The 56,148-nt window shown below is 59.6% G+C and carries 60 protein-coding genes (1 of these 60 only partly in view); 50 read left to right on the top strand and 10 right to left on the bottom strand.

Features of this window, described 5'->3' with window-relative positions:
• Positions 1–514 precede the first annotated feature (514 nt).
• Positions 515–1,255 carry a transcriptional regulator VisN gene (gene visN / locus PYR65_RS19210; protein ID WP_060636033.1) on the top strand — a complete coding sequence of 247 codons (741 nt, stop codon included), beginning with the start codon at positions 515–517 and terminating at the stop codon, positions 1,253–1,255.
• Positions 1,256–1,265: 10 nt separating this feature from the next.
• Positions 1,266–2,012 (top strand): transcriptional regulator VisR, encoded by a 747-nt coding sequence (gene visR, locus PYR65_RS19205; RefSeq protein ID WP_060636032.1) that lies wholly within the window; start codon positions 1,266–1,268, stop codon positions 2,010–2,012.
• 48 nt (positions 2,013–2,060) lie between these two features.
• Here visR and PYR65_RS19200 read toward each other — a convergent pair whose 3' ends face one another.
• From PYR65_RS19200 to motA, 6 genes are all read right to left on the bottom strand, one after another.
• On the bottom strand, positions 2,061–2,501 hold the full coding sequence (locus tag PYR65_RS19200; RefSeq protein ID WP_276119126.1) for a hypothetical protein: 441 nt from the start codon (positions 2,499–2,501) through the stop codon (positions 2,061–2,063).
• A gap of 5 nt (positions 2,502–2,506) precedes the next feature.
• Complete coding sequence (gene flhB / locus PYR65_RS19195; RefSeq protein WP_060636030.1) at positions 2,507–3,583, bottom strand: flagellar biosynthesis protein FlhB; 1,077 nt, start codon at positions 3,581–3,583, stop codon at positions 2,507–2,509.
• 214 nt (positions 3,584–3,797) lie between these two features.
• Positions 3,798–4,829 (bottom strand): flagellar motor switch protein FliG, encoded by a 1,032-nt coding sequence (gene fliG, locus PYR65_RS19190; RefSeq protein WP_060636029.1) that lies wholly within the window; start codon positions 4,827–4,829, stop codon positions 3,798–3,800.
• 28 nt (positions 4,830–4,857) lie between these two features.
• A complete protein-coding gene (gene fliN, locus PYR65_RS19185; RefSeq protein WP_276119125.1) occupies positions 4,858–5,478 on the bottom strand; it encodes a flagellar motor switch protein FliN in 621 nt (206 codons plus the stop codon).
• Between the two features lie 60 nt (positions 5,479–5,538).
• Positions 5,539–6,486 carry a FliM/FliN family flagellar motor switch protein gene (locus PYR65_RS19180; protein ID WP_276119124.1) on the bottom strand — a complete coding sequence of 316 codons (948 nt, stop codon included), beginning with the start codon at positions 6,484–6,486 and terminating at the stop codon, positions 5,539–5,541.
• Between the two features lie 4 nt (positions 6,487–6,490).
• A complete protein-coding gene (gene motA, locus PYR65_RS19175) occupies positions 6,491–7,369 on the bottom strand; it encodes a flagellar motor stator protein MotA (protein ID WP_060636027.1) in 879 nt (292 codons plus the stop codon).
• A gap of 184 nt (positions 7,370–7,553) precedes the next feature.
• Between motA and PYR65_RS19170 the strand changes: the two genes are divergently transcribed.
• The 4 genes from PYR65_RS19170 (at position 7,554) to PYR65_RS19155 (ending at position 11,076) form a co-directional block, all read left to right on the top strand.
• Complete coding sequence (locus tag PYR65_RS19170) at positions 7,554–8,333, top strand: DUF1217 domain-containing protein (protein WP_276119123.1); 780 nt, start codon at positions 7,554–7,556, stop codon at positions 8,331–8,333.
• Position 8,334: 1 nt separating this feature from the next.
• Entirely contained in the window at positions 8,335–9,060 is a 726-nt protein-coding gene (gene flgF, locus PYR65_RS19165; protein WP_276119122.1) for a flagellar basal-body rod protein FlgF, read from the top strand.
• 78 nt (positions 9,061–9,138) lie between these two features.
• On the top strand, positions 9,139–10,533 hold the full coding sequence (gene fliI, locus PYR65_RS19160) for a flagellar protein export ATPase FliI (protein ID WP_276119121.1): 1,395 nt from the start codon (positions 9,139–9,141) through the stop codon (positions 10,531–10,533).
• Between the two features lie 3 nt (positions 10,534–10,536).
• On the top strand, positions 10,537–11,076 hold the full coding sequence (locus PYR65_RS19155) for a hypothetical protein (protein ID WP_060636024.1): 540 nt from the start codon (positions 10,537–10,539) through the stop codon (positions 11,074–11,076).
• On the opposite strand, the gene PYR65_RS19150 is transcribed toward PYR65_RS19155, so the two are convergent.
• Entirely contained in the window at positions 11,064–11,246 is a 183-nt protein-coding gene (locus PYR65_RS19150; RefSeq protein WP_276119120.1) for a hypothetical protein, read from the bottom strand. The genes PYR65_RS19155 and PYR65_RS19150 overlap by 13 nt on opposite strands.
• A 32-nt stretch (positions 11,247–11,278) precedes the next feature.
• On the opposite strand from PYR65_RS19150, the gene flgB reads away from it, so the two are divergent.
• The 32 genes from flgB to PYR65_RS18990 all read left to right on the top strand — a co-directional run bounded on the left by flgB (position 11,279) and on the right by PYR65_RS18990 (position 38,627).
• Positions 11,279–11,659 (top strand): flagellar basal body rod protein FlgB, encoded by a 381-nt coding sequence (flgB, locus tag PYR65_RS19145; RefSeq protein ID WP_060636242.1) that lies wholly within the window; start codon positions 11,279–11,281, stop codon positions 11,657–11,659.
• Between the two features lie 5 nt (positions 11,660–11,664).
• Positions 11,665–12,084 carry a flagellar basal body rod protein FlgC gene (flgC, locus tag PYR65_RS19140; protein ID WP_060636022.1) on the top strand — a complete coding sequence of 140 codons (420 nt, stop codon included), beginning with the start codon at positions 11,665–11,667 and terminating at the stop codon, positions 12,082–12,084.
• The gene (locus tag PYR65_RS19135) at positions 12,084–12,419 is read left to right on the top strand and encodes a flagellar hook-basal body complex protein FliE (RefSeq protein ID WP_060636021.1); all 336 of its coding nucleotides are present in this window, start codon (positions 12,084–12,086) and stop codon (positions 12,417–12,419) included. Before flgC ends, PYR65_RS19135 begins: the two co-directional genes overlap by 1 nt.
• Positions 12,420–12,431: 12 nt before the next feature.
• Positions 12,432–13,220, top strand: coding sequence for a flagellar basal-body rod protein FlgG (gene flgG / locus PYR65_RS19130; protein ID WP_060636020.1), 789 nt, complete (start codon positions 12,432–12,434; stop codon positions 13,218–13,220).
• A gap of 17 nt (positions 13,221–13,237) precedes the next feature.
• Positions 13,238–13,759 (top strand): flagellar basal body P-ring formation chaperone FlgA, encoded by a 522-nt coding sequence (flgA, locus tag PYR65_RS19125; RefSeq protein WP_276119119.1) that lies wholly within the window; start codon positions 13,238–13,240, stop codon positions 13,757–13,759.
• A complete protein-coding gene (locus PYR65_RS19120) occupies positions 13,756–14,871 on the top strand; it encodes a flagellar basal body P-ring protein FlgI (RefSeq protein WP_060636019.1) in 1,116 nt (371 codons plus the stop codon). The genes flgA and PYR65_RS19120 overlap by 4 nt, the downstream gene beginning before the upstream one ends.
• A 47-nt stretch (positions 14,872–14,918) precedes the next feature.
• On the top strand, positions 14,919–15,413 hold the full coding sequence (locus PYR65_RS19115; protein ID WP_276121109.1) for a MotE family protein: 495 nt from the start codon (positions 14,919–14,921) through the stop codon (positions 15,411–15,413).
• Entirely contained in the window at positions 15,410–16,120 is a 711-nt protein-coding gene (flgH, locus tag PYR65_RS19110) for a flagellar basal body L-ring protein FlgH (protein ID WP_060636018.1), read from the top strand. The genes PYR65_RS19115 and flgH overlap by 4 nt, the downstream gene beginning before the upstream one ends.
• Positions 16,121–16,225: 105 nt before the next feature.
• Complete coding sequence (locus PYR65_RS19105) at positions 16,226–16,771, top strand: flagellar basal body-associated FliL family protein (RefSeq protein WP_060636017.1); 546 nt, start codon at positions 16,226–16,228, stop codon at positions 16,769–16,771.
• A gap of 7 nt (positions 16,772–16,778) precedes the next feature.
• Positions 16,779–17,516 carry a flagellar type III secretion system pore protein FliP gene (fliP, locus tag PYR65_RS19100; RefSeq protein ID WP_060636016.1) on the top strand — a complete coding sequence of 246 codons (738 nt, stop codon included), beginning with the start codon at positions 16,779–16,781 and terminating at the stop codon, positions 17,514–17,516.
• A gap of 320 nt (positions 17,517–17,836) precedes the next feature.
• Positions 17,837–18,799, top strand: coding sequence for a flagellin N-terminal helical domain-containing protein (locus tag PYR65_RS19095; RefSeq protein ID WP_276119118.1), 963 nt, complete (start codon positions 17,837–17,839; stop codon positions 18,797–18,799).
• 272 nt (positions 18,800–19,071) lie between these two features.
• Positions 19,072–20,040: a flagellin N-terminal helical domain-containing protein gene (locus PYR65_RS19090; RefSeq protein WP_276119117.1), complete on the top strand. Its 969-nt coding sequence runs from the start codon at positions 19,072–19,074 to the stop codon at positions 20,038–20,040.
• Between the two features lie 337 nt (positions 20,041–20,377).
• On the top strand, positions 20,378–21,358 hold the full coding sequence (locus PYR65_RS19085; RefSeq protein ID WP_276119116.1) for a flagellin N-terminal helical domain-containing protein: 981 nt from the start codon (positions 20,378–20,380) through the stop codon (positions 21,356–21,358).
• 535 nt (positions 21,359–21,893) lie between these two features.
• Positions 21,894–22,550: a hypothetical protein gene (locus PYR65_RS19080; RefSeq protein WP_276119115.1), complete on the top strand. Its 657-nt coding sequence runs from the start codon at positions 21,894–21,896 to the stop codon at positions 22,548–22,550.
• Positions 22,547–23,755 carry a MotB family protein gene (locus PYR65_RS19075; protein ID WP_276119114.1) on the top strand — a complete coding sequence of 403 codons (1,209 nt, stop codon included), beginning with the start codon at positions 22,547–22,549 and terminating at the stop codon, positions 23,753–23,755. Before PYR65_RS19080 ends, PYR65_RS19075 begins: the two co-directional genes overlap by 4 nt.
• Positions 23,756–23,760: 5 nt before the next feature.
• Complete coding sequence (motC, locus tag PYR65_RS19070) at positions 23,761–25,068, top strand: chemotaxis protein MotC (protein ID WP_276119113.1); 1,308 nt, start codon at positions 23,761–23,763, stop codon at positions 25,066–25,068.
• Positions 25,065–26,615: a flagellar hook-length control protein FliK gene (fliK, locus tag PYR65_RS19065; RefSeq protein WP_276119112.1), complete on the top strand. Its 1,551-nt coding sequence runs from the start codon at positions 25,065–25,067 to the stop codon at positions 26,613–26,615. Before motC ends, fliK begins: the two co-directional genes overlap by 4 nt.
• Positions 26,566–27,117, top strand: a complete 552-nt coding sequence (locus PYR65_RS19060) for a transglycosylase SLT domain-containing protein (RefSeq protein ID WP_276121108.1) — start codon at positions 26,566–26,568, stop codon at positions 27,115–27,117. The genes fliK and PYR65_RS19060 overlap by 50 nt, the downstream gene beginning before the upstream one ends.
• 280 nt (positions 27,118–27,397) lie before the next feature.
• Complete coding sequence (gene rem, locus PYR65_RS19055) at positions 27,398–28,069, top strand: transcriptional activator Rem (protein WP_060636008.1); 672 nt, start codon at positions 27,398–27,400, stop codon at positions 28,067–28,069.
• A gap of 114 nt (positions 28,070–28,183) precedes the next feature.
• Positions 28,184–29,440 (top strand): flagellar hook protein FlgE, encoded by a 1,257-nt coding sequence (locus tag PYR65_RS19050; RefSeq protein ID WP_276119111.1) that lies wholly within the window; start codon positions 28,184–28,186, stop codon positions 29,438–29,440.
• Between the two features lie 22 nt (positions 29,441–29,462).
• Positions 29,463–30,905: a flagellar hook-associated protein FlgK gene (gene flgK, locus PYR65_RS19045; RefSeq protein WP_276119110.1), complete on the top strand. Its 1,443-nt coding sequence runs from the start codon at positions 29,463–29,465 to the stop codon at positions 30,903–30,905.
• A gap of 4 nt (positions 30,906–30,909) precedes the next feature.
• Positions 30,910–31,983 (top strand): flagellar hook-associated family protein, encoded by a 1,074-nt coding sequence (locus tag PYR65_RS19040; RefSeq protein WP_060636005.1) that lies wholly within the window; start codon positions 30,910–30,912, stop codon positions 31,981–31,983.
• Positions 31,984–32,020: 37 nt separating this feature from the next.
• A complete protein-coding gene (gene flaF, locus PYR65_RS19035; RefSeq protein WP_060636004.1) occupies positions 32,021–32,368 on the top strand; it encodes a flagellar biosynthesis regulator FlaF in 348 nt (115 codons plus the stop codon).
• Positions 32,365–32,814, top strand: coding sequence for a flagellar biosynthesis repressor FlbT (gene flbT, locus PYR65_RS19030; RefSeq protein ID WP_060636003.1), 450 nt, complete (start codon positions 32,365–32,367; stop codon positions 32,812–32,814). Before flaF ends, flbT begins: the two co-directional genes overlap by 4 nt.
• Positions 32,805–33,218, top strand: coding sequence for a flagellar hook assembly protein FlgD (gene flgD, locus PYR65_RS19025; protein ID WP_060636002.1), 414 nt, complete (start codon positions 32,805–32,807; stop codon positions 33,216–33,218). Before flbT ends, flgD begins: the two co-directional genes overlap by 10 nt.
• Positions 33,219–33,224: 6 nt before the next feature.
• Positions 33,225–33,491 (top strand): flagellar biosynthesis protein FliQ, encoded by a 267-nt coding sequence (gene fliQ, locus PYR65_RS19020; RefSeq protein WP_060636001.1) that lies wholly within the window; start codon positions 33,225–33,227, stop codon positions 33,489–33,491.
• A gap of 161 nt (positions 33,492–33,652) precedes the next feature.
• A complete protein-coding gene (gene flhA, locus PYR65_RS19015; RefSeq protein ID WP_276119109.1) occupies positions 33,653–35,740 on the top strand; it encodes a flagellar biosynthesis protein FlhA in 2,088 nt (695 codons plus the stop codon).
• A complete protein-coding gene (gene fliR, locus PYR65_RS19010; RefSeq protein WP_060636000.1) occupies positions 35,737–36,489 on the top strand; it encodes a flagellar biosynthetic protein FliR in 753 nt (250 codons plus the stop codon). The genes flhA and fliR overlap by 4 nt, the downstream gene beginning before the upstream one ends.
• A 4-nt stretch (positions 36,490–36,493) precedes the next feature.
• A complete protein-coding gene (locus PYR65_RS19005; RefSeq protein WP_060635999.1) occupies positions 36,494–36,907 on the top strand; it encodes a hypothetical protein in 414 nt (137 codons plus the stop codon).
• Positions 36,908–37,026: 119 nt separating this feature from the next.
• Positions 37,027–37,590: a rod-binding protein gene (locus PYR65_RS19000; protein WP_276119108.1), complete on the top strand. Its 564-nt coding sequence runs from the start codon at positions 37,027–37,029 to the stop codon at positions 37,588–37,590.
• 99 nt (positions 37,591–37,689) lie between these two features.
• Positions 37,690–38,058 carry a hypothetical protein gene (locus PYR65_RS18995; protein ID WP_276119107.1) on the top strand — a complete coding sequence of 123 codons (369 nt, stop codon included), beginning with the start codon at positions 37,690–37,692 and terminating at the stop codon, positions 38,056–38,058.
• The gene (locus PYR65_RS18990; protein WP_060635996.1) at positions 38,058–38,627 is read left to right on the top strand and encodes a hypothetical protein; all 570 of its coding nucleotides are present in this window, start codon (positions 38,058–38,060) and stop codon (positions 38,625–38,627) included. Before PYR65_RS18995 ends, PYR65_RS18990 begins: the two co-directional genes overlap by 1 nt.
• Positions 38,628–38,662: 35 nt before the next feature.
• Here PYR65_RS18990 and PYR65_RS18985 read toward each other — a convergent pair whose 3' ends face one another.
• On the bottom strand, positions 38,663–39,652 hold the full coding sequence (locus PYR65_RS18985; protein WP_276119106.1) for a glycosyltransferase family 2 protein: 990 nt from the start codon (positions 39,650–39,652) through the stop codon (positions 38,663–38,665).
• A 159-nt stretch (positions 39,653–39,811) separates the two neighbouring features.
• Here PYR65_RS18985 and PYR65_RS18980 point away from each other — a divergent pair, with 159 nt between their 5' ends.
• The 3 genes from PYR65_RS18980 to PYR65_RS18970 are packed head-to-tail and all read left to right on the top strand — an operon-like array spanning position 39,812 to position 42,791.
• Positions 39,812–41,089, top strand: coding sequence for a glycosyltransferase (locus tag PYR65_RS18980; RefSeq protein WP_276119104.1), 1,278 nt, complete (start codon positions 39,812–39,814; stop codon positions 41,087–41,089).
• Entirely contained in the window at positions 41,086–41,901 is an 816-nt protein-coding gene (locus PYR65_RS18975; protein ID WP_276119103.1) for a WecB/TagA/CpsF family glycosyltransferase, read from the top strand. The genes PYR65_RS18980 and PYR65_RS18975 overlap by 4 nt, the downstream gene beginning before the upstream one ends.
• Positions 41,902–41,912: 11 nt before the next feature.
• A complete protein-coding gene (locus tag PYR65_RS18970) occupies positions 41,913–42,791 on the top strand; it encodes a DUF6492 family protein (RefSeq protein ID WP_276119102.1) in 879 nt (292 codons plus the stop codon).
• Positions 42,792–42,796: 5 nt separating this feature from the next.
• On the opposite strand, the gene PYR65_RS18965 is transcribed toward PYR65_RS18970, so the two are convergent.
• Positions 42,797–44,062, bottom strand: coding sequence for a lipopolysaccharide biosynthesis protein (locus PYR65_RS18965; RefSeq protein WP_276119101.1), 1,266 nt, complete (start codon positions 44,060–44,062; stop codon positions 42,797–42,799).
• 183 nt (positions 44,063–44,245) lie between these two features.
• Between PYR65_RS18965 and PYR65_RS18960 the strand changes: the two genes are divergently transcribed.
• Positions 44,246–46,348 (top strand): GumC family protein, encoded by a 2,103-nt coding sequence (locus tag PYR65_RS18960; protein WP_276119100.1) that lies wholly within the window; start codon positions 44,246–44,248, stop codon positions 46,346–46,348.
• Positions 46,349–46,567: 219 nt separating this feature from the next.
• Positions 46,568–47,467, top strand: a complete 900-nt coding sequence (folD, locus tag PYR65_RS18955; protein WP_276119099.1) for a bifunctional methylenetetrahydrofolate dehydrogenase/methenyltetrahydrofolate cyclohydrolase FolD — start codon at positions 46,568–46,570, stop codon at positions 47,465–47,467.
• A 20-nt stretch (positions 47,468–47,487) separates the two neighbouring features.
• On the opposite strand, the gene PYR65_RS18950 is transcribed toward folD, so the two are convergent.
• Positions 47,488–48,519, bottom strand: a complete 1,032-nt coding sequence (locus tag PYR65_RS18950; protein WP_276119098.1) for a substrate-binding domain-containing protein — start codon at positions 48,517–48,519, stop codon at positions 47,488–47,490.
• Positions 48,520–48,819: 300 nt separating this feature from the next.
• Between PYR65_RS18950 and PYR65_RS18945 the strand changes: the two genes are divergently transcribed.
• From PYR65_RS18945 to PYR65_RS18915, 7 genes are all read left to right on the top strand, one after another.
• Complete coding sequence (locus PYR65_RS18945) at positions 48,820–50,178, top strand: ABC transporter substrate-binding protein (protein ID WP_276119097.1); 1,359 nt, start codon at positions 48,820–48,822, stop codon at positions 50,176–50,178.
• Between the two features lie 213 nt (positions 50,179–50,391).
• Positions 50,392–51,402: a carbohydrate ABC transporter permease gene (locus PYR65_RS18940; protein WP_276119096.1), complete on the top strand. Its 1,011-nt coding sequence runs from the start codon at positions 50,392–50,394 to the stop codon at positions 51,400–51,402.
• A 1-nt stretch (position 51,403) separates the two neighbouring features.
• Positions 51,404–52,549, top strand: a complete 1,146-nt coding sequence (locus PYR65_RS18935) for a carbohydrate ABC transporter permease (protein WP_276119095.1) — start codon at positions 51,404–51,406, stop codon at positions 52,547–52,549.
• Between the two features lie 37 nt (positions 52,550–52,586).
• Complete coding sequence (gene bglA, locus PYR65_RS18930) at positions 52,587–54,245, top strand: beta-galactosidase BglA (RefSeq protein WP_276121107.1); 1,659 nt, start codon at positions 52,587–52,589, stop codon at positions 54,243–54,245.
• A gap of 62 nt (positions 54,246–54,307) precedes the next feature.
• A complete protein-coding gene (locus tag PYR65_RS18925; RefSeq protein WP_276119093.1) occupies positions 54,308–55,396 on the top strand; it encodes an ABC transporter ATP-binding protein in 1,089 nt (362 codons plus the stop codon).
• Between the two features lie 149 nt (positions 55,397–55,545).
• Positions 55,546–55,953 (top strand): hypothetical protein, encoded by a 408-nt coding sequence (locus PYR65_RS18920; RefSeq protein ID WP_060635983.1) that lies wholly within the window; start codon positions 55,546–55,548, stop codon positions 55,951–55,953.
• A gap of 123 nt (positions 55,954–56,076) precedes the next feature.
• Positions 56,077–56,148, top strand: the start of a protein-coding gene (locus PYR65_RS18915; RefSeq protein ID WP_276119092.1) for a GFA family protein. Its footprint extends 294 nt past the window's final position; only the first 72 of its 366 coding nucleotides appear in the window; the start codon lies at positions 56,077–56,079; its stop codon lies beyond the right edge, outside the window.

Raw genomic sequence — 56,148 nt, 5'->3', positions numbered from 1 at the left:
TATAAGGCATTTATGTTCGGCATTGCTTTGGTTTATGTTTTGTTCTCAAATTTAAACGGTGCATTTCGTTGGTGTATTTTCGCAACAGCGCCTGAAACAAATAACAAAAGGAAAAACTTGACAAAAGGCACCGATTCAATCGGCGGTGATTTGTTTGGCTATTTTAGCACATTATTGAACACCTTATGCCGTTTGTTTCCGGAGAAAAGGTCTTTTACCGCTCCATAAATTCAAATAAAAATAAGCAATAACAATAATATAATTGAACAGAATTTTCCGTATGGTCACAAGTGTCCCGTTTTTCGCCTGTTTGCGAACGAATCGATTCACGGAAAATCGAAAAAGTAAATCCCGATAAGGGGGCAGTAGTTTTTTGTAGGGGGCGATGTACATTTTATGTAGTGATTCGCGTACTGATTCGCGTGTGTTGAAGAATGCGGACGCTTCGACACGGTTGCCGGCGGCGGTGAAAGCGCTTGATGAGCACGGACGAATCCATCACGGGGGTAATGTCATGGATGCTCTACAGAAAGACGTTACGGCTTGGTCATTGCCAGGATCGGTCATGCGCGGCGCCGGGCGGGCTCCTTCCAAGGAGCAGCTCATTCGCAGGCTGGGCGAATTTGCCGAGCGCGGCAATCTGAGCAAGGGGCTTGCAGCCCTGACGGATTATGTCGGAGCCACCCACTATCTGCTGGCGCGGTATGATCTCTCCCAGGATGAAGGTCTGGATTTCGTCGTATGTTCGGACTGGCCGTTCGATGTCGTCAAGCGGCTCGGCAAGGTGATGTCGCAGCTCCACTCAAAGACCAACGAGATGGAGAAATGCCTGTCGGTGATGCAGCCGGTGTTCATGAGCCTACCCGACGATATCGACATCAGCCGTGGCATCAGCCGCGAATATTGCGCCATCACCTTCAATGTCGGGCGTGCCCGGCTGTCCTTGATGCTGCTCTTCCCGCAGGATGTGATCCTGTCGCAGGAAAGCCTGCGGGATGTCGGCCTGCTCACCGGTTATTTTGCCAGCTTCACCACCGAACGCGGCGCGCGCACCGATCGTGATTTCGAGCTGACGGAACGCGAGCTCGAATGCCTGTTCTGGATTGCCGAAGGCAAGACCAGCGACGAAATCGCCGTCATCCTCGGGATCTCGCGCAACACGATCAACAACTACATCACCAGCGTGATGCGCAAGACGGCGACGAAGACACGCTCCGAAGCCATTGCTTACGCCGTTCGCAACAATCTCGTCTAGGAGGCCGGTCATGACCTATTTCCTCCCGCATCCGCGCCCAGGCGACGATCCAAAGACCGGCAGGCTGCAGGCGCGGGCGTCAAAGGCAGCAACGCTCGTGGCGCGGCTGCAGACGATGCAAAAGCAGGTCAACGCCAAGAATTTCGCCGTGCTGCGGCTGAACGGAAACGGCCTTCCGGCAACCCGCAAGCTCAGCTGCGTCCTCGACAATTGGGGTGCGGGCAGCGAGGCTGCGGCCCATGAGCTGGTGTCGGCCTATGGTGGCGAGATGCTGGCGCATCTCGATGCGTCCCTGCTTCCGCTTCTGTGGAACGGCACGGGCGAGCATCAGGCGGCGGAAACGCCGGATTTTGCCCGCTTCACCCAGCGGCTTTCCGCCCGCATCCTGCCCTATTCCGGCATGGCCCTGCCTGTCCGGCTCGGCGCCCAGGGCAATGGCTATGTTGTCTTCATGGGCAGCTATATCGATGTGGCGAGCGAGGTGATCATCGATCTGCATGGGCGCAGCTGCCAGGTCATGACCGATCTTCTGGCCGCCGACGAACGGCGCATGCTGCCGTCGGAATCCTTGAGCGACCGTGAGATCGGCTGCCTGCAAATGGCCGGCGACGGCTATATCAGCGAGGAAATCGCCGAGAAGATGGGGCTGTCGGTTCATACGGTCAACGCCTATCTCGGGGCCGCGACAACCAAGCTGGATTCGGTCAACAGAATCCAGGCGATCGCCAAGGCCATTCGTCTCGGTTATATCAGCTGATTGGGAGTGTTGGGCCGTCATGGCCCGGATCGGCAAATGGCCGCAGGATTAACCTGCAAGGCCTGCCGGGTAGGATTTGACAAATTTCGCTGCGTTGAGGCTTTCCGCCAGGAACGCCGTATTCTCGTCCGGATCGCTGGACGGGCTTTGAAACGCGATATGGTTGATCTCAAGGCCAGCTGAGTCCTTGCCGAGCGCCAGCTGCGCATAGACGGTGACGCCATCAGGCTTCAATTCGAGATCAAGCGTGATTTCCGGCTCCGTCCCCCAGTCCAGGGAATAGTTGCCGCCGATGCCGAAATTCACCGTACCGGGAAGAAAATAGAGTTCTGCGGCCGACGATACCAGGTCCGCGAGGCTCCCATGCGATTCAAAGCGCAGCATTGCGATAAAGTCGGCGGCATCGATCAGCCGCAATTCCGTCGCAACTGGGCGGATCGCATCGGCTACTATTTTTTCGCGTTGGTCCGAATATTCGCATTTTTTCATTGGGATCACGTCATCCGTTTCGGCTGCGTTGCATAGATCCGGTGAATGAGTTCGGCGACTGCCTTGTAAAACACCGGTGGAATCACACTATCCACCGAGACTTGCGCAAACATTGAGCGTGCAAGCGGCGGGTCTTCGAAAACGGGAATGCCGTTTTGCTCCGCCATCTCGCGAATCTTCAGCGCGACAAGGTCCTGCCCCTTGGCAACGACCACAGGTGCATCGCCTTCTTCGCGCACATAACGCAGCGCAACGGCATAGTGCGTCGGGTTTGCAATCACGAGCGTGGCGCGCGGAACCGCAGTAATCATGCGCCTGCGGGCCCTGTCGCGCGCAATGGAACGCAATCTTGCACGGATGATCGGGTCGCCCTGGGACTGTTTGAGTTCTTCCTTGACCTCCTGCTTCGTCATCATCAGCTCGGTATACCAATGATGCCGCGTCCAGAAAAAATCGGCGATGGCAATGACGGCCGTCGCGATCAGGATGACGATCATGATCTGGTTGAAGTCCTTCGACATCGTCGCAAAGATCGTCAAAGGGTCTGAAAACATCGAATCAAGCGTGGCGTAATAATCGTTCCAGAGCACCAGCACGATGATCAGCGACACGACGGCCACCTTGGCAAAAGCCTTGGCGAACTCGACGATGCCCTGGATGCCGTAGATGCGCTTGAACCCGCCGACCGGCGAAATCCGGTTCATTTTCGGCGCGACCCGGTCCAGCACCGGGCTCGGCAGGTTCTGCAGGATGGACGATCCGATCCCGAAGACGATCAGCAGCACGAAAAACGGAATGAGCAGCGTGCCAGCCTTCCAGAAGAGGTGTGATATCAGCGCGACCACATCGGTCGATGTATTGATGCGCCAGGCCTCCGGTTGCTCGAAAATATCCTTCAGCGATTCAGCGACCGTGGCAAAGCCAGTCGGCAGGAAGAAAACCACGAAAATATAGATGGCGACGACTGAGGCGAACATGGTGACTTCGCGCGAAAAGGGCGTGTTGCCCTTCTCCATGGCGTCGGTCATTTTCTTCTCGGTCGGCGATTCGGTTTTGCTGTCTTTGTCCTGATCGTCCGACATCGGATGAAGGCCTCTTGCATCTGCGGCAGCAATGATTGCTGTCAGACCTGTTGTGAGCCGGGGCAGGAGGGCATGCAAGGAAGATATGCGCGGGAACCCGATGCTTCACAGAAACTAGGGCGTTGAAGCAGAGCCCATGCCAAAAAGCCCCTCAACCGGGATGGATTGAAGGGCTTCACATAGGCTTTGGCGGTGAAGAGAGGAGAGTGCGCCGTCAGGCGGCCACGGCTTCCTTTTCCTTCAGTTCGATCTGGCCGCTTGCGGCAAGCCGGATGGCTTCCTGGGTGATCGAGCGGCGGGCAATGGCAATATCGCGCGGATTGATGCCGACATCGCCGGCAGCAAGATCCGATTCGATCATGCGGCGCTGACGCGCGCCGATCGAGGCGAGAACCGATTCGCGCAGTTCCATGCCGGATCCGCGCAACGCCATGGTGATGATGTCGCCCGAGACGTCGTTGAACAGCTGAACGCGGCTGCGCTGCGGCATGTAGAGAACGTCGTCGAACAGGAAGATCTTCGGGCGGACCTTCTTGACCGATTCGGTGCTGATCGATTCCAGCGAGGCAAGCAGCGTCTCGACCTGGGTCTTTTCCAGTTCGTTCATGACCTCGGCGATCTTGATCGAGCCGACCGAGTTCTTCTCCGCATCCATCTCGCGCATCATCTCGACCACGCGGGCCTCGATGATCTGCGCGGCCTTGGGGCTGACGCTCTTCATGTTGACGGCGCGGTTGATGATGTCGGCGCGGTTGCTTTCCGGCAACTGCAGCAGGACCTTGGCGCCAAAGGTCGATGGCATCATCGACAGCACATAGGCGATTGTCTGCGCATGTTCCTTGCCCAGGCTCTGGGCGACGAAAATCGGGTCGGAATCCTGCAGCCGGTCCCAGATATTGGCCTCATAGGCGGCAAACGCGGTGCGGCGGCCAAGCAGGCCGTCAACCTCGTCCGGCGTCAGGCCTTCTTCGAGGATACCCTCGATAGCCTTGGCATTGTCCATCAGGCCGGCACCTTCGGTGAACAGGTCCTCGAACTCGTTGACCAGGATTTCCAGCTCGTGCGGGGGAATGGAGCGGAGCGACTGGGCCGAGGCGATAATGCCCTGCAATTCGCTCTGCGTGAAGAATTTCAACAACTTGCCGGCAATCGGCTTGCCCATAGCAAGGAGAACCGCAGCCGCCTTGTCCATTTGGGTGAGGGGCCTTGTGGGCGCCGAAGCCTCGAAATTGTCGAAATCCATCATGGATTGATCCTTATGACCCTAACCGGGTTCAAACTTTACTGGTACCCTTGATTTCGATGAGTTTCACACCGAAACGCGTTTCATCTTCGTCGAGAACGGTGATTTCGCCACGGCCGATCACCCGGCCGTTGACGACGATCTCCACCGGTTCGCCGATCCGGCGGTCGAGCGCGATCGTCGCACCTTCCGTCAGGTTCATCAGGCCGGAGACCTGCATGCGGCTGGTGCCGAGAACGATCTGGACATCGATCGGGATATCCATGATCAGATCGAGATTGGCCGTCATGCCGCTGCCGGGTTCACCGGCGGCCTGATCTTCGAACGCGTCGCCGCCGAATGCTTTTGCCCCGAACGAACCGGCGTCGAAGGCAGGTGCCGCAGACGCCTGGTCAAGGTCGGCAAAGCTGTTGGCGCTAAAATCGCCGCCGAAGCTGCTCAGATCGGTTTCGGCTGAAAAGGAGCTGCCGAAATCCGACATTTCCCCGGCTGCCGAGGTTGCCGCGAAATCCATGCCGAAATCGGTAGCTGGCACTGTCCCCGTGGCATCGCTTTGCAGGACGCCACGCAGATCGTCGATGGCCTGATCAAGCTCGGCATCGCCGCCGCTTAAGATCGCCTGGTCTTCTATTGGTGCTTTCTTCGGTGCCATGTGCAAACTATTCCAGTTGAAACTTGCCCCAACCATGTTGCCGGGTAAGGCAGGGACTTTTTAACTCATCAGGTGGTGGAGAATGTCGCTCTCCGAACCGTGCGTATCCTTGACCCGCACGGTGTATTTTGCGCCGGACCGCCCGAATTCGCAGATATAGAGGTCGCGGCCGTTGGCGTTGATCTCGACGCGCACATCCTTGGTATCGAGAAACGGAATGACATCGCCGGGCTGAAGGCGGCTGATGCTGTCCAGCGTCAGGCTCTGCAGCTTGATGCGCGCTTCAAGGCAGACCGTCGAGCGGCGGACCTGCTGCTCAAGCTGTTCGCCCCAGGCGCCCTTGGCCTTGCGGCCCTGGCCCATGCCCTTCGGAAACACGACGGCGGTCTTCAAAAGCGTCTGCTGCGGCACGATGATCGAGAAGGTCGAGAGCACCGGCCCCAGACCCATCGTCACATTGATGCAGGCGACGTAGACGTCGGCCACATCCGGGTCCGGCGCCGGGCGCTGGCTGGCATTGTAGGGACGCCCGGCGACAGGCTCGAAACTGCCGGCCACGCTCACTGCGGATTTCAACACATCGGCGATCTTTTCGAAGATCATCGTGGCCACGTCGAGTTCGATATTCGACAGCGACCGGGGCTTCGGCTCCTCGATGGCATTGGACGGCGCACCCAAAAGGATTTCCATCAGCGTGATGATGACAGGGCTGTCGCAGCTGATGACGAAATCGGGGCACCAGTTGCGCAGCGACGTATCGCACAGCGCAACACCATTGCCGAGATTGGCGATCAGTTCGCTCTTCAGGCCGGTATCGAAGCCGGCATAGCCGATGTCGATATCCAGCCCGGTCTCGTTCTGGAAGATGTCGGGCAAGAATTCGGCAAACACATGGCCGAGATCGCTGCACAGCTTGCCGATCGTCTTGTTGTCGCCAAGCGCTCCGGTCATGCGAGCAAGAAGCTTGCGGTCGAACGTGTAGACGTTGTTGTTGGTCGGTGAGGTCATCGGATCAGGCCGCCTTGCTTTCGCCGCCACCACCGGGGTTCATCATTTCCTGCTCGACCGCGTCGATCGACGGACGCTCATAGGCCGAGATGGTCTTGCGGCCGTATTCGAGCGCAACCTGGGGAACCGAGCCGTTCATATAGGCAAGCAGCGTCTGCTTGACGATGATGTAGAGGCGGTTCTGCTTGTCGCGAACGGCCTTGATATTGGCGATCACCGGGCTGGCGATACAGTAGGAGAGGAAGATGCCGAGCATGGTGCCGACGAGGGCAGCGGCGATCTTGCCGCCGAGAACTTCCGGCGATTCCGAGATGGCGCCCATGGCCTTGATGACGCCGAGAACGGCGGCGACGATGCCGATGGCCGGGAAGGCGTCGCTCATGGTCGTCAGCGCGTGATAGGGCTTCATCTTGTCGTGGGTGATCGTGTTGATCTCCTCGTCCATCAGCGCCTCGATCTCGTGGGAGCGGGCATTGCCGATGATGATGAGGCGGACGTAATCGCAGATGAAGGCTGTCAGTTCCTTGTTCTTCAGGACGGTCGGGGCCGACTGGAAGATCGAGGATTCATCGGGATTGTCGATATGGCTTTCGATCTCGTTGCGCGACTTGGTGCGCAGGTCGCGCATCAGGCTGTAGAGAACGCCCAGCGTGTCGAGATAATTGCGTTCCTTCGGAATCTTATGGGTGAAGGCCTCGCCGAGCGCCTTGCCGGTATCCTTCAGAACCTTCATCGAATTGGCCATGATGTAGCCGCCGATCCCCGCGCCGCCGATGATGACAAGCTCGAAGGGCTGATTCAGAACCTCCATGTGGCCGCCCATGGCAATGAAGCCGCCAAGGATACAGCCCAATGTCAAGAGGAGCCCGATGATGATGTTCATTTCGATACCTGCCGCAATGGTGGATTTTCGAGGGTATCGTTAGGCCGCCAGCCTTGCGTGAGGCTGGCTGTTGGCCACATCCGCCGGTCTTGCGGGCAAACAGGTTCGCGCAAGCAACAACCGTCAGGTTTCCGTTCAATCGGCGCGCAATGCGTCATTTCCATTGGATGAACGGGGAAACGTCGTGACGACGACTTACACCAGCTACCAGATGATCGCAGGCAACCTGACAAAGTCGCTGGAGCGGGTGTCGGAGCAGCCGGATGTGGCGCGCGAAACCGAATATTATCTTGCCAATATCGGCAACGTCAAAACGGTCGACGACTTCTTTTCCGATACGCGGCTTTATAACTACGCGATCAAGGCACATGGCCTCGAAGACATGGGCTATGCCAAGGCCTTCATGCGCAAGGTCCTGACCGAAGGCATCGACAAGGACGATTCCTTTGCCAAGCAGCTGACCGACAGCCGCTATTCGGACCTGGTGGAATCGCTGAATTTTGCCCGCAACGGCACGGCCGCCACATCTTTCGACAAGGCCCAGAAGGGCGTCGCCGACAAGTATGCCCGCCAGACGCTGGAGCAGACCGCCGGCGAGGACAATGCGGGCGTACGCCTGGCGCTCTATTTCGAGCGCACGGCGCCCTCGATCACCAGCGCCTTCGGCTTGCTGGCCGACGATGCGCTGGCGCAGGTCACCCGCACGCTTTTGCAGATGCCGGACGAATTCGCCGCAGCCGATATCGACAAGCAGGCAGCGGCGATCGAAAAGGCAATCGACATCAAGGATTTCAAGGATCCGGCCAAGCTGTCGAAGCTTCTCGAGCGCTTTACCGCGCTTTGGGAGCTCAACAATTCGTCAGACCCTTACGACCCTCTGGCCGTCTTCGGCTCATCCAGCGGCTACGGCATTTCCTCCGATCTCCTCCTGTCCATCAACACACTGAAACTCGGGGGACGCTGAAATGCAGACCGGTATGTACGTGGCCGTCTCGTCGCAGATGGCGCTTGAAAAACGCATGAACACGCTGGCCGACAATGTCGCCAATTCCAGCACCGTCGGTTTCCGCTCGACGGAAGTGAAGTTCAACCAGGTGCTGGGCGATACGCGGCCGACCAAGGTTTCGTTCGTGTCGGAGGGCAAGGAATTTCTCAATACCAACAATGGCGGCCTCAGCCAGACCGGCAACCAGCTGGATTTCGCCATCAAGGGCGACGCCTGGTTCCAGATCGAGACACCCGGCGGCCAGGCGCTCACCCGTGACGGGCGCTTCACCCTGACGGAAACCGGCGATCTCGTTACGCTGCGTGGATATCCGGTGCTGGATGCGGGCGGTGCTCCGATCCAGCTCAATTCGCAAGCCTCCGAGATCAAGGTCGGCGCCGATGGTGCCATCCAGCAGGACGGAACCCAGGTTGCCGTACTCGGCCTCTATGAGGCCAATTTCAGCAATGGCTTTTCGCGCTACGACAACAGCGCCGTCATTCCCAGCCGAGAACCGGAACCAGTCGTCGATCGCTTCGATGTCGGCGTGATGCAGGGCTATGTCGAGGAATCCAACGTCAACCCGGTTCAGGAAATGTCGCAGCTGATCATGGTGTCGCGCGCCTTCGAGAATATCTCGGCCCTGATGCGCGATAGCGAAACGTCGATGAGCGAAGCGATCAAGACGCTCGGCGGCAGCAAATAACCCACTTGATATTCGACAGGACCAAGGCCACGCCCCGGCGCATTTTACCGGTTTCGCGGGCAGACGGCAGGAACCGGCATGCAGAACGATAAACTCCAGATCAGCAATTCCTCGACGTCGCTGGCCGCTCTTGGCGGCCTCGTCGGGCGATACTCCAATCCGGAATTCTCGATCGCACCCGGCGGCCATGTCCAGTCGATTTCGGCAGGGTATTACACGGTCACCGGCCTTTCCCGGCATGTCCGCCTGGGCGAGTTCGTGGCGCATAAGAGCTCGACCGGCGTTCATCTCGGAGAAGTCGTCAAGGTCGAGCAGGACATCGTTGTCGTCTGCCCGATCGAACCGGGCGACCCGATCGGCATTCACGACACGGTCATCCGCAAAGGCGCTTTCCGCATCGCGCCGACGGAAAGCTGGTGCGGCCGCACCATCAATTCGCTGGGCGAGCCAATCGACGGACGCGGTCCGCTGCTGCAGGGCGATATCCGCCGGCCGATCTCCAATACCGCACCGCCCTCGATGACCCGCAAGCGCGTCGAGCACGGCTTTCGCACCGGGGTGCGGGCCATCGACATTTTTTCGCCGCTCTGCCTTGGCCAGCGTCTCGGCGTCTTCGCCGGCTCCGGCGTTGGCAAATCCACCTTGCTGTCGATGCTTGCGCGCGCCGATGCCTTCGACAAGGTTGTCATCGCGCTGGTCGGCGAACGTGGCCGTGAAGTGCGCGAATTCATCGAAGACACGCTGGGGGAAAACCTGTCCAAGTCAGTTGCCGTGGTCGCCACCAGCGATGAAAGCCCGATGCTGCGCAAGATGGCGCCGCTGACCGCCGTCACCATTGCAGAACATTACCGCGACCAGGGCGACAACGTGCTTTTGATCGTCGACAGCGTCACCCGGTTTGCCCATGCCATCCGTGAGGTCGCAACCGCCTCGGGCGAGCCGCCGATCGCGCGCGGCTATCCCGCTTCGGTCTTTACAGAGCTTCCACGACTGTTGGAACGCGCAGGTCCTGGCGCCGAAGGGGCAGGAACGATCACCGCGATCATTTCCATTCTCGTCGATGGCGACAATCACAACGATCCGATCGCCGACTCCACGCGCGGTATTCTCGATGGCCATATCGTCATGGACCGCAGCCTTGCCGAGGAAGGCCGCTATCCGCCGGTCAATCCCTTGGCCTCCGTATCGCGTCTGGCGCGAAAAGCCTGGACGCCGGATCAGGAAAAGCTGGTCGGGCGTCTGAAATCGCTGATCCACCGCTTTGAGGAAACCCGCGATCTCCGGCTGATCGGCGGTTACAGGCCCGGCAGCGATCCGGATCTCGACATGGCGATCAAGCAGGTTCCCGTCATCTACGACATCTTGAAACAGACACCCGGCGAACGCCCGGCCTTCGATGCGTTCACCGACCTTGCCAATGCGCTGAAGGCGGCAGCCAACGCCGGTCAGGCCGCAAGCATGCGGAGGGGATGAGCCATGACCGACTATGACGCCGATGAAATCGTCCCGCAGCGCAAGCGCGGCGAGCGCACGCCCCTGATCGACAAGGCGCTGGGTGCAACCGGCGTGGCCCTTGCCGCGATCGCAACATTTTTCCCCTGGTATGCCTTCCTGCACCAGGACAAATTCTCGATGCCGACGCTCTGGCAGGGCAATACCCGCGACATTCCCGGCCGTGAAGGCCCCGGCGGTTCAGCATCGCCGACGGCGATGATGGAACGTGACGAAGCGACGCAATCGGCCGTCGATCAGTTGACCACCGCCACGGTCCCCAATGCCGATGCCGCCAAGAAGCCTGGCGTCCAGGACGATCTGGAGCAGCCTTTTCCCTCTTCCAGTGCTTTCAGGCTGATGCATGTCGCCAATGGCCGCGCGCTGATCGAAGACAGCAGCGGCATGTATATTGTCCGCATCGGCTCGACCTTGCCGGACAACAGCCGCCTTGCGACATTGGAACAGCGCGACGGGCGCTGGGTGATGATCACCTCCAAGGGCGACATCTATCAGGCTGACTGATCGGGCGGCCTTTGATCCGTCGCGGGCACGATCCCGCGCAGATGACGGCACTTGCCGCCATTTGCGGCCTCCCGCCAATGGCGGTGCCAAAAAGCATCACCGCGCAAGGCCTGCATTTCCAGCGCTTCCGATACGCCATCCAATTCAGTCCCACGCAAGATTGCGTCCATAGGTTCTCCAGCAACAAGCATGGAGTCGCATGATGCAACCTATACAGCTTTTCGATCTCGCGTCCCGGCAGGCGCAATGGCTGGCAGTCCGCCAGAACGTCGTCGCCGGCAACATCGCCAACGCCAACACGCCGCATTATGCCGCCAAGGACGTCAAGCCGTTCGAAAGCGTGCTGCAGCAAACCGGCTTCCAGATGGCCTCCACCAACCCGGCGCATTTTACCGATGGCAGCAGTGCCGCGCAGGTGACGGAAACCAGCATGCTGGATGATGTCGAGGTCCAGCAATCGGGCAACAGCGTCCGGCTTGAAAAGGAATTGATGAAGACCGGTGAAGTCAAGCGCGACTACGAGCTCAATACGGGGCTCGTCAAGGCGTTTCACCGGATGATGCTCATGACGGTACGGAAATAATCTCGATGGATCCTCTGGTCTCAGCTCTCAAAGTCTCGGCCTCCGGCCTCGAAGCGGAATCGACGCGCCTGCGTATCGTTTCGGAAAACATCGCCAATGCCCGTTCTTCGGGCGATGCGCCAGGCCTCGACCCATACCGCCGCAAGACGGTCAGTTTCGCTGCGGAAATCGACCGTGCCAGCGGTGCTTCCACCGTCGAGGTTCAGCGTCTGGGAACCGACGATTCCGACTTCTCCGTCGAATTCGATCCGGGCAATCCGGCCGCCGATGACAAGGGCATGGTCAAGATGCCGAACGTCAACGTGCTGATCGAAATGGCCGACATGCGGGAAGCAAACCGTTCCTACGAGGCCAATCTCCAGACCACGAAGCAGGCACGCGACCTGATCTCCGCAACAATCGACCTTCTCAGGGCATCGCAATAATGATCGACGCAATCAAAACCATCAGCGCAGCCATCTCGACCGTCAAGGACGTGACCTCGACATCCGGCGCCTCGTCGGCGCAGAGCATTCTCGGCGGCGCTGCCACGGCCGGCAAGACGCAGAGCTTTGCCGAAGTCATGGGCAATATGGCGACCGAGATGACCAACGGCCTGAGACAGTCCGAAGTCAATTCGATTCAGGGCATCCGCGGCGAGGCCAATACCCGCGAAGTCATCGATTCCGTCATGAATGCCGAACAGTCGCTGCAAACCGCCATCGCCATCCGGGACAAGGTCGTCAGCGCCTATCTCGAAATCGCACGCATGCCGATCTAAAGGAAAAATACAATGAAGGCTCTTTCGATCGCCGCGACAGGCATGAACGCCCAGCAGTTGAACCTGGAAGTGATCGCGAACAATATCGCGAACATCAATACCACCGGCTACAAGCGCGCGCGGGCGGAATTCTCCGACCTTCTCTACCAGACGGAGCGCGCCCAGGGCGTACCAAATCGCGCCAACCAGGCGATCGTTCCCGAAGGCGCCATTATCGGCCTCGGCGTTCAGACCTCCGCCGTGCGCAATCTGCATCTGCAAGGCAGCCTGATCAGCACCGGCAACAATCTGGACATGGCGCTGGTCGGACGCGGCTGGTTCCAGATCGAGACCCCGGATGGCGAAACGGCCTATACCCGCGCCGGTGCCTTCAACACCAATGCCGACGGCCAGATCGTGACCATCGACGGATATACGGTCGTGCCTGAGATTACCGTACCGCCGAATGCCAGCGAAATCACTGTCAGCGCATCCGGCGAGGTCTCGGTTCGCGTCGGCAATGACACCATTCCGACCGTGCTTGGCCAGCTGACGATCGCCAACTTCGTCAACGAGGCGGGCCTTGAGCCGCAGGGCGACAATCTCTTCAAGCAGACGCCGGCATCCGGCGAGCCTGTCATCGGGACGCCGGCCGATCCGGGCTACGCCCAGATCAAGCAGAAATATCTCGAAGCGTCGAATGTCGATCCGGTCAAGGAAATCACCGATCTGATCTCGGCCCAGCGCGCCTATGAAATGAACTCCAAGATCATCCAGGCCGCCGACGAAATGGCTGCGACGGTCAGCAAGAACCTGAGATAAAAGAGGGAATGGCAAACATGACGTTTCGCCGGACTGCCAATGTGCCGCTTCTCAAAGCCGCCACGACCCGCGCAGACTGCCTGCTGCGGGCGCTGGCCGTGACCGGGGTAATCTCTGCCGGGCTGCTGTCTTCGCATCCTGCTCTGGCCGAAAAACGTATGGCCGTCATTCCGACCCAGACGATCTATCCGGGCGAAATCATCGATGCCCACAGGCTGGAAGAGGTCGAGGTGACCAATCCCGCTCTGACCGGCGATTATGCCGTCTCGACCGACCAGGTGACCGGCAAGGTCACGAGCCGGACCCTGCTTCAGGGGCGCGTCATTCTGGTCTCGGCCCTGCGCGAACCCTATGCGGTGGAACGCGGCAAGGCCGTTAGGATTGTCTTTTCCAACGGCCCCCTGACGATCACTGCCGGCGGCGCCCCGCTGGAGAATGCCGCAGTCGGCGACTTGATCCGGGTGCGCAACACCGATTCCGGCATCATCGTCTCCGGAACGGTGATGGACGACGGTACAATTCACGTGGTGGCAAAATGATCTTTCGTTTCGGCAAATGGTGCCTGGCAGTTGCAGCCGTTCTTTCGATGACGATCGCGCCGGCGCAGGCCGCCTCGCGCATCAAGGACATCGCCTCGCTGCAGTCGGGCCGCGAAAACCAGCTGATCGGCTACGGTCTGGTGGTCGGCCTGCAGGGTACCGGCGATAGCCTGCGCTCCGCGCCGTTTACCGCGCAGTCGCTGCGCGCCATGCTGCAGAATCTCGGCATCTCGACGCAGGATAACGAATCCCGCTCGAAGAATATCGCGGCTGTCCTCGTGACGGCCAACCTGCCGCCGTTTGCCAGCCCCGGCAGCCGCATCGACGTCACCGTCGGCTCGCTCGGCGATTCCACCTCGCTGCGCGGTGGCACGCTGGTCATGACGTCGCTTTCAGGAGCCGACGGGCAGATCTATGCGGTCGCGCAGGGGTCGGTCGTCGTCACCGGTTTCAGCGCGCAGGGCGACGCCGCCTCCGTCACGCAAGGGATCACCACATCCGGCCGCGTTCCCAATGGCGCGATCATCGAGCGCGAACTGCCGGCCAAGTTCAAGGACGGGTTCAATCTGGTTCTGCAGCTGCGGAATCCGGACTTTTCGACAGCGGTCGGCATGGCTGCGGCCATCAACCGCTATGGCAAGACCCAGTTCGGCGGCAATATCGCCGAGGCCCGCGATTCCCAGGCGGTTGTGATCGACAAGCCGAAGATGGCCGATCTTTCCCGGCTGATGGCCGATATCGAAAACCTCGTCGTCGAGACCGATGTGCCGGCGCGCGTCGTCATCAACGAGCGAACCGGCACGATCGTTATCGGTCAGGACGTGCGGATCAATCAGGTCGCCGTCAGTTACGGGACGTTGACGGTCCAGGTGACGGAAACGCCGACCGTGGTGCAGCCGGAGCCGTTCTCGCGCGGCCGCACCGAGATCGAACCGAATACGACCATCCAGGCCTCAGAGGATGGCGGCACTGTCGCGATCCTCAACGGCTCCAATCTGCGCTCGCTCGTGGCTGGCCTCAACAGTATTGGGGTAAAACCGGACGGCATCATTTCCATTCTCCAGGGCATCAAGACAGCCGGTGCCCTTCAGGCGGAGCTTGTCCTGCAATGATGACATATCGTCTTTCCTCCCCTTCGAGTGGCCTTCGCCGCCGTCTGATGCTGATCGCCGCCGGCTGCACGATGCTGGCCATTCCCAGCGCTTTTGCGCAGGAAGTTGCCGCCCCGGCCGTTGGCATCCCGGCCAATGGCGACGAGATCCAGCAGTTCTGCACCAATATTGCCGATGCCGCGCGCGACCAGCGCTATCTGTTGCAGAAGAAAGACCTCGAGAAGCTGCAGTTCGATATCGACGAACGCATCGCGACGCTTGAGAAGCGCCGCTCCGAATACGAAGACTGGCTGAAACGCCGCAACGATTTTCTCAAGCAGGCCCAGATCGGGCTTGTGGGCATCTACAAAACCATGAAGGCGGATGCGGCGGCGAGCAAGCTCGAGCTTGTCAATCCCGGCGTCGCAGCCGCCATCCTCATGCAGCTTCCGCCACGCCAGTCGAGCCTCATCCTCAGCGAAATGAGCAATGAGAAGGCGGCGGTCGTCACCAACGTCATTTCCAGCGCCACAGACCCGGACACATCGAAGGAACCGTCATGAGATATCCAATTCCGGTTCTTCTCGCCGTAAGCCTGCTGTCGGGATGCCAGAACCAGGCCATCAGCGAAATTGGCCGCGCTCCGGCCATGAGCCCGATCGGCAGCGGTCTGCAATATGCCCAGACGCCGCAGATGGCGATGTATCCGAAAGAGCCGCGCCAGGTCATGAACGGCTATTCGCTCTGGAGCGACAACCAGTCTGCCCTGTTCAAGGACGCGCGCGCATTGAAGGTCGGCGATATCCTGACGGTCGATATCCGGATCGACGACAAGGCATCCTTCGACAACAAGACGGATCGAAGCCGCACCAATGACAGTGGTTTCAAAATCGGTGCCAATGGTAAATCCCAGACGAGCGACTTCGGCTGGAATGGCGGGCTCGACTATGGTTCCAACACCAAATCCAAGGGTGAGGGCACGACGGAGCGTTCCGAAAAGCTTGTCCTGCTTGTCGCGGCCGTCGTCACCGGCGTGCTCGAAAACGGCAACTTGCTGATCAGCGGGTCCCAGGAAGTGCGGGTCAACCACGAAATCCGCATTCTCAACGTCGCCGGCATCGTCCGGCCCTACGACGTCGATGCGAAGAACATGATCTCCTACGAGAAGATCGCCGAAGCTCGTATTTCCTACGGCGGACGCGGCCGGTTGACCGAAGTCCAGCAGCCGCCATGGGGTCAGCAGGTCATGGACATCGTTTCGCCGATCTGACGGCCCGGCAACGCCGTGCGGCAAATGTAAATTATCCCGGCGGCCACAGCGCGTCATGCAGGACGCGCGGCGCGGCTTGCTGCCCACTCTTAATGGATTTTGACGATGGAAGATGCTGATCTCGCCCATGCCGGCCCGAAGAAGTCATCGCCGGTCATCCTGATCGCGGCGCTCGCGGTCCTGACATTGATCGCCGGCGGCGGCGGTTGGCTGATCGGCGGCATGCTGGCGCCCAAGCCGCTCAGTACCGAGGAAGCCAAGCTCGTTGACGACGCCAAGGCCGCGATCGCCTTGAAGAAAGCCGGGGAGAAACCGGAGGGCGAAGCCAGCAAGAAGGACGAAGGGCTGCCCAAAATCGCAACCGAAGCCAATGGCGTCGTCCAGCTGGATGCGATCACCACCAATCTTGCCTATCCCACCGAAAACTGGATCCGGCTTGAAGTTGCTCTGCTTTTCAAGGGCGCGCCCGATGTTGCGATGGCCGAGCAGATCCATCAGGACATTGCCGCCTATCTCAAAACGGTGTCGCTGCAGCAGATCCAGGGGCCACGCGGATTCCAGTATCTCAAGGATGACATCGAAGAACGGGTTGACCTTCGCTCGGAAGGGCGCGTAACCAATGTCATCTTCAGGACATTTGTTATTCAATGATTCGCTCATGATCCGGACTATCGCATTCATAGCCGCCATGCTGGCGATGTCGGGTATCGCGGGAGCGCAAGGCTTTCCCGCCGATATCCTCAACACGCCTATCGACGGCTCGGTAGCATCCTGGATCATCCGTACCTTCGGGCTTCTGACTGTCCTGTCGGTCGCTCCCGGCATTCTCATCATGGTGACGAGCTTTCCACGCTTCGTCATCGCGTTTGCGATCCTGCGCACCGGCATGGGGCTGGCGACGACACCCTCCAACATGATCATGGTCAGCCTTGCGCTGTTCATGACCTTTTACGTCATGGCTCCGACCTTCGACCGGGCCTGGCAGAATGGCGTCAATCCTCTCCTGCAGAACCAGATCAACGAAACCGAAGCGATGACGCGTATCGCCGAGCCGTTCCGCGAATTCATGCTCGCCAACACGCGCGACAAGGACCTGCAGCTGTTCATCGATATCGCCCAGGAAAAGGGACAAACGGTCGTCGTTGGCGACAGGGTCGATCTGCGCGCCGTCGTGCCGGCCTTCATGATTTCGGAGATCAGGCGCGGGTTCGAGATCGGCTTTTTGATCATGCTGCCGTTCCTGGTGATCGACCTGATCGTCGCCACCATCACCATGGCGATGGGCATGATGATGCTGCCGCCCACCTCGATCTCGCTGCCGTTCAAGATTCTGTTCTTTGTCCTGATCGATGGCTGGAACCTCCTGGTCGGCAGCCTGGTACGATCGTTCAACTGAACCGGTTGGCATGGTTAACGTTCCGTCTCTTTTTCGAGCGGAATGCATCTGCCGAAAAATTCATAAGTCATTGAATTGTAAATTAAATTTAAAATCTGTGTCGATCAGTGCCGTCAGTGCCGGCACGGCGCGCTTGCCGTCTGTCTGCGGGCCATTTAAACATATCGCAATGTTTGCCTGCGACATTACCCTCACATAACGGATTTGGACTTCCTGACCAACAGGAGCCGAGTGGCATGATGCCGAGCCGTTATCACCGGTAAGTATTTTAGTCCGGTATGTCCCCAATCTTGTATTTTGTATCTAGAGGGACAACCCCAATGACAAGCATCCTGACAAACTCTTCTGCAATGGCAGCACTCTCCACGCTGCGCTCCATCAGCTCGGACATGGAAACGACCCAGGGCCGCATTTCGTCCGGCCTAAAGGTTGGCGACGCCTCTGACAATGCTGCTTACTGGTCGATCGCAACGACCATGAAGTCCGACAACAAGGCTCTTTCCACGGTTCAGGACGCTCTCGGTCTCGGCGCTGCCAAGACGGACACGGCTTACACCGGTTTGAACGCAGCGATCGACGTCGTTTCTGAAATCAAGTCCAAGCTGGTTGCTGCCCGCGAGCCGGGCGTTGACAAGCTGAAGATCAACAAGGAACTGACAGAACTCAAGAACCAGCTGGTTTCGACGGCGACGTCTGCATCCTTCTCCGGTGAAAACTGGCTCTACAACGACACCGCGACTGCCGTTGGCACCAAGGAAATGGTCGGTTCGTTCACCCGTGACGCAGCTGGCAACGTTGCCGTCGGCGTCCTGAAGTTCGATGCTTCGACATCGGTTCTGATTGACACCAAGGACGCTTCAAAGGGTCAGCTGACGAAGGACATCACCGTCACCCAGCCGAGCGGTGCATCGACTGCCTCCGCGACTTACCGCCTGGTCAGCACTGCTGGCGCATCGGGTGCTACGGGTTCGGTCATCGAATTGACGGCATCCACCTCCGATGACAACATCGAAGGCATGATCAGTGCCGTCGACAAGATGTTGACGAACCTGACAGACTCGGCTGCAACGCTGGGCGCGACCAACAAGCGCATCTCGATGCAGGACGACTTCATGGCCGACCTGATGGACGTGATCGACAAGGGTGTCGGCCGCCTCGTCGATGCCGACATGAACGAAGAGTCGACCCGCCTCAAGGCTCTGCAGACACAGCAGCAGCTCGGCATCCAAGCTCTCTCGATCGCCAACTCGGACTCACAGAACATCCTGTCGCTGTTCCGTTAATCGAAAAACGGCGCGGGCCCGCCATCCCCCCCAAACGGCGGGTACCGCGACCTATCGAAACCGCATCTCGAAAGAGGTGCGGTTTTTTTTATGTTTGAAAAACTTTCCGGCCTTTAGTTTTTCCTTAACTATGTTGGTGTTTTCTATGCCCATCGAAACAGCGGGTTAACCAAGAAAATTAACAGGTTAACAGGCATGAAGCTGGCCGCTGTTTCCCGGTACCGACCGGAATGTCCCTTCCATTTCATCTGTTCAAAAGGGGCAGTATTCCTATGACGAGCATTCTCACCAATTCGGCTGCAATGGCAGCACTCTCGACCCTGCGTTCGATCAATTCGGGCATGGAAATGACCCAGGGCCGCGTCTCTTCCGGCTTGCGCGTCGAAACCGCTGCCGACAACGCCGCCTACTGGTCGATCGCAACGACCATGAAGTCGGACAACAAGGCTCTCTCCACGGTTCAGGACGCCCTCGGTCTCGGCGCTGCCAAGACGGACACGGCTTACACCGGTTTGAATTCAGCGATCGAAGTCATCTCGGAAATCAAGGCCAAGCTGGTTGCTTCGCGCGAGCCGGGCGTTGACAAGCTGAAGATCAACAAGGAACTGACGGAACTGAAGAACCAGCTGTCCTCGACAGCTCAGTCGGCTTCCTTCTCCGGTGAAAACTGGCTCTATAACGACTCAGCGACTGCTATTGGCACCAAGGAAATGGTCGGCTCGTTCACGCGTGACTCTTCTGGCAACGTTGCAGTCGGCGTTCTGAAGTTCGATGCTGCGACATCGGTTCTGATCGACACCAAAACCGCAGCAAACGGCCTTTTGACCAAAACTTTCGATGCGACCCTGCTGCAGAAGTCGCCTCCGTCGTCCGCTGCTCAGAACTTCTACCTGATCGATGCCGATTCGACGGTCAGCAATGTTGGCTCGGAAATCAAGCTGGCCGCAGATACCAGCGACGCTGACGTCGAAGCCATGATCAGCGTTGTTGACAAGATCCTGGGCGATGCCACGGACGCTGCAGCAACACTCGGTGCGACCAACAAGCGCATCTCGATGCAGGACGACTTCATGGCCGACCTGATGGACGTGATCGACAAGGGTGTCGGCCGCCTCGTTGATGCCGACATGAACGAAGAATCGACCCGCCTCAAGGCTCTGCAGACACAGCAGCAGCTCGGCATCCAGGCGCTCTCGATCGCCAACTCCAACTCGGAAACCATCCTCTCGCTCTTCCGTTAATCGGAACAGGCAGGGCGATAACGCGGCTGGCCGGTTCATCATCAGTCAGCCAATTATTCCAAGGACCGCGCCCCGCAAAGGGCGCGGTTTTTTCGTGCGCGCAGGTCTGGTCCAGCCACCATTAACGATCGCGCAACGAAGATTTATTTTCGTTCATTTTTATTACGCACTTGCTAACGCACTTAAGGATTTGTTAACCATGCCGTTGTTAAGTGTTCGTTAAGAGCGATAGGCTGTCCTTGGGCTAAACATAGGGCAGTTTGCATGACGCTGGTCCCGTCGCTGCCGGTCATCACCCGGAATGTTCCGTTTACAATTGAACTGGGGCAATGACCAAATGACCAGCATATTGACCAATTCGGCGGCTATGGCCGCCCTTCAGACCTTGCGTTCCATCAATACAAACATGGAAGAAGTGCAAAACCGCATTTCCTCCGGCTACCGCGTCGAAACGGCAGCGGACAACGCCGCCTACTGGTCGATCGCGACCACTATGCGTTCCGACAATGCGGCGCTTTCGACCGTGCAGGATGCACTCGGACTGGGTGCGGCAAAGATCGATACGTCCTATGCCGGTATGAGCTCGGCCATCGATGTCGTCTCCGAGATCAAGGCCAAGCTGGTCGCTGCGCGCGAGCCGGGTGTCGACAAGACCAAGATCAACAAGGAACTGAGCGAGCTGAAGAACCAGCTGGCCTCCGCTGCAGAATCCGCGTCCTTCTCGGGCGAGAACTGGCTCTACAATGACAGCACCACGCCAGCCGGCACCAAATCGGTCGTGGCCTCCTTTAATCGCTCGACCAGCGGCAACGTGTCCGTTTCGACCCTGGACTACAACACGGCTGCATCAATCCTGATCGATACCAAGAACGCCTCGCTCGGCCAGTTGACCAAAGCCGTCAAGGTGTCTCAGCCGGTTGGCACCACTGCCGCCACCGGCACTGCAAACGCGACCTACCATCTCCTCCTCGCTGAAGGCGGCACCGCGCCAACGAACTCGAAGCTGGTGACGCTGACGACAGCCACGAGCGACAATGACATTGACGGCATGATCAGCGCCGTCGACGCCATGCTGAGCAGCCTGACCGATGCCGCCTCAACGCTCGGCGCCATCACCAGCCGCATCGACATGCAGGAAAACTTCGTTGCCAATCTGATGGACGTGATCGACAAGGGCGTCGGCCGTCTGGTGGATGCGGACATGAACGAGGAATCGACCCGCCTCAAGGCGCTTCAGACGCAGCAGCAGCTCGGCGTCCAGGCGCTGTCGATCGCCAATACCAACTCTGAAAACATCCTGCGCCTGTTCCAGCAGTAAGCGCAGATGCGCCGGACCGGCGGGCACGAAACCGGTTCGCGCATGTCCCATCGCTGCCCCATTTTTCGGGGCCGCGAAGACTTTTCCGCCAAGCCGCGGTCATCGGCAGGTGGAAACGGTTGGACCGCGCTCATTGCCCAGGCGCGGTCCAACACCTTATTTCCGGTTGACCGGTCTTGTCCTTAAGGCCGATATCACGGCGGACTGTCCCGCCAGACCCGGATATATCCCGTGACCTACATTTTCGCACAAGTTTGACCGGATAGTCTTCGATCGCAACCATCCTCATCCGGGTTGCCAGCCGACATGATTGTTGTGTTGCCGTTGTATACCGCCTGCGCTGCCGGTTCGTCCGGCGCCGGGCTGGTACGGATTGAAAATGTTCGGGCCCTGCGGCACTCCCGCTCCCACAGGGTCCTTGGGGAGACATTCCGGAAGTGTCACAGTCTTATGTTCTCAGGCTTTTCAGGCCCCTGCCGTCCGCACAAAAACGGGCAGCCGGCCTGGCCGTGGCCCCGGTTACGGGAGGCCGCCGATGACCGCGTCCATTTCGCGTTATCTCAAGGATTTCAGCGCCCCGAAAGTCGAACTGTCCCTGCTTCCACCCCGGTATTTTCCGGAGCTGGACGACGACTTTCCGGCCAACGGTACGTTCGCCATGAAGCCGCCGGTGCAGCCGCAGATCGACATTGATGCTGAGCGCCACGAAGCGTTTGCGCAGGGGCGCCGCGAAGCCGAAGGCGAGCAGCAGGCACTTCGGGAGGCCGAAATTGCCGCCTTGTCCGCGCGCCACGCTGCCGAGCTGGACGCCATGCGCGTGCGGTGTGAAAACGAAATTGCCGCCATGATCTATGACCGTTTTTCCGATATGGGATCGCAGCTGGTGACCATGATGTCGGACCAGACGGCGCGGGTGCTGGCCCCGGTCATGAATGACGTGCTGCTGCAGAAATCCATTGCCGATCTCGCCCGGGTGATCACGCAGTCCGTGGGTGCCGGCGACGGCGCAAAGATCCTGGTGAAGGGCCCGGTCACCCAGTTCGAGGCGCTGAAGCGGCATCTCGACGACGAAACCCTGGTTTTCCGCCATCAGGAAGCCGACGATATCGATCTTTCGGTCGAGTTCGGTGATTCCATTCTGGTGACGCGCATGGCCGCTTGGGCCGATACGGTTGGCAAGGTGCTGGCATGAGCGAGAACGAAGGCCATCACCACGGCAAGAACGAAATCATCATCATCAAGCGCCATAGCGGCGGGCATGATGGCCACCATGGCGGCGCCTGGAAGATTGCCTATGCCGACTTCATGACGGCGATGATGGCGTTCTTTCTCGTCATGTGGCTGATCAACGCCGCCAATCCGCAGACCAAGGCGGCGCTCGCATCCTATTTCAACCCGGTGCAGCTGACCGATGCCAAGCCTTCGGAAAAGGGCGTCAAGCAGCCGGCGAAGGATGCCAAGGGCGAAGAAGACCAGATGAAGTCGAAGGTCGATGGCACCGAGACGAAGACGGGCGGATCGGCGAAAAACGGCGACGACATGACGGCGACCTCCGGCGAGGAAACCCAATATTCCGACGCGGACTTCTTCGAAAATCCCTATTCGGTGATGTCCGAGATCGTTAATGAGACCGGGCGCAACGCCAATATCAGCGCCAAGGGCGACGGCGGCGCATCGACATCTGGGCCTGCGACCGGCGCCGATGGCGGCGAAGCCTATCGTGACCCGTTCGACCCGGATTTCTGGACCAAGCAGGTCGAGCTGCAGAACGCCGAAAAGGGCGGCGACAGCCTGGAGGCAAAGGCCGGAAACGGTCCGGCAGACGAAACGAAGACGAAGCCCGAGGCAAGCAAGGACCAGGCTGACGCGGCAATCGCGCAGCCGGCAGATGCAGCCACACCCACAAAAGCTGGCGAGGATGCAGCCAAGTCTCTGGACGCCGCCAAATCCCTGAAGGCCGATATCGAGAAGGAAATCGGCGGCGCAGCCGGCAAGCTTGCCGAGGGGCTGCTGGTCACGCCGACCGAAGGCGGGCTTCTGGTGACGATCAGCGAACAGGCGAACACGCCGATGTTCGGGCTCGGTTCTGCCGTTCCGGAAAGAGACATGGTCATTGCCATGGAAAAGATCGGCAAGCTCCTGTCTGGCCGCAGCGGCGCCATCGCCATTCGCGGCCATACCGACGCACGGCCGTTCAAGCGGGGCGCCTATGACAATTGGCGGCTCTCGTCCGACCGCGCCCAGAGCGCCTATTACATGCTCGTCCGTGGCGGCCTTGCCGAGAACCGCGTCAGCCAGATCAGCGGCTTTGCCGACAAGCGCCTGCAGGATACCAAAGATCCGATGGCGCCGGTCAATCGCCGTATCGAAATCCTGCTGCAGACGAACCAGGGCTGATTGTCATGTTGAAGGCGATCCGCACCCTCCTTCTCTGCGCTTGTGCCGCCGGCCCGGCATTGGCAGCGCAAGCGCAGGGGCCGGAAGACCTGCCGCCGTACAAGATGCTGCGTTCGCTGCAGGCCATCCAGGACGCCATTGTTCTTGGCGATCATTCCGCAGCCGACATGCAGCGCTTCATGCTGGCGGCGGTCGACAAGCGGCTGCGCGAGGCCGACACAGCGGTGTTCAATGATCCGCGCAATGTCGATGCAGCCTTCATCTATGCGATGAGCGGCGGCAATCCGGAAACCCTGTCCTATCTCGCCAACCACGATATCGAAGGCAATTTCGATACCCGCGTCGTCGATGCGCTCAGCCATTATCTGGCCGGCAAGGGCGGGCTGATGGTGGAAAACCTGGCCAAGGCCGTTCCGGAATACCGCAATTCGCGGGTCGGACCCTATCTCTGTCTGGTGCTGGGCAATGCCACAGCGCAGCAGAATCCGGTCAAGTCGATCGAATATTACGATTGGGCGCGTCTGACGTCTCCCGGCACCAACATCGAGGAAGCTGCCTTGCGGCGTTCGATTGCGCTGGCGACCCGTGGCGGCATGCCGCAGAAGGGCTTTGCCTATTCGCTTTCCTATGCCCGGCGGTTTTTGACGTCCCCTTATGCCAGCCAGTTTGCCGATGTTTTTGTCGAGCTGGCAGTCGCCAATTACAACGAAGAGACGGAAGCAAAGATCCAGGAAATTCTGGGCTTCATGGACAAACCCCGCCAGCGCGAGGTCTATCTGCGCATTGCCCGCCGCGCGGCGATCGGCGGTATGCAGGAACTGGCAACGCTCGCCTCGACGCGGGCGCAAGACCTTTCCGATGTCGCGGACGCAGGCCCGAAGGCTCTGGCCAGCCTCTATTCCGGTCTGGTCGGCATTCCCTCCAAGGGCATTCTCGAAGCGGTCAAGGATATCAGCGCCATTCCCGAAGCGGAGTTGTCGCCCAGGGACCGCGCCTTGCGCCAGGCGGCAAACGTGGTTGCGCAGGAAGTGCTGCGCGTGCCTGAATTAGAAAGCCTGACGCAAGAAACTGTTCCTAATGTCAAATCCGACACGACCATGGAGGAGGGCGGGGGAGTTACCGGCAGCGGCGACAGTCCATTTGCAACACCGGCATCGGAAGCGGCCTTGAAGGCGGCTCAACCGGATGCGGTGCCGCAAGCGGCCTTGTCCGAAAAGGAGCCTGCTGATCCGGTTCTCGACGCGTTTTTGAGCACAGGCCGCTCGAAGCTCGACGAGATTGATTCTCTCCTGAAGGGGGAAGACCAACAATGACATTCGTAGACGACACCCTTCTGGGCGCAAGTCCCGCAAGGTCTGGCAAAGCTGGCGCCAAAGGCGCGGGCAAGTCGCTGGATCTGGACGCCGCCAATCAGAAGTCGGCCTTCGAGAATGCCTTTGCCGACGCCGGCAAGAAGAAGCAGCCGGTGATCTCGATCAGCGGCAAATCAGGTGCCGATGGCAATCCCGCTCCGTCGCTCAAGTCGGCGGCGGAAGCGCTTGCCGCATCGTCCAGGGAAAGCGGCATCGACACATCTGCTCCCGGCGACGAAATGAACGGCCTCGTGCCCCCGCAGGATGATGCACCGGACAACAATCGCTTCATGAAACCCTCCCTTGGCTCTCCCAACGCGGCCGGCCTCCATGCCACCGGCAAGACCGTCCCGGCGCAGGGTGCAGCACCGGCTGCAAAGGGCGATCACGCGCAAAGATTCACCTTGGCTCAGGCGGACCTTTCTGGAATTGGCGAGGATGCGGGCAAGACCCTCGACGCGCCTGCCGGTGAAAAGATCGCCGGCATCATCAAAAATATCCAAGCCAACCCTGGCAAACACAGCGGCGGCACGCCCGATGATGCTCTTGTAACGGTCCCGCCGGACGATGCGGCTGCTGTAGCAACCGGCGATGTTAGCCAGTTGCTCAGCCTTCTCGATGCAAGCTTGAAATCGGCCGCCACAAATGTGCCCGCCACAGCGGACACGACACCGGCCATGTCGGAATTCCAGGCGCTCGCAGAGCGCGCGGGCGAGGCCAAGCCTGCCGTTAAGGATGCGGCAAAAGCCGATGCTCATGCTGCCGGTGATGAAAACGCCGTGAAGAATGCGACCCAGGCTGGTTCCGATCAGTTGTTCCGCTTCGCGCGGGCCGATGGCAAAGGGCAGGCGGTGTCGATGAGCGTGGCTTCGGACGGCGACAAGACCGTGGCGAAGAACGAAGCGTCCGCTGCCGGAGCCAAGGCTGAGACTGTCACCGTCGTGGAGGCGCGCCGCTACCTCGGGCTGGCGCCCGCCAGCAACGCAGCTGCTGTCACCAGCCAGATCGCCGGCAATCCGGAATGGGCCCGTGCGCTTCAGCCAAGCGCCGCTGCGGAAACACCCTTGACGCAGGCCGCGACCGGCAAGGTTCTCAACACCTTGAAGATCCAGATGCACCCGATCGACCTTGGCATGGTCACGGCGACGCTGCGGCTCAAGGACGACGAATTGCATGTCGAGATCAAGGTGGAGACCGGCGATGCTTTCCGGCAGTTGAGCGACGATCAGAGCGCCATGGTCAAGGCCTTGCGCGCGCAGGGCTTCGCCGTCGATCAGGTCAATATCGTCTTCAATGCTTCCGATGCATCCGACAGCAACACCGCGCAGCAGCAGGCCCAGTCCCAGGCTGGACAGCAGGGCCGCGAAACGGCCGGCGATGGCACGCGCGGTCAGCGCAATGACAATGGCGGCCAGCAACAGGGCCGCGAAAGGTGGACAGGCAATGACGGTACGGGCGATGCGTCTTCTGGGGCTGAGCTTAACCGCACTGGTGATGTCTATATGTAGCGCGCAGGCAAATGTGGGCGTTTGCGAAAGCGAGATCACGGCAGCGGCGGCGAAGTATCAGATCCCCGAGGGCATCCTCTATTCCGTCGGGTTGACGGAGACCGGCAGAAAGGGATCGCTGCAGCCGTTCGCCATGAACATCGAGGGCAAGGCATATTTCGAAAACAGTGCCGGAGACGTTCTTCAGCGCTTTGCCTCTGCCAGGGCGCAAGGCGCCAAGCTGATCGATCTTGGTTGCATGCAGATCAATTATTACTTCCATGGCGAGAATTTTACCTCGCCGGACGAGATGCTGAACCCGCGGAAGAATGTCGAATACGCGGCAAAATTCCTCTCCAATCTTCATGCCCGGCATGAAACCTGGACCATGGCCGTCGCCCGCTATCACGCCGGACCGAACAATGATCCCGCGCAAAAGAAATATGTCTGCCGGGTCATCGCCAATCTGGTCGCAACCGGCTATGGAAAATGGACAACGAACGCGACGAATTTTTGCCAATAACTCAACTTATAGGTGAATTAACAATCGCTTTTACTGCTTCAACGGATTGCGGCAACATTGAGATAGAAAAATGACCACAAGCTGTTTCTTAATCCGGTGTTAACGTTTCCACATGAAATTTAGTGCCAGATTTGGACAATGCCACTACATCTAGTTCAAATCGGCACACAAATCTTAATCTACTATTAATTTCAGTCACTCACATTCCATAGTTGTTCATGAATCCCCCGATTCGTACCTCTTAACCATAGAGACGCGATACTGATTCGGAGGCGGACGAATGATCGTAGTGGTTGATGAGCGTGAGCTTGTAAAAGACGGATATACTTCACTGTTCGGACGCGAGGGCGTGCCCTCTCAAGGGTTCGATCCCAGCGAATTCGGCGATTGGGTTTCGAAGGCGGCCGATAGCGATATCGACGCGGTCGAGGCGTTCCTGATCGGCCAGGGCGAAAAGGCCATGAGCCTTCCGCGCGCCATCCGGGACCGTTCGACGGCACCGGTGATCGCAATCAGCGACAGCCCGTCTCTGGAAACGACGCTGGCGTTCTTCGACTGTGGGGTCGATGATGTCGTGCGCAAGCCGGTTCATCCCCGCGAAATCCTGGCACGGGCCGCAGCGATCCGCCGCCGCCTGAAGGCCCTGGTGAATTTCACCGATATCGGCCCGATCCGGGTGTTTTCCGATGGCCGCGATCCGGAAGTCCAGGGTGAAGTTTTCGCCTTGCCGCGCCGCGAGCGCCGCATTCTGGAATATCTGGTCTCCAATCGCGGACGCCGTGTATCCAAGTCCCAGATTTTCAACGCGATTTACGGCATTTTCGATGAGGACGTCGAAGAGAACGTCGTCGAAAGCCATATCAGCAAGCTGCGCAAGAAGCTGCGCAAGCGGCTGGGTTTTGATCCCATCGATTCCAAGCGTTTCCTTGGCTATTGCATCGACTGGAGCTGATCTGCAACGGGGGTCCGGATGTGCGGCATCCGGCGCCCCAAACCGGAGCCCAAGACAGGTTCACGCAAGGCCCGCCCCATAGTCTTTCCATAACGACGAAAACGAGGATCGGACATGAGTCTTTACGGAATGATGCGAACCGGTGGTTCCGGCATGAATGCGCAGGCAAACCGCCTGGGAACAGTCGCGGAAAATATCGCCAACGCCAACACCACCGGCTACAAGCGGGCATCGACGGAGTTCTCCTCGCTGATCCTGCCGACAAGCAACGGTTCCTATAATTCCGGCGGTGTTGAAACCAAGGTGCGTTACAGCATTTCGGAACAGGGCCCGACCAGCTACACGACATCCGGCACCGACATGGCCATCAGCGGCGGCGGTTTCTTCATCGTCTCCGGCGCCGACGGCAACAATTTCCTGACCCGTGCCGGCGCTTTCACACCGAATGGTGATGGTAACCTGGTCAATTCCGCCGGTTACAGCCTGATGGGCTATGAATACCAGGAGGGTGTCGATCCGACGGTTGTCGTCAATGGTTTTGACGGCCTTTCCAAGATCAATCTTGCATCCGATGGCCTGGTCGCCAAGGGTTCGACCAAGGGCGCCATGGGTGCCAATTTGAACTCGGGTGATGCAGTCGGTACCGAATCCTCGACATCACTGAGCGTCTTCGACAGCCAGGGCAATTCCCGCCTTCTGGATTTCGTTTATGAGAAGACAGCTGACAATACGTGGACGGTACAAGTTCGAGATCGCAAGACTTACAACGCTGGGGATCCGGCAGCGGTACCGCCTGTGGCGGCAACCGGCATTCTGGGCAACAAAACGCTCAATTTCGATGCTGCCGGGAAAATGACAACCACGCCCACAACTATTTCCTTGAATGCGAACAGTATCAACCCACTGGCTGGCACAGGTGCCACGCTCGCGGATTTGACCATCGATCTCGGCAAGACCACGCAGCTGGGCTACAAGTTCAATCCTGACGGCGGGTCCATTGATGGTAACGCACCGAGCAAGGTGGCGGGCTATCAGATCGACAAGGCCGGTATCGTCTACGTCAAATACGAAAACGGCGATCTCGACCCGCGCTACCGCGTCGCGCTTGCCAATGTTCAGAGCCCGGACAATCTCGTTCCCCAGTCGGGCAACGTCTATTCGCAGGGCGTGGATTCCGGCGTCATCGTTACCGGCTTTGCCGGCTCCGGCGATTTCGGCAGCATTCAGTCCGGTGCCCTCGAAGGCTCCAATGTCGATATCGCCAACGAGTTGACGGCGATGATCGAGTCCCAGCGCAGCTACACGGCAAACTCGAAGGTTTTCCAGACGGGTGCGGATCTGCTGGACGTTCTTGTGAACCTCAAGCGTTAATTGAAAAGGTACGGTCTGCGTCATGTCGCTGTCATCAGCCATCAACACCGCACAGACGATATTCAACAACACGGCAGCCCAGACGGCTCTCGTTTCGAAGAATATCCAGAATGTGAGCAATGCGGATTATTCGCGCCGCATGGCCATGCTCGGCACGAGCGGCAACGGTGCGCAGATCGTCTCCATTCAGCGCGCCCAGAACGACGCGCTGATGAAACAGCACTCGCTGAGCATTTCGCAGGCTTCCGCCCAGGACGCTCTCTTGACCGGTCTGGAAGCTGTGAAGTCGGCACTCGGCGGCAATGGTTATGAAACCTCGCCGTCGAATTATCTAAAATCCTTCCGCGACAGCCTGCAGACCTATGCGGCGACCCCCGGCAACACATCGATCGCAGCGACAACCGTGTCGAGTGCTGCAGACCTTGCCAAGTCGCTGAACAAGACATCGGCTGCCGTCCAGGAAGTGCGCTACGATGCCGACAAGGAAATCGACGCCTCCGTCAAGAAGCTGAACGGATTGCTGGCCGAATTCGAAAAGGCCAATGGGGCGGTCCAAGGCGCAACGGCCAGCGGCGCCGATGCCAGCGACGCGCTCGACCAGCGCGACAAGCTGCTTCGCCAGATTTCCGAAGTCGTCGGCATCTCGACGGTGACCCGCGCCAACAACGATACCGTCATCTACACATCCGATGGCACGGTCCTGTTTGAAAATACTGCGCGTTCCGTCACGTTTCAGGCAACGCCCGGTTTTGGCGCGACCACGGCCGGTAACGCGATCTATGTCGATGGCGTGGCCTTGAAGGCCGGCAAGGGCGCCGATACGTCGGGCGAGGGCAAGCTTGCCAGCCTGCTCCAGTTGCGCGACGAGACAGCGCCAAAATTTCAGTCGCAGCTTGACGAAATCGCCCGTGGTCTGGTGACGCTGTTTCAGGAAAACACCACCCCGGCCACAACGGCAAAACCGGGTCTCTTCACCTGGGCAGGCAGCACGGTTCCGGCGGCTGGAACCACAGTCCCCGGCATGGCAGCATCGCTGACGATCAATCCGCTGGCCGCAACCGATCCGACGCTGATCCGCGACGGTGGGTTCAATGGCCCGGGCTACAAGTCGAATACCACAGGCAGTTCCGGCTATACGGCTCTGATCGATGGTTTCGTCACCTCGCTCGGCACAAGCATGTCGTTCGACCCGTCCACGGGTCTCGATCGCTCCAGCAGCATCCTCGATTTTTCGGCCTCCTCGATCGGCTGGCTGGAAGAACTCAGAAGCGGCGCATCGACCGCCAATGACAACAAGATGGCCATGCTGTCGCGGACGCAGGATGCATTGAGCAATGTCACGGGCGTTAGCCTCGATGAGGAATTGTCGCAGCTGCTCGATCTCGAGCAGTCCTACAAGGCTTCGGCAAAATTGGTCAGCACGGTGGACGCCATGATGACGGCCCTTCTACAAGCTGTAAGGTAAATCCATGAAAACGTCTTTCGTTTCCAATCTGGCCGTGCAAAACGCCATGCGCCTGACCATTCAAAAGGGTCAGGTCGAAATGATGAAGCTGAACGATGAGGTCTCGACCGGCGTTCATGCGGATTATGGCCTGGCGCTCGGGGCATCGACGTCCAAGTCCGTCAATATCACCTCGCAGCTCGACCGGCTGTCGACGTTGAAAAGCACCAATTCCATCGTCACGCAAAGGCTTGCCGGTTCGCAGGAAGCCTTGAAGACCATGCAGGATGCGGCGCAGAAGTCGCTGACCTCTCTGATGGCCTTCCGCGACAACAGCACCGCGGATCTCTTGAAGATCGCGCAGGACCAGAATACGGCAGCGATGACAACATTCACGTCGGCGGCCAACACGTCGCTGAATGGCGAATATCTGTTCTCCGGCATCAACACCGATGTGCAGCCCTTCACCGAATACTCGGAAACATCCGACGCCAAGGCCTCCTACAATGCCGCCCTGTCGTCGTTCATTTCATCCCAGCCTGCCCAGGTGCCGCCGCTGACATCCGTCAGCCAGTTCACCAAGGCGCAGATGACCGATTTCATCGACAACAAGCTGGCACCGATGTACGCGGACCCCTCGGTTGCGGGATCGAAATGGGCGGATTGGTCGGATGCATCAAGCCAGAACATGACGAGCCGCATCAGCGCCAACGAAGTCATTCAAAGCTCGGCAAATCTCAATGCCGAAGGCGCGCGCAAATTCGCGCTCGCCAGCATGATCTCCACCGAACTCCTGAGCGTTGGCCTGAGCGACGAGGTGCGTGGCGTGGTGACCGACAAGGCCGTGAGCTACATGGGCGAAGCCGTGACCGGCCTCATCAGCATGCAGAGCAATCTCGGCCTGTCGCAGGAACGCGTCAAGAAGGCCAATACCTCGATCGAGGCGCAGACCAAGATCGTCAAGGCCCACCAGCTGGATCTCGAAGGTATCGATACCTTCGCGGCGTCCACCATGCTGAAGACCCTGCAGACGCAGCTTGAGACCTCCTACACGCTGACCTCGCGGCTCCAGCAGTTGAGTTTGATTAATTTCCTCTGATGCGGTGAGGACCAGGACAAACATGAAGGATGTCTGAATGTATCAGTTTTCATATGCCGAGATCATGGAGGATGGCGTTGCCGACTCCAAGGATCGCGAACGGCAAGTGCTCGACCGCTCCATCGTGCTGCTTTCCGCCGCAAAACGGCAGAAGGGCTATTCGCGCGAAGCGATCGAGGCGATTTACTACACAAGGCGGGTCTGGATCCGGTTCATCGAGGATCTTCGCGCTTCAGACAACCAGCTGAACGACGAACTGCGCGCCAATCTTATTTCCATAGCCATCTGGATTCTCGGTGAGACAGAGAAGATCCGCAAACGCGAATCCTCCAATTTCCAGGGCATTATTGATATCACAACCATCATCAGGGATGGACTCAAATGAAAAGCACACTGCGTATATCGCTGAAATCCGGCGAACGAATTTTTGTCAACGGAGCAGTGCTGCGTGTCGACCGCAAGGTGGCCGTCGAGTTCCTGAATGACGTGACATTCCTGCTCGAAAACCACGTTCTGCAGCCCGAAGACGCTACGACACCGCTGAAGCAGCTCTATTTCATTGCCCAGATGATCCTGATCAATCCGGAAGGCGCCGAGCAATCGACGAACATGTTCCGTAAGTCGGTCGTCATGCTTTTGACCTGCTTCAAGAACGAAGAGATCGTGTCCGAGCTGAAGAAGATCGACGGCATGGTGACGCAAGGCCGCGCTTTTGATGCCTTGAAGGCGATCCGCGGTCTCTATGCGCTGGAAGACAGAATCCTGAACAACCAGGAAATCACCCCGGCAACGATCGAACAGATTCGCAAGGAGATCGCACCATGGCGGTAAGCGGCGTCAATTCGGCCAATGGTTATCTTCCCTCGGCCTCCGGCACGGAATCGGGTGCGGACAAGGCCAAGGCAAGCCTGAACTATGACAGCTTTTTGAAGCTGCTCGTGGCGCAGATGAAGAACCAGGATCCGACCCAGCCGATGGATTCGACCCAGCAGATCGCCCAGCTCGCGACTTTCTCGCAGGTCGAGCAGACGATCAAGACCAACACCAATCTGGAGAGCCTTCTGCAGCGCACCTCGCTCAGCGAAGCCAATGCGGTGATCGGCAAGACGGTCACCAGCGCCGATGGCAAGACAACTGGCATCGTCAAGGAAGTAAAGCTATACTCGGATGGAATCATCGCGGTGCTCGATACCGGCAAGGAGCTTGTCGTCGGCCCGGGTGTTACCATAAAGTGATAGCCAATGAATGAGGCGGATGCCCTCGATATCGTGCAGGCGGCGATCTGGACAGTGGTCGTCGCTTCCGGCCCCGCCGTCGTCGCCGCCATGGTCGTCGGCGTCGTCATCGCCTTCATCCAGGCGTTGACCCAGGTTCAGGAAATGACCCTGACCTTCGTGCCGAAAATTCTCGCCGTTCTGGTGACCGTTGCCCTGTCAGCCTCCTTTGTCGGCGCGCAGATTTCGATCTTTACCGATCTCGTCTTTTCCCGCATTCAAACCGGCTTTTAAGCCGGGCAGGCGCACATCAGGCGGCCGCTTTGCAAAGCGCATTTGCTTGTCTTTCCCGCATTGATGCCACCCTCGCGCAAGTTTGGTGCTTTAGGTCTGCTGCCTAGTAAGGGCAGCAGGTATGAATGCTGTCCGCCTCTCATGAAGAGACGGAATTTCCGATGGCACAACCTCCTGCTCTGATCATCCCGAAAGTCGCGCCCAAAGGCCGGGATATCGGCTTCGCGCTCGGCATCGTCGCGATCCTGTCGATCCTGTTTCTGCCGATCCCGCCCTTTCTGATCGACATCGGGCTGGCGTTCTCCATCGCCTTTTCCGTGCTGATCCTGATGGTGTCGCTGTGGATCCAGAAACCGCTGGATTTCTCGTCCTTTCCGGTCATCCTTCTGATTTCCACTATGACCCGGCTGGCGCTGAACATTGCGACAACCCGCGTCATTCTTTCGCACGGTCATCAAGGCCATGATGCGGCCGGTGGCGTCATCGCAGGCTTTGCCGATCTGGTTATGGGCGGCGACTTCGTCATCGGTCTGATCGTCTTTTTGATCCTGATCACCGTGAACTTCATCGTCATCACCAAGGGTGCGACGCGTATCGCCGAAGTCGGCGCGCGCTTCACCCTCGATGCCATTCCCGGCAAGCAGATGTCGATCGACGCCGACCTTTCGGCTGGCCTGATCGACGAGAAGGAGGCGCAGCGCCGCCGCCGCGAGCTGGAAGAGGAAAGCTCGTTCTACGGCTCGATGGACGGTGCGTCGAAGTTCGTGCGCGGCGATGCCATCGCCGGCCTCCTGATCACCGCTATCAACGTCTTCGGCGGCATCATCATCGGTTACGTTCGCCACGACATGTCGATCGGCGAAGCCGCCGACGTCTTCGTCAAGCTGTCGGTCGGCGACGGCCTGGTATCCCAGATCCCGGCCCTGATCGTCTCTCTCGCCGCAGGCCTGCTCGTCTCGCGCGGCGGCACGTCCGGTTCCACCGACCAGGCCGTCATCAACCAGCTCGGCGGTTACCCGCGCGCTCTGATGGTCGCCTCCGGCCTCATCATCATGCTGGCCCTGATGCCGGGCCTACCTTTCCTGCCGTTTGCGGTGCTGGGCGGCGGCATGGCCTTCCTCAGCTGGCTGATCCCGCGTCAGATCGCAGCCGCCAACAAGCTGAAGCGCGACCAGGACCAGCAGACGGCTCAGCTGAAGACCGACAGCGAAAAGGACTCGGTCAAGTCGGTCCTGAAGACGGCCGAGATCGAATTGCTGCTCGGCAAGCAGGTCTCCACCCGCCTGCTTGGGGCACACCAGGAACTGGCCTTCCGCGTCGGCAAGATGCGCCGCAAGTTCGCCGGACAATACGGGCTCATCGTTCCGGAAATCAAGGTTTCCGACGATATCAGCATTCCCGACAAGGCCTATCATGTCCGCATCCATGGCACGACGATCGCCTCAAACACGGTGCGCGTCGGCGAAGTCATCGTCGTCACCGGCGGCGGCCGCAAGCCGAGCGTTCCCGGCGACGATATCCGCGAACCCGCCTTCGGCATGCCTGCTGTGTCGATCCTGGAGACCTTCACCGAGGATCTGAAGCGCGAGGGGTTCCATCCCATCGACAATGTTTCGGTGGTGCTGACGCATCTGTCGGAAGTGATCCGCAACAACCTGCCGCAGCTTTTGTCCTACAAGGACGTGAAGATCCTGATCGAACGTCTCGACCCGGAATACCGCAAGCTGGCCGACGAAATCTGCACCTCGCATATGTCCTATTCGGGCCTGCAGGCCGTGCTGAAGCTGCTGCTTGCGGAACGCGTCTCGATCCGCAACCTGCATCTGATCCTCGAAGCGGTCGCCGAACTCGCGCCGCATGTCAGGAAGACCGAGCAGATCGTCGAGCATGTGCGCGTGCGCATGTCGCAGCAGCTCTGCGGCGATCTCGCCGATAACGGGACATTGCGCGTTCTGCGCCTCGGCAGCAAATGGGACATGGTCTTCCATCAGGCGCTGAAGCGTGATGCGAAGGGCGATATCGTCGAATTCGACATCGATCCGCGCCATCTGGAGGAGTTCAGCGAGCAGGCGACCAAGGTTATCCGTGAACATCTCGATCGCGGCATGCCGTTCGTACTGGTAAGTTCGCCCGAATCCCGCTCTTATGTGCGCATGATCATCGAGCGTCTTTTTGCAACATTGCCGGTTCTCTCGCATGTCGAGCTCGCCAAGGGCCTCGAGATAAAGATTATCGGCTCGATTTCATGATCACCGATCCGGAAGGCACAGTGCTGGCGCTCTTTGCCGCATTCTGCCGGATCGGCGCCTGCATCATGGTCATGCCCGGATTTTCCACGGCCCGCGTCTCGGTCCAGATCCGCCTCTTCGTTGCCGTGGCAATCTCGATGGCGATCCTGCCGATCATGTGGAACGAGATCTACCCGCAGATTTCCGGCAAGGGCCATACCTATATCTACATCGTCGCGACCGAGACCGTCATCGGCGGCGTTATCGGCCTGATCGCGCGCTATTACGTGCTCGGGCTGCAGTTCACCGGCACCGTGATCACCATGATGATCGGCTTCAACGCCCCGCCCGCCAATGACGTTCTGGAAGACACCGCCGAAAACCAGCTGACCAACCTGATCAGCTTTGCCGGCCTGATGATCCTGTTCATGCTGGATTTCCACCACGTCATCCTGTCGAGCCTTGTCGATTCCTACAAGGTGATGCCGCTCGGCGTCGGCTTTGATCCGCAGGGCGTGCTGATCACGCTGACCAATGCGCTGGAGACCACGTTCTACATCATGCTGCGGCTGGCGAGCCCCTTCATCATCTATGGGCTGCTGTTCAACGTCGCGATCGGCATGGTCAACAAGCTGGCGCCGCAAATGCCGCTCTACTTCATCTCGTTGCCCTACCTGATCATGGGCGGCATGTTCCTGCTCTATCTCGGCATCGCCGCCATGCTGAAACTGTTTGCCGATGGTTTCGGCCCGATGATGCAAGGGATCTAGGCCGATGAAAAGCCGGTCGGAAAAGCTCAAGCGCCTCGTGGCCGTTCAGCGGCATCTGGAACAGATGGCGGAAAACGAGCTGGCCGAAACCTCCAGGCAGCGCCGCGATCTCGCCGAAACCATCGATGTGGTGGTGGACGCGATGGGGTCGGCGAGCCCTCTGCATGCGATGTTTTCCGGGCATTACGCCTCGCAGCTTGGCCGCCTTGCCATGAAGGACCAGATGCTCCTGGATATCCAGCTGGGGCACGAGGCCCGTGTTTTGAAGGAACGGGCAAAAGGCGACCGGCTGGCGGAAAACATGAAGGACGCCCGTGTTCTCGAAGACCGCACGGAAGCCGACGATGCCATCTATGATCTCGTCGATCAGCATGTGATGAGCGGATCACCAGCTTCCGGTAAGGTTGGCCGGTCATAGTACCGGTCAGGAACGGTCGTCTGTTGCGACTGAGCCGCTCGCTAAAATGCTGATTTAATGGAGTTATCGCTGGTGCTGGCAGAAGCGCCGCAGTGACTTCGTGACCGGAAGGACACCGCATGGCCATTTCTCCCCCAAGCGACCTGGTGCTGGATGTCGTGCGCGCCGCCGATCCGGCGCAGGTGCAGGAAGCGCAGTCGCGGCTGAAAGCCAACCGTGCCGCATTCCAGGCAACGAGCCTTGCGGAAAACGGAAACGGTTTTGCCAATACGGTCGCGGTTCTCAACCAGGACAGCCCGACCAACAGCCTTGGCGATATCACCAACAGGGCCGAGGCCAAGAAGATCCCGGAAAGCTACCGCAAGTTCGAAGCCATGGTGCTGCAGAATTTCGTCAAGTCGATGCTGCCGTCGGAAAGCGAAGAGGTCTACGGCAAGGGCACGGCCGGCGACATGTGGAAGAGCATGATGGCCGAGCAGATCGGCAACGTCATGGCGCAGGGCGACGGCGTCGGCATTGCCGAGCGCATGGTCACCGACCGCATCGTCGGGGAAGGTCCCAACCGCGTCAGCGCATCGCTCGACGGCAATAGCAGCAATGTCGCGCTGAGCATGGTGCAGGAATACGAGCGCAAGGCCGTCGCCAAGTTCGCGGCAACGCCAGACGGTAACGATCAAGCCTGACGATAGGCCGGCTGGACCGGTCTCAGATAGAAATTTCGCGCACAGATCACGCCAAGGGCTTGGACCCCGCGTGGTGAAGGCGTCAATGGGAGCCGAATCATGGAAGTTGCAGCATCGAGCGACGTGCGTATCCAGAACGTGCTGGGACGTCTCGAAATGATCCTCGACAACGAGAATACCCGGATCGGCGTCGATCCGAGTTTCGACCTGAAGACCTCGAACGCCCGTAAGAGCCGTTGCCTCTATGAGCTGACGATGATCCATCGCGACGCGTCGCCGGATGAGATTTCGCCGGCTTTCGTATCGCAGACCCGCCATATCAAGACCAAGCTGATGACCAATTCGCAGAAGGTCAACGCCCATATGGAAGCCTGCCGGTCGGTGGTCGATCTGTTGAAGGCGGCCGTGCAGGAATCCGATGCGGATGGCATCTACACCGAACAGCAGTTCCGCTACGGCGATTTCTGATGCTGAAGCTTGTTTTCACCGGTGTGTGGATTTGCGCCGTATCGCTCGGGTCCGTCTATTTTTCGATCCAGCATGCGTCGGCCCCGGTGGAAACGGATGCGGAGGCTGAACGCCGCGCATTGCAGGAATATATACCCGGCGAGCTGATCACCGTGCCGGTGATCACCGATGGTGCGGTGCAGGGTTATTTCCTCACCAAATTGTCCTTCTCGGTCGATAAGGCGAAAGCCAAGGCCATGGACGTGCCGTTCAAGGAATCGGTGACGAACGCCCTGTTCGACATCCTGGTCGGCCAGAAACTGATCAATGTTGCCGATACCAGCAATTTCGATCTCGCCAGCTTCAAAACGATCGTCAAGGATCAGCTCAACAAGCAGCTGCGCGACGAGGTGATTTTCCAGGTCCTGGTCGAGCAGCTCGAATATCTCTCAAAGACCGACGTGGCGCGGATCGCCAATTCGGCCAATGAGAAACAGCGCAAGCCCGTGCCGATCGTGGACAAGAATGGCGATACCGCAAGCGACCAGATGCCCGAAAGCGAAAAGCGGGCCGCAGCCGCCGGCCATTGATACCGGGGATCGTTCCCTGGCATGAGGTGCGCGGCTCAGTTTTTCTCGGGGTTGCGATACTGCTCGTTGACGAAGCCGAATTCCATCATCAGCCGCCCGCACGCCACATAGAAATGATAGAGGCCGGCTGCTGGCAGGCCGGACGATCTCCACAGCGAAATGCCGCGAAACGGCGAGGCCGCCAGCAGAGCGAGCGATTTGGCGATCGTCTTCACCCGCCCAGAAAAGCCTGGCGCGGCGCGGTGCTCGAGCAGGGCGGAAATCGCCCCGTTGCGCAGGCTGCGCGACCGGATCCAGGACAATTGCGTGCGCCGCGCCGGAATGGTTTCGGCCACCCAGGCCTGCGCTGCCCAGGCAAAGGAAAACCCGTTTTCCTTGCAGCGGCGATAAAAGTCGCTGTCGCCCCCGCCGATGAAGTTGAACAGCGGATCGAGGAACGGCCTCGGCATCGCATCGAGCACATGGCGCGTGATCAGCACATTGCCGGACGAGTAGAGAATGGGGACCGGACCCGTCGCATCATAATGGGGCATGAAGACCGGGTGCCGCTTGCGGTCATTGCGGGCCTTGTCCTCGAAATCGGGCAGCTGCGGCCCCCCGATCAGGTCCGCCCGCGTCTGCCGGTGTACCGAAACGAGATTGTCGAGCCAATCCGGGGCTGCCAGCTCGTCATCGTCGATGACAGCGATGGCCTGCAGACCGGGATAGGCAGAAAGCGCCATCGACCAGCCGGCATTGTAGGCATGGCAATTGCCGCGCTGATGCGCGATCACCACCAGGGCGTTGACCCGGTGGTCGGCAAAGAACATTTTTGCAGCCTTCGCCCCCTCCAGTCCGTCCGCGTCATTCTCCATCACCACGATGGCAAAGGGACAGCCGGGGGCCTGGGAAATAACGGTTTTGAGGGTTTTCAGCAGATGTTCGGGACGCCGGAACGTCGGCAGTGTCACCACCAGCTCGATAGTGTCATTGCTGTCGACCGCCGTCCGGTAAAACACAGTCACATCCTGGGCAGGCGGGGTCATGGCGGTACCGTGTTGAAGGCGGGAATCTCAACGCACTAAAGCAAATCTTCCTAAACAGATGCTGAATTTCCGAATTCGCTTTCGAATGAATGGTTTAAAGCTGATTTCACGCCGTGTTGCTACAGTCCGCGCAGTTGTTCTCAAGTCTCGCGTGGCGGCATGCATCTGGTTTTCGTTTCATCGCTGGTGCCGGTCGAAAATCCTTCATCGGGTTTTGACATCGCCAATCGCGCCGTCTTCGACGGCCTTCGCGCCCTTGGCCACACGGTCAGCGTGATCGGCTACCTGCAGCCGGGACAAACACCCGCCTGCGGCAGCGACGTCCATCTTCTCGGTGAACTCGAAGTCACCAATGCGAAGGTCGGCACCGCCGCCAAGCTGCGCTGGCTGGCAAAAGCCTGTCTGCACCGCACCACGCTGTCATCGGCAAAAATGCTGGAGGTCAGCCGGCAGCATGTGGAGGCGCTTTTGCAGCGCCTACAGCCGTTCGACGGCATCATTCTCAACTCCGTGCAACTGCCCGGTGCCTTTGCCGCCGCCTTCCAGAAATATGAGACGATCTATATCGCGCACAATGTCGAAGCCGGTTCGGCGCGTGAAAACGCCGCCACCGCATCCGGCCTGTTGGAGCGTTGGCTATTTACCCGCGAAGCGGATCATCTCGCACGGCTGGAACGGACATTGACGCGGGGCGCCTCGGCGGTCTGGACCTTTGCAGAGGCCGATCGCCTCGGCTTTGGCCATGCGGTGTCCAGCCGCGCCACCGTCCTGCCGCTCGTCACCCGGTGGGACCTTGAGGAGCGTAGCCCGGAAAATCCGCCGCAATACGATCTCTCCCTGATCGGAACCTGGAGCTGGAAGTCCAACCGGACCGGCCTTGACTGGTTTCTGTCAAAGGTCGTGCCGCTTTTGCCCTCCAATATGTCGATCGCCATCGCCGGCCAGTTGCCAGACGCGCCTGAGATCGTCCATCCCGGCGTGCGCCTGCTTGGCCGCGTCGCTGATGCCCGCGCCTTCGTCCAGTCCGGCGCCGTTCTGCCGCTGATCAGCCGTGGCGGCACTGGTGTGCAGTTGAAGACCATCGAGACCTTTGAACTCGGCATGCCCTGTGTTGCGACACGCGCATCGCTGCGCGGCATCGGCACGCTTCCCGGCAATTGCGCCGTGAGTGACGACCCCGCCGAATTTGCAAAGCTGTTGATCGAAAAGGTCGCGCAGGTGCGGGCGGGAGACCGTCAGCGTCTGTCGGGATCGGTCTTTCACCAGGCACAGAAAACCAAGCTGCTGGAGACGCTTCAGGAAGGCCTCTCCCGTTTCGGAAATCCGATGACCGCCTTCGACTTCGCGTTTCCAAGGGACGACGCTTGGGCGCGAACAAGCAATGGGCTCAGCACATCCTACGGCCTTGCCGCGCACGAGGGGGGACAATCCCGATGAACGTTTTCCCGGGCACATCGATCGTTGCCTCGCAGCGCATGATTCTTGACATGCCGATCTGCGATTTCGGCTGGGCCGATGCCTTCGCTTTCGCCGACGAAGTCGCCTCGCTGCCGATCGGGCAGACGGTGATATCGTTCCTCAACGCCCATAATGCCAACCTGATGATGCATGATCCGGAATACCGGGCCGTACTCAGCCGTCACATCGTCCTGCCCGACGGCCATGGCATCGATCTCGCCTCCTGGCTTTTTCACGGCAAGACCTTTCCGGCCAACCTGAACGGCACCGATTTCGTGCCGGCATTGATGACCTACATGACGGTACCCAAGCGCATCGCCATGGTCGGCGCCCGCGCGGACGTGCTCAAGCGTGCTGCCGAGAATTTTCAGAAACATGCGCCATGGCACGAGTTCATTGCCGTTTCCGACGGTTTCTTCGATCCGGCCCAGTCTGACGAGGTCATGGCCAAGGTTCGCGCCGTGAAGCCGGATATCCTGTTGATCGCCATGGGCAGTCCGAAGCAGGAAAAATGGATCGACCGCCATGTCGGTCCCGGCCATGCCAGGCTGGTGATCAGCGTCGGCGCACTCTTCGATTTCATGGCCGAGGAAGTGCCGCGCGCGTCTTCCACCGTGCGGCGCCTGCGCCTGGAATGGCTGCACCGGCTGGTCCATGAACCCCGCCGGCTGTGGCGCCGTTATCTGCTCGGAAACCCGTTGTTCATATATTATATTCTCCGCCATAAACTGGGCGGGCGCGATATCCCTCCGCAGACCGGCGGGCAGCGCGCGGGATCGCGATCGTTCTGACGGAAACCATCATGCGCACAGCTGTCGTCACAGCTTCTTATGCCAATGATTTTGAGCGCTGCCGGCTGCTGTGCGAAAGCATGGACCTGCGGCTGAAAGGCGATTGGACCCATTATCTGCTGGTGGCACCCTACGATGTCGCCCTTTTCCGGCAGCTCGAAGGCTCGCGGCGCCAGGTCGTCAGCGAAAACGACCTGCTTCCCTGGTGGCTGCGCGCCATTCCGGACCCGCTCTCGGCAGGCCGCCGCAAGCTCTGGATCAGCCCTTACAGCCTGCCCTTGCGCGGCTGGCATGCGCAGCAGCTGCGCCGCCTGGCGTTGTCGCGGCATATCGGCGAAGAGACGATGTTCGCCGTCGATTCCGACGTGGTGCTGCTGCGCGATTTCGATCCCAAGGATCTCTGGCAGGACGGCCGCCTGACGCTCTACCGCAAGGATGGCGCGATCGGTGAGCGCATGCGCTCCAATCATCTCGAATGGCTCGCCCATTCCGATAGGCTTTTAGGGATCGGTCCCTTCAGCCTGCCTGCCAACGACTATATCAACACGCTGATTGCCTGGCGCACCGATACCTGCCGGGCGCTGCTCGATCATATCGAGGCTCTGCATGGCCGCAACTGGATCCGCGCCGTCATTCGCTCGCGCCAGTTTTCCGAATGCCTGATCTATGGCCGCTTCGTCGATGAGGTGCAGATGGGCAGCGGGCATGTGGCGTCCGCCGAAGGGCTCTGCCACGTGCTGTGGTTCGACGACAGCTACGCGCGCGATATCAGCGGGCTGCGGCATTTCATGCGCGAGATGGGACCCCATCAGATCGGCATCGGCGTCCAGTCCTTCGTTGGCCACGACCTCGCCGATATCCGCAACGTAGTTCTCGAACGCGCCGCCTGATCGCGTCAGATCACCCGGCCGGTCTCGCGGCGCAGGGCGGAATAGGTCAGCGTGAAGGATGCAGCGTAAAGAGCGAGATAAACGCCGTTCAGCAGCGGCGCCCAATAGGCGACATCCGTGCTGGTCTTGAAGAGCATGGCAAGCAAGCTGACCTTGATGATCCCCGCAATCACCAGATTGACCATCCGGCGCACCGTGCGGCCGGTCGCATAGAGCAATTCCGAGTGATATTCGACCAGGTTGCGGAAGGATGGCACCAGAAGCACCGCCATGAGATAAGGCGCCGCCTGCGCGACATTGTTTCCCAGCCCGCGCGGAAAGATGAAGAGATAGGCGGCCATGGCGGCTATCGCCAGGAAGGAGACGGCCGCAACCAATGTCTCGATCGTCAGCCGGGTCCGCCAGGACGAGATCGTTGCCGGCGTGCGCATGATCTTTTGCACCAGGAGCGTATTGAACGAGCGCACCGGGAGGGCTGTCAGGTCGGCAAGCCGCATGATGATGGCATAAATGCCGGAAACCTCCGGCCCGCCGATCGCCAGAACCGCGATCTTGTCGAATTCCGACTGGATATAGAACAGCACTTCGGCCCCGGCGACGGTCACCGAATCCGCCCAACGGCGGATGTAGAGCGCCGGGCGAAAGCGCAGCCGCACTTTCGGAAAGAACCAGATGAGCGCGATCATGAAAGAGATCAGGTTGGCGCCAAGATAGAATTGCGACCAGGTACCGAGCGATGCCGATTGCGACAGGGAGAAGGCCAGTGCGGCAGCGGTGCGGATACCTGTGCCGATGACCACGAGAAGAGCGGCGCGGCCAAAGCGGCCGAGACCGTTGAGCACGATGACGACGACCTCAAGGCCGCGCCAGCACAGGATTTCGGCAGCCATGAAGGCGAGGAAAACCACAAGCTTCATATCGCCGGCGAACACCGCGTAATAGACCGCAAGGCAGAGCAGAACGATCAGCGGCAGCGACAGGAGCGCGCCTGCCGCAAAGCCTGCGCTATAGGTTCCGACCAATAGTGGCTTGACGGTCGCAACCCGGTAGAGCGGCGACATGAAGCCGAAGGCCAGCACCCGCGAGATCATGATGCCGGCGGCAGACGCGGTGGCAAACAGGCCGAACTCGGCAATGGACAGTCCGTTGGCAATGCAGATGAAATAGACGAGCGACAGCACAAGCCGGCCCGCCGACCCGCTCGTCATCGAGATATAGGCGTGAATGACGCTGGCGTGGCGTGCATAGAGGGTCTTGGCGAAATCGATCACGAGCGGCGTCCGGATGTGCTGCTCCGTTTCTAGCCGCTAAAGCTTAATGAGCAGTTCGATCCCGCCGATTTCCGGTATTTGCGGCCTTTAACCCGTCGTATATTAACGATTTGTTTTCCACAAAAACTTAAGCTTCGTTCACAATTCGTCACTTTGCCCCGGTGCGGGCGTTTGCAGGCATTGATGTTCGATCCGGAAGATAACAAAAGGACTGCGGCGCACCGCTCCCCCATCGGCCAAGGGCCTTCGGGCACGCCGTCGCGTTCGAGACCGGCTGCGCGTGGCGCAGCCCCGGTGGCACGCACCGCCAGCGAATTGCTGGACCGCCTCAATGGCGCCGCCATCAAGCCCAGGACAGAAGTGCCGAAAACAGAAGCATACGAGCAGCAGCCAGCCAGTGCGGCGCCGGAAAAGGGTCCTGGCCGGATTTCCGGCTGGTTCAAGCGCGGAAAATCAGCGCTTGCCACACCCCCGCTTGCCACACCACTTCTGGCCGAAGCAACCGTTTCGGCACCTGCCGCAGCGGCGGACACCTATTATGGAGAGCCGCAGGATCGGCCGCTGATCGATATCGCCACGATCATGACGTCCGTCTGGCAGCTTCGCAAGGTGATCTTGGTCCTGACGGCTGTGGGTGCCATCGGCGGTGTGCTTTTGGCCATGTCGACCCCCAGCGTCTACGTGTCCCAGAGCAAGCTCTATGTCGATCCGCGCGAAGTCAGGCTGACGGATTCCGATCTGTCCAAGGAAAGCCTGGCAACCGAGGCGATCCTGGCGCTGGTCGATAGCCAGCTCGAAGTGCTGCGGTCGCGCACCGTCCTGGAAAAGGTCGCCGTTGATCTCGGTCTCGATCGTGATCCCGAATTTGGCGGCGTCTCCACCGGCAAGGGCGGTATCGCCGATGGCATCGGCGTCATCCGCGATCTCGTTTCCCCCGGCAAGGCGGAACCGGCTCCGGCCTCCGGGGTCAATCCGCGCACCTTGGAAAAGCTGAGCGACGCCGTCACCGTATCGCGCGATCCGAAAACCTTTATCGTCACCATCGAGGTCAAGAGTCGGGATCCGGCCAAGTCGGCGCTGATCACCAACCGGCTGGTCGCAACGTTTCTCAATGAAGAGCAGGCCGCCCAATCCGGCTTTTTCCAGCGCACGACGCTGGCGCTCGACAGCCGCCTGGCCGATCTTCGCACCGAGCTGGATTCGGCTGAAAACGCGGTGGAGAAATACAAGGCCGAGCACGATATCGTCGGCGCCGCCGGCGAACTGATTTTCGATAAGCAGTTGCTGGCGCTCAACGATCAGGTCGGCGCCGTGCGCAATCGCATCGCCGATGCCCGTGCCAAGGTCGATATTGCAACGAAGATCCGGCTGAACGACGTGCTGAGCGGTGCGTTTCCCGAAGAGGTAAGCTCTGTAACGCTGCAGGAACTGCGCAAGCAATATTCCGAGGCCCGTGCGCAGCTGGGCGCGCTCGATGCAAGCCTTGGGCCGCGCCACCCGCAACGGCTGGCTGCCGTCCAGTCTCTGGAGGTCGCACGCTCGGAAATCGGCCATGAAATCCGCCGCATCGAGGCGACGGCGCAGACCGAACTGGACCGGGCGATACGCACGGAAAAGGATCTCCTCCAGCAGCTGGCGGTGCAGAAGGCGCAGCAGATGAACTCCTCCACCGGCTTCATCGAGCTGCGTGAATTGGAGCGCAAGGCCAATGCGACGCGCACGATCTACGAATCCTTCCTGAAGCGGGCCAGCGAAACCGGCCAGGAAGAAAAGCTGACGTCGAAGAACATCCGGGTGATCGCCTCGGCGCAGCCGCCGCTTCAGCCGACCGGACCGTCGCGCAAGCTGATCGCGATCGGCGGCCTGATTGCCGGCTTCATGGCAGGCGTCGGACTGGGCATCGCGCTGGGCATCTACCGGAGCATGAAGGACCTGCTGACGCGGTCGGGCAGGCCCGTTGAGATGGTCCCACAACGTGATCCACCCGGCCGTAACGATCCCGATGGTCCGGGAACACCACGGCATGTGGAGGACCCGTTGCCGGCACCCGTCGAGTACCGGTCCCGGATGCCCTCAGTCCATCATGCGGCAGCATCAGCCGCAGCGCTCTCGGCCTTTCCGCATCGTGGCGACAGCACGCCGCCCGATCTGCGCGACTATCTCCGCGAGATGCAGGACGACGATGCTGATCAAGGGGATATTGCCGAAGTGCAGGAGAATCTCCGGGCTCTGCGGTCGCGCGTCGAACACTATACGAAGCTGCGCACCGGCGGCCGGCGGTATTAGGCCCCACGTTCCCCAGATGGCCACGCCCCGAGGCCGGGGCAGGCGCAGCTTCATCTCTCATCAATGATGGAAAATGCTGGTATGCCGGTGCTGCCGCTACGGCATTTGGCCTGCGGCCTTGAATTTATTCGATCTGAACAGCATAGGACGCATTGAGGCCACCGCTATTTTTTGCTGAAACTACAGTAAGCAGAACAAAAGAGAATCTGGGAGAACGCCGTGACGACCGTGATTGATGGCAGAGACGTTGCAGCATCGGTGATCGATGCCGTGAAAACCGCATCGCAGGCATTGACCGAACAGACCGGCGTCAAGACCGGTCTCGCTGTCGTCATCGTCGGAAACGACCCGGCAAGCCACGCCTATGTGTCGTCCAAGAGCAAGATGGCAAAGGAATGCGGCTTCACCTCGGTTCAGCATACGCTGCCGGAGGAGACGACGCAGGAAGAACTCGCAGCGCTGGTTCAGACTTTGAACAAGGATGAGAGCCTGCACGGCATTCTCGTCCAGCTGCCGCTGCCCAAGCATTTCAATTCCGAGGCGATCATCCAGTCGATCCTGCCGGAAAAGGATGTCGATGGCCTGCACGTCGTCAATGCCGGCAAGCTGGCGACCGGCGATCTCGATGGCGGCCTGGTTTCCTGCACCCCGGCTGGCGCCATGGTCTTCGTCAAGCGAACCCACGGCGAGGATCTCTCCGGCCTCAACGCCGTCGTCATCGGCCGTTCCAATCTGTTCGGCAAGCCGATGGCGCAATTGCTGCTCGCCGCCAATGCAACGGTGACGATCGCCCATTCACGCACCAAGGATTTGCCCGCTGTCTGCCGCAATGCCGATATCCTGGTGGCCGCCGTCGGCCGTCCGGAAATGGTGAAGGCCGATTGGGTGAAGCCCGGCGCCACCGTCATCGATGTCGGGATCAACCGTGTTGCAGCACCCGAAAAGGGCGAGGGCAAGTCGCGCCTTGTCGGCGATGTCGCCTTCAACGAATGCGCCGAGGTGGCAGCCGTCATCACGCCGGTGCCGGGTGGCGTCGGGCCGATGACCATCGCCATGCTGATGGCCAACACGGTGATCGCTGCCTACCGCAAGGCCGGAAAGACGGCGCCAAAGTTCTGATGGAATGAGCGGGAAAGCACCTACGATTTCGGGGCAGGGCCTGTCGAGGCCCTGACGATCAGTTCGGTGCGCCACAGTTCCTGTTCCGGATAGTCGCCGGTTTTCAAAATGCGCGAAATAAGCCGTGTGGCGATCCGGGCACCGGCGGCCCGCAGCGATGAGCGCGTCGTCGTCAGCGGCACGCTGAAATTTTCCGGCTTCAGCATAGGCAACACGTCGTCATGGGCAATCAGTGAAATATCCGTGCCCATCTGCAGGCCGGCCCTGTTGATCGCCCGGACGGCGCCGAGCGCAATCACGGTGCTGGAGCAGAGGACGGCCGTCGGCGGCTCATCCTGCTCGAGAAACTGCTGCATGGCGCGGTGGCCATATTCGTCGGTCATCAGGGAGTTGCGCACCAGGCCCTCGTCAAACCGCAGCCCGTTTTCCTCCAGCGCGCGCCGCATCCCCTTCATCCGGCGGATGGAATAGGCAAGGTTCCCCGGCCCGTTGATCAGCGCGATCCGACGGTGGCCCAGCTGGATCAGCAGCCGCGTCGCATCGTAGAAGGCGCCGGTATTGTCGATATCCAGAAAGGGATAATCGGCAGGCTGTCCGACCGCACGGCCATGCACGACGAAGGGGATCGACAGGGTTTTCAGCATGGCGATGCGCGGATCATGTTCCCGCACATAGGCAACGAACAGCGCATCGACATTGCCGCTGGCGGCCAGCCGCTTGAACGTCGCTTCCTCGTCGTCCGGGGCGCTCGGATTAATGACGAAATGAAAATCATGCCGGACCGATTCCTCCCCGAGCCCGGCCAGGAATTCGCCGAAATGCACGTCGGAATCAATGCCCCGGGCGATCGGCATCACCAGCCCGATCGACCCGGCACGGCCGGTCGCAAGCCTCTGGGCCGCACGGTTTGGCCGGTAACCGGTCTCGCGTACGGCGCTGAGCACCCTTTGACGCGTCTCGGCGTTGACTTCCGGATAGCCGTTAAGCGCCCGGCTGACTGTCGTTTGCGACAGGCCCAACATCTCCGCCAGCTGCTTCAAATTCACGTTCATGACAGGCGCGCACTCCCAAAGCGCTTTGATTTTTCTTCAGTTTTTGCTTCTAATCTCCACGCATGGCAGTTTTTGTACCATCGGGTTTGATCATCATCTAGAAAAATCGGCCTCATTGCGCTGCAAAACTTCGCTGCGCCGCAAGAAAATGGGGCTTAACTCGACCCATGCGGGAAAGGTCTTGACTTGAAGCCCGTCGCAATGGTTTGTTAGCAAACTCAAAGCGCTTTGAATTTTTTGGCGGCGCTGCGGTATTTGCCCGGCGTTCAAGGGGCCGGGCCTTTCTTGGGAGGAAATGGCGTGAAAAGAACATTCCTGTTGGGCGTGGCCGCCCTTGCGCTTGTCGCGGGTGCAACGCATGCAGCCGAGCTGAAATTCAAGCCGGGTGAAGATTCCAAATTCAATTGGGCAAGCTTCGAAGAGTTCAAGAAAAGCCATGACCTCAAGGGTCAGACGCTGACTATTTTCGGCCCCTGGCGCGGTGAGGACGAAGCGCTGGCCCAATCCATGCTCGACTATTTCCGCGATGCGACCGGCGTCGATGTGAAATACTCGTCGTCTGAAAACTACGAGCAGCAGATCGTCATCGACACGCAGGCCGGCAGCCCGCCGGATGTCGCCATCCTGCCGCAGCCGGGGTTGATTGCCGACCTGGCCTCGAAGGGTTACCTGACGCCGCTGGGCGAAGACACCCAGAAATGGCTGCTCGACAATTACGCCGCCGGCCAGTCCTGGGTCGATCTGTCGACCTATGCCGGCAAGGACGGCAAGAAGGAACTCTACGCCTTCCCCTACAAGATCGACGTGAAGTCGCTCGTCTGGTACGTGCCGGAAAATTTCGAGGATTCGGGCTATGAGGTCCCGAAGACCATGGAAGAACTGAAGGCGCTGACGGAAAAGATCGTCGCCGATGGCGGCACCCCCTGGTGCATTGGTCTCGGCTCCGGCGGTGCGACCGGCTGGCCGGCCACCGACTGGGTCGAGGACATGATGCTGCGCACGCAGCCGGCGGACGTCTATGACAAGTGGGTCACCAACGCGATCCCGTTCAACGATCCCGCCGTCATCGGCGCCATCGACGAGTTCGGCTGGTTTGCCAAGAACGACAAGAATGTCGATGGTGGCGCTGCAGCCGTCGCCTCCGCCGACTTCCGCGACAGCCCGAAGGGCCTGTTTGCCTCGCCGCCGAAATGCTACCTGCACCATCAGGCCTCGTTCATTCCGTCCTTTTTCCCCGAAGGCACGAAGGTGGGTGAAGATGCCGATTTCTTCTACATGCCGCCCTATGCCAGCAAGCCGGACCTCGGCAATCCGGTTCTGGGCGCCGGCACGCTGGCCATGATCACCAAGGATACGCCGGCATCGCGCGCCTTTATCGAGTTCCTGGAAACGCCGATCGCACATGAAGTCTGGATGGCGCAGTCGAGCTTCCTCACGCCGCTGAAAAGCGCCAACAAGGATGCCTATGCCAACGGCCCGATGAAGAAGCAGGGCGAAATCCTGTTGAACGCCACCACCTTCCGCTTCGACGGCTCCGACCTGATGCCAGGCAAGATCGGCGCCGGCGCTTTTTGGACCGGCATGATCGATTATGTCGGCGGCAAGTCGGCCAAGGATGTCTCCGACGGCATCCAGAAAGCCTGGGACTCGATCAAGTAGGATCTCCAAACCGCGCTGCGCCTGACCCGGCCGCCGCCGGGTCACTGAAGTCCCCGCCTAGGCCGGCGGGGATGAGGCAGACGGGTTTTGCATGTCCTTGAACTGAGTTTTTCGAGGTTTGTCAGCAGCCTGATCTTCCCTTTGCGGGAAGATGTCACGAACGCCGGAGCGGGAAATTTTCCTCCGGTGGTTATCTCGGGGAGGGGAAACGTCATGCAGCAGTTGATTTTCGCCATTGCCACGATGGCTGCGGGGGTTTTGGCCTGCGCCGCCTATTTCTTCGGCACGAACTGGATCCTTGACCGGCTCTTTCCATCGAAAGGGCTGACAGGCCCCGTTGCCTCGCGCAACCTGCGCATCACCAATGCCATCCGGCCCTGGCTCTTCCTTGGCCCGGCCCTGTTCTCGCTGACCATCTACCTGATCTACCCGGTGATCGCCTCGGTGTGGCTCAGCCTGCATGACAGGTCGGGTGAGAATTTCGTCGGGCTGAACAATTTCATCTGGATGTTCAATGACGGCGAGTTCCGCCAGTCGATCTACAACAATTTCCTCTGGCTGCTGGTGGTGCCCGCCGCCGCTACATTCTTCGGGCTGATCATCGCGGCGCTCACCGACCGGATATGGTGGGGCAATATCGCCAAGACGCTGATCTTCATGCCGATGGCGATCTCCTTCGTCGGCGCGTCCGTCATCTGGAAATTCATCTACGATTACCGCGCCGAGGGCACTGTGCAGATCGGTCTTTTGAATGCCGTGGTGGTCTATTTCGGTGGCACGCCGGAGGCTTGGGTGACGCTGCCCTTCTGGAACAATTTCTTCCTGATGGTGATCCTGATCTGGATCCAGACCGGCTTTGCCATGGTGATCCTGTCGGCCGCGCTGCGCGGCATTCCGGAAGAAACGATCGAGGCTGCCGTCATCGACGGTGCCAACGGGTTGCAGATCTTCTTCAAGATCATGATCCCGCAGATGTGGGGCACGATCGCCGTCGTCTGGACCACTATCACCATCCTGGTGCTCAAGGTCTTCGACATCGTTCTCGCCATGACCAACGGGCAGTGGCAAAGCCAGGTTCTCGCCAATCTGATGTTCGACTGGATGTTCCGCGGCGGCGGTGATTTCGGCCGGGGTGCCGCCATCGCCGTCATCATCATGCTTTTGGTGATCCCGATCATGATCTGGAACATCCGCAACGCAACCAAGGAAATGGAGGGCCACTGAGATGATCGCTTCTTCCCGCTCGCCCCTCATCTGGGTCGTCCATATTTCCGTCATCCTGCTCGTCGTTCTGTGGACGCTGCCGACCGCCGGCCTGTTGATCTCGTCGCTGCGCGACAAGGATCAGCTCGCCGTCTCCGGCTGGTGGACGGCATTGTCCACCTCCAGCCAGAACCTCGTCTTCCGCGCTCCGGGTGCCGATATGCAGGTGGAAAAAGACGGCAAATTCGTCATTGCCGGCACTGTTCTGGAAGGCCAGGGCGCACAGGTTTCGGCCTTCGGCTTCAACAGCAGGGCGCCGACCGCCTTCAAGCCCGGCGAGACCGCCGAACTGAATGACGGCGAAAAGTTGACGGTTCAGGCCGACGGTGCTTTCCAGATCGTCTCGGATACGGCGATGGAAGGGTCGCGCGGCCAGCGCATCTTCTATACCGCCGCCATACCGCCACGCTTCACCTTCGACAATTACCGCGAGGTGATGCGTGCAGCCGGTATCGGCGCATCCTTCATCAATTCGCTGACCGTCGCCATTCCGGCAACGATCATCCCGATCCTGGTTGCAGCCTTTGCCGCCTATGCCCTGGCCTGGATGAAGTTTCCCGGCCGGGCAATCCTGATCGCCGTCGTCGTCGGCCTGCTGGTCGTTCCCCTGCAGATGTCGCTGATCCCGCTGTTAAAACTCTACAACGGCGTCGGCGCGTTCCTTGGCGTTCCCGCCAAGACCTATGTCGGCATCTGGCTGGCGCATATGGGTTTCGGCCTGCCGCTGGCGATCTATCTTCTGCGCAACTATATGGCCGGCCTGCCGCGTGAAATCATGGAATCGGCCCGCGTCGATGGCGCCAGCGATTTCGACATCTTCATCAAGATCATCCTGCCTCTGTCCTTCCCGGCGCTCGCCTCCTTCTCGATCTTCCAGTTCCTGTGGACGTGGAACGATCTGCTCGTCGCCATGGTCTTCCTTGGAACCGGCAATAATGAGCTGGTTCTGACCGGCCGCCTGGTCAACCTCTTGGGCTCGCGCGGCGGCAATTGGGAAATCCTGACGGCCTCGGCCTTCATCACCATCATCGTTCCCCTGATCGTCTTTTTCACGCTGCAGCGCTACCTCGTGCGCGGCCTGCTGGCGGGATCGGTCAAGGGCGGCTGAGACTTTTCTATTGGACAAGGACCTCGACTGAATGAATATGAACATGACCGAGCAGAAGGGTTCCCTTTTGCAGGCCGACCGGGACTGGTGGCGTGGCGCGGTGATCTATCAGATCTACCCGCGCTCCTATCAGGACAGCAACGGCGACGGTATCGGCGACCTGAAGGGCATCACCGCCCGCCTGCCGCATGTCGCCTCGCTCGGCGTCGATGCCATCTGGATCTCGCCGTTCTTCACGTCGCCGATGAAGGATTTCGGCTATGACGTCTCGAACTATACCGGCGTCGATCCGATCTTCGGCCTGCTGGTGGATTTCGACGAGCTGATCGCGGAAGCCCACCGTCTCGGCATCCGCGTGATGATCGATCTGGTTCTGTCGCATACCTCGGATCAGCATCCATGGTTCGTCGAGAGCCGGTCCAGCCGCGTCAATCCGAAGGCGGAATGGTATGTCTGGTCAGACTCCAAGCCGGACGGTACGCCGCCCAACAACTGGATGTCGATCTTCGGCGGCTCGGCCTGGCAATGGGATCCGACGCGCCTGCAATATTACATGCACAACTTCCTGACCTCGCAGCCGGATCTCAATCTGCACAATCCGGAGGTCCAGGACGCGCTTCTGGCCGTCGAGCGGTTCTGGCTGGAACGCGGCGTCGATGGTTTCCGGCTGGATACGATCAACTTCTATTTTCACGATCTGGAATTGCGCGACAACCCGGCGCTGGCGCCCGAGCGCCGCAATGCCAACACGGCGCCGGCCGTCAACCCCTACAATTACCAGGAGCATGTCTACGACAAGAACCGCCCGGAAAACCTGGAATTCCTCAAGCGCTTCCGCGCCGTCATGGACGAATTCCCGGCGATCGCCGCCGTCGGCGAAGTCGGCGACAGCCAGATTGGCCTTGAGATTGCCGGCCAATATACGTCCGGCAACGACAAGATGCACATGTGCTACGCCTTCGAGTTCCTGGCGCCCGATCCGCTGACGCCGGCAGGTGTGGCGCAGGTGCTGCATGACTTTGTACAGGCCGCACCCGAGGGCTGGGCCTGCTGGGCGTTTTCAAATCATGACGTCGTGCGTCATGTCAGCCGCTGGGGCGAGGGCATCACTGATCATCCGGCGCATGCGAAATTCCTCGCGAGCCTGTTGATGACCTTGCGCGGCTCCGTCTGCATCTACCAGGGCGAGGAACTGGGCTTGTCAGAAGCCGACCTCGCCTATGAGGACCTGCAGGATCCCTATGGCATTCAGTTCTGGCCGGATTTCAAGGGCCGCGATGGTTGCCGCACGCCGATGGTCTGGGACAAGGACGCCGTCAATGGCGGGTTCTCGACATCCAAGCCTTGGCTGCCCGTGTCACCGGAACATGTCCGCAGCGCCGTCTCGGTGCAGCAGGCGGACCCCAATTCGGTCCTCAATCACTACAGGCGTTTTCTGGCATTCCGCAGCGAGCACCTGGCCTTTGCCAAGGGCGATATCGCGTTTCTGGCCTATGGGGCACCGTTGCTTGGGTTCGAGCGCAAACTCGGCAACGAGACGATCCTGTGCCTGTTCAACATGAGCGCCGACACAGTCGTGACCGCAAAGCCGGCTGCGAAGCTCGAGCTTCTCGACGGGCACGGCTTCGGATCGGCCTTGACCGGAGACACCATCGCGCTACCGGCCTGGAGCGGCTTTTTCGCCCGGGTGGAATAACCAGATCAAACCGGTTTCCTCAAAGAGCCGGCCAAAGACGAGAGAATGAAGGGGAGGATGACATGGCAGGTTTGCAACTGAAGAATATCCGCAAGTCCTATGGCGCGGTGGATGTCATCCATGGCATCGATCTGGATATCAGGCAGGGCGAGTTCGTCGTCTTCGTCGGCCCGTCCGGCTGCGGAAAGTCGACGCTGCTGCGGATGATCGCCGGCCTTGAGGAAATCTCCGGCGGCGAGATGTATATTGCCGAACGGCTGGTCAACGAGGTGCCGCCCTCGCAGCGTGGCATTGCCATGGTGTTCCAATCCTACGCGCTGTATCCGCACATGACGGTTTACGACAACATGGCTTTCGGCATGCGCATCGCCAAGGAGACAAAGGAAGAGATCGACCGACGCGTCCGCTCCGCCGCCGATATCCTGCAGCTAACCCAGTATCTCGACCGCCTGCCCAAGGCGTTGTCCGGCGGCCAGCGCCAGCGCGTCGCCATCGGCCGCGCCATCTGCCGCGATCCAAAAGTCTTCCTGTTCGACGAGCCGCTGTCGAACCTCGATGCCGCGCTGCGCGTCGCCACCCGCATCGAGATCGCAAAGCTCAACGAATCCATGCCGGATACGACGATGATCTATGTCACCCACGACCAGGTGGAGGCGATGACGCTCGCCGACCGTATCGTCGTGCTGTCGGCCGGCCGCATCGAACAGGTCGGCCCGCCGCTGGAACTCTACGAGCGCCCGGCCAACCTCTTCGTCGCCCGCTTCATCGGCTCGCCGGCAATGAACATCATCCCGGCCAAGATCGTCGGCACCGGTGCCGAAACCACGGTCGAATTGCCCGGCGGCAAGACGGATGTTCTCGATATTCCGACCGCAGCCTCCGAAAACGGCAAGGCGGCAAGTTTTGGCGTGCGGCCGGAAGACCTGCGCGTCTCGACCGGAGACAATTTCCTGTTCGAAGGCACGGTCGCCATCATCGAAGCCTTGGGTGAAGTCACGCTGCTCTATATCGAAGGCCTCGTTGCCAACGAACCGATCATCGCCAAAGTGCCTGGCATTCTCGACATCAGGCGCGGCGAAAAGGTGCGCTTCACCGCGGATAAGGCAAAGCTGCATCTCTTCGATGCGGAGGGAAAAAGCTACCGCACGTAGAACCTGGTCATCCCTGAAAGACCCGCTGGGGCTGTGTTTCCCGGCGGGTTTTTTTATGCGAGATGTGATCAAATTGGTTGCCGGGTCACGCTCTGTTAAATTTCAGCGGCTAAAGTTTCAAAAAAAACAGAGGCGCATGGAGCAGACAGATGCGGGGACAGGCATCCGATAAACCGACATATCTCAGCAAGGAAGAATCCTTCATGTACGACCGGGAAGCCAATTTCCCGATGGAGGATACCCGCAACGATGCCCGGATCGAATATACCGAAAACGGTATGCTCAACCTCACCTCCCGCCGCTGCGAACTGTTGAAAATATCCAAAAGCAGCGCGGTTCTCGGCATCGCCACGCAGTTCAAGCTGCCTCAGAATTTCTATCTCGATGTCCCCAGCGCCCGCATCGGCATGGTCGGCTGCGTCGTCAAGCGCGTGCATGCCAACAATATCATCGAGGCTCGTTTCCTGCGCCTGATGTCGGAGCGCGACCTCAATCGCATCTTCGTCTATTCCACACACCCCAATCATCGCAACCGGGTGCTGGATATCTATAGCTGACCCCTGTCCCACCAGCGCGCTTTGTCCGGCAGCAATGCGGTCGGTCCCACCTTTCCCACGCTTGACTTCGCCGTCAGGAGGCAGATTGTTGGGCACTGGGTAAGTGAACCGAGACGATAACCGATGAAACGACCCTATCGCCTGTCCTGTCATTGCGGCGATATCTGCTTCGAAATCGATGAAGAGATTTCCGAG

This window comes from Pararhizobium qamdonense (assembly GCF_029277445.1).
Lineage (GTDB): Bacteria > Pseudomonadota > Alphaproteobacteria > Rhizobiales > Rhizobiaceae > Pararhizobium > Pararhizobium qamdonense.
The sequence above is the reverse complement of the archived record's forward strand: the minus strand, read 5'-3'. Positions and strand labels throughout refer to the sequence as shown.

Excerpts from the sequence above, each read along its gene's own strand:
- flgF (WP_276119122.1), top strand. The coding sequence starts at position 8,335 with ATGCAGACCGGTATGTACGTGGCCGTCTCGTCGCAGATGGCGCTTGAA.
- flgG (WP_060636020.1), top strand. The coding sequence starts at position 12,432 with ATGAAGGCTCTTTCGATCGCCGCGACAGGCATGAACGCCCAGCAGTTG.
- flaF (WP_060636004.1), top strand. The coding sequence starts at position 32,021 with ATGTATCAGTTTTCATATGCCGAGATCATGGAGGATGGCGTTGCCGAC.
- PYR65_RS19150 (WP_276119120.1), bottom strand. The coding sequence starts at position 11,246 with ATGGACGCAATCTTGCGTGGGACTGAATTGGATGGCGTATCGGAAGCG.
- PYR65_RS19060 (WP_276121108.1), top strand. The coding sequence starts at position 26,566 with ATGCGTCTTCTGGGGCTGAGCTTAACCGCACTGGTGATGTCTATATGT.
- PYR65_RS19200 (WP_276119126.1), bottom strand. The coding sequence starts at position 2,501 with ATGAAAAAATGCGAATATTCGGACCAACGCGAAAAAATAGTAGCCGAT.
- PYR65_RS18985 (WP_276119106.1), bottom strand. The coding sequence starts at position 39,652 with ATGACCCCGCCTGCCCAGGATGTGACTGTGTTTTACCGGACGGCGGTC.
- PYR65_RS18970 (WP_276119102.1), top strand. The coding sequence starts at position 41,913 with ATGCGCACAGCTGTCGTCACAGCTTCTTATGCCAATGATTTTGAGCGC.
- flgH (WP_060636018.1), top strand. The coding sequence starts at position 15,410 with ATGAGATATCCAATTCCGGTTCTTCTCGCCGTAAGCCTGCTGTCGGGA.
- PYR65_RS19080 (WP_276119115.1), top strand. The coding sequence starts at position 21,894 with ATGACCGCGTCCATTTCGCGTTATCTCAAGGATTTCAGCGCCCCGAAA.
- PYR65_RS18925 (WP_276119093.1), top strand. The coding sequence starts at position 54,308 with ATGGCAGGTTTGCAACTGAAGAATATCCGCAAGTCCTATGGCGCGGTG.
- flbT (WP_060636003.1), top strand. The coding sequence starts at position 32,365 with ATGAAAAGCACACTGCGTATATCGCTGAAATCCGGCGAACGAATTTTT.
- motA (WP_060636027.1), bottom strand. The coding sequence starts at position 7,369 with ATGAACATCATCATCGGGCTCCTCTTGACATTGGGCTGTATCCTTGGC.
- PYR65_RS18960 (WP_276119100.1), top strand. The coding sequence starts at position 44,246 with ATGTTCGATCCGGAAGATAACAAAAGGACTGCGGCGCACCGCTCCCCC.
- rem (WP_060636008.1), top strand. The coding sequence starts at position 27,398 with ATGATCGTAGTGGTTGATGAGCGTGAGCTTGTAAAAGACGGATATACT.
- PYR65_RS18995 (WP_276119107.1), top strand. The coding sequence starts at position 37,690 with ATGGAAGTTGCAGCATCGAGCGACGTGCGTATCCAGAACGTGCTGGGA.
- PYR65_RS19005 (WP_060635999.1), top strand. The coding sequence starts at position 36,494 with ATGAAAAGCCGGTCGGAAAAGCTCAAGCGCCTCGTGGCCGTTCAGCGG.
- PYR65_RS19105 (WP_060636017.1), top strand. The coding sequence starts at position 16,226 with ATGGAAGATGCTGATCTCGCCCATGCCGGCCCGAAGAAGTCATCGCCG.
- PYR65_RS18990 (WP_060635996.1), top strand. The coding sequence starts at position 38,058 with ATGCTGAAGCTTGTTTTCACCGGTGTGTGGATTTGCGCCGTATCGCTC.
- fliN (WP_276119125.1), bottom strand. The coding sequence starts at position 5,478 with ATGGCACCGAAGAAAGCACCAATAGAAGACCAGGCGATCTTAAGCGGC.
- visR (WP_060636032.1), top strand. The coding sequence starts at position 1,266 with ATGACCTATTTCCTCCCGCATCCGCGCCCAGGCGACGATCCAAAGACC.
- PYR65_RS19135 (WP_060636021.1), top strand. The coding sequence starts at position 12,084 with ATGATCGACGCAATCAAAACCATCAGCGCAGCCATCTCGACCGTCAAG.
- PYR65_RS19050 (WP_276119111.1), top strand. The coding sequence starts at position 28,184 with ATGAGTCTTTACGGAATGATGCGAACCGGTGGTTCCGGCATGAATGCG.
- PYR65_RS18950 (WP_276119098.1), bottom strand. The coding sequence starts at position 48,519 with ATGAACGTGAATTTGAAGCAGCTGGCGGAGATGTTGGGCCTGTCGCAA.
- flgK (WP_276119110.1), top strand. The coding sequence starts at position 29,463 with ATGTCGCTGTCATCAGCCATCAACACCGCACAGACGATATTCAACAAC.
- flgC (WP_060636022.1), top strand. The coding sequence starts at position 11,665 with ATGGATCCTCTGGTCTCAGCTCTCAAAGTCTCGGCCTCCGGCCTCGAA.
- PYR65_RS18975 (WP_276119103.1), top strand. The coding sequence starts at position 41,086 with ATGAACGTTTTCCCGGGCACATCGATCGTTGCCTCGCAGCGCATGATT.
- fliK (WP_276119112.1), top strand. The coding sequence starts at position 25,065 with ATGACATTCGTAGACGACACCCTTCTGGGCGCAAGTCCCGCAAGGTCT.
- PYR65_RS18940 (WP_276119096.1), top strand. The coding sequence starts at position 50,392 with ATGCAGCAGTTGATTTTCGCCATTGCCACGATGGCTGCGGGGGTTTTG.
- PYR65_RS19095 (WP_276119118.1), top strand. The coding sequence starts at position 17,837 with ATGACAAGCATCCTGACAAACTCTTCTGCAATGGCAGCACTCTCCACG.
- PYR65_RS19040 (WP_060636005.1), top strand. The coding sequence starts at position 30,910 with ATGAAAACGTCTTTCGTTTCCAATCTGGCCGTGCAAAACGCCATGCGC.
- PYR65_RS19180 (WP_276119124.1), bottom strand. The coding sequence starts at position 6,486 with ATGACCTCACCGACCAACAACAACGTCTACACGTTCGACCGCAAGCTT.
- motC (WP_276119113.1), top strand. The coding sequence starts at position 23,761 with ATGTTGAAGGCGATCCGCACCCTCCTTCTCTGCGCTTGTGCCGCCGGC.
- fliG (WP_060636029.1), bottom strand. The coding sequence starts at position 4,829 with ATGATGGATTTCGACAATTTCGAGGCTTCGGCGCCCACAAGGCCCCTC.
- PYR65_RS19075 (WP_276119114.1), top strand. The coding sequence starts at position 22,547 with ATGAGCGAGAACGAAGGCCATCACCACGGCAAGAACGAAATCATCATC.
- PYR65_RS19115 (WP_276121109.1), top strand. The coding sequence starts at position 14,919 with ATGCTGATCGCCGCCGGCTGCACGATGCTGGCCATTCCCAGCGCTTTT.
- visN (WP_060636033.1), top strand. The coding sequence starts at position 515 with ATGGATGCTCTACAGAAAGACGTTACGGCTTGGTCATTGCCAGGATCG.
- PYR65_RS19155 (WP_060636024.1), top strand. The coding sequence starts at position 10,537 with ATGACCGACTATGACGCCGATGAAATCGTCCCGCAGCGCAAGCGCGGC.
- fliR (WP_060636000.1), top strand. The coding sequence starts at position 35,737 with ATGATCACCGATCCGGAAGGCACAGTGCTGGCGCTCTTTGCCGCATTC.
- PYR65_RS19000 (WP_276119108.1), top strand. The coding sequence starts at position 37,027 with ATGGCCATTTCTCCCCCAAGCGACCTGGTGCTGGATGTCGTGCGCGCC.
- flgD (WP_060636002.1), top strand. The coding sequence starts at position 32,805 with ATGGCGGTAAGCGGCGTCAATTCGGCCAATGGTTATCTTCCCTCGGCC.
- flhA (WP_276119109.1), top strand. The coding sequence starts at position 33,653 with ATGGCACAACCTCCTGCTCTGATCATCCCGAAAGTCGCGCCCAAAGGC.
- fliI (WP_276119121.1), top strand. The coding sequence starts at position 9,139 with ATGCAGAACGATAAACTCCAGATCAGCAATTCCTCGACGTCGCTGGCC.
- bglA (WP_276121107.1), top strand. The coding sequence starts at position 52,587 with ATGAACATGACCGAGCAGAAGGGTTCCCTTTTGCAGGCCGACCGGGAC.
- fliQ (WP_060636001.1), top strand. The coding sequence starts at position 33,225 with ATGAATGAGGCGGATGCCCTCGATATCGTGCAGGCGGCGATCTGGACA.
- PYR65_RS19085 (WP_276119116.1), top strand. The coding sequence starts at position 20,378 with ATGACCAGCATATTGACCAATTCGGCGGCTATGGCCGCCCTTCAGACC.
- PYR65_RS18935 (WP_276119095.1), top strand. The coding sequence starts at position 51,404 with ATGATCGCTTCTTCCCGCTCGCCCCTCATCTGGGTCGTCCATATTTCC.
- flgA (WP_276119119.1), top strand. The coding sequence starts at position 13,238 with ATGACGTTTCGCCGGACTGCCAATGTGCCGCTTCTCAAAGCCGCCACG.
- PYR65_RS19090 (WP_276119117.1), top strand. The coding sequence starts at position 19,072 with ATGACGAGCATTCTCACCAATTCGGCTGCAATGGCAGCACTCTCGACC.
- flgB (WP_060636242.1), top strand. The coding sequence starts at position 11,279 with ATGCAACCTATACAGCTTTTCGATCTCGCGTCCCGGCAGGCGCAATGG.
- PYR65_RS19120 (WP_060636019.1), top strand. The coding sequence starts at position 13,756 with ATGATCTTTCGTTTCGGCAAATGGTGCCTGGCAGTTGCAGCCGTTCTT.
- fliP (WP_060636016.1), top strand. The coding sequence starts at position 16,779 with ATGATCCGGACTATCGCATTCATAGCCGCCATGCTGGCGATGTCGGGT.
- PYR65_RS18920 (WP_060635983.1), top strand. The coding sequence starts at position 55,546 with ATGCGGGGACAGGCATCCGATAAACCGACATATCTCAGCAAGGAAGAA.
- flhB (WP_060636030.1), bottom strand. The coding sequence starts at position 3,583 with ATGTCGGACGATCAGGACAAAGACAGCAAAACCGAATCGCCGACCGAG.
- PYR65_RS18980 (WP_276119104.1), top strand. The coding sequence starts at position 39,812 with ATGCATCTGGTTTTCGTTTCATCGCTGGTGCCGGTCGAAAATCCTTCA.